This window comes from Corynebacterium sp. HMSC06C06, assembly GCF_001807295.1.
Lineage (GTDB): Bacteria > Actinomycetota > Actinomycetes > Mycobacteriales > Mycobacteriaceae > Corynebacterium > Corynebacterium striatum.
On sequence record NZ_KV788507.1, the window covers coordinates 1 to 55,257 of the forward strand.

Here is a 55,257-nt window from a genome sequence, read left to right on the forward strand (position 1 = left end):
CTCCGAGTCCAAGAAGTCACTAGACATCACAGCACATCTCTAGAGGGCGTTCACGATCAGGCAAACCCCGGACTCATTCATGAATCCGGGGTTTGCTAGTGCGCTAGAAACCGCTCGCTACGAAAGAAAACTACTTCTCCTCGGTAGCATCTTCAGGGCCCTCTTCTTCGATCTCACCGAAGTACTGCTCAACGTCAACCTTGTTGCCGTCCTCGTCCTTCACGTCAACGCGGCAGATAGCGGCTGCAAGAGCCTTGCCACGGCGGACGTCGGAGAAGAGGTTAGCAATCTGGCCGTTGGACTGGAGCTGCTGGATGAACTGGTTCGGGTCCATGCCGTAGGACTGAGCGGTGAACAGGATGTGGTCGGTCAGCTCCTGCTGGGAGACCACAGGCTGCTCCTCGTCTGCGACAGCATCCAGGAAGAGCTGGGTGCGGACGGACTCTTCAGCGGACTCGCGAGCTTCCTTATCGAAGTCCTCGCGGGTGGTGCCCTGTGCCTCGAGCAGCTGGGCGAGAGCCTTCTCGTCGTGTGCCAGCTGGCCCAGGATCTGGTGGAGCTGTGCGTGAACCTGCTCGTCAACCACAGCGGTCGGAAGCTCAAACTCGGTGCCCTCGAGGGCAGCCTTCAAAACCTCGTCGCGGATGTTGGCAGCCTGCTCAGCCTTCTTGGACTCCTCAACGCGGGTCTTGGTGGACTCGCGCAGCTCGTCCATGGTGTCGAACTCGGAAGCCATCTGTGCGAACTCGTCATCCAGATCCGGAAGCTTGCGCTCCTTGGTCTGCTGAACGTGAACCTTGATGGTTGCTTCCTCGCCAGCGTGCTCGCCGGACTGGATGGTGGAGGTGAACTCGGTGTCCTCGTCGGTCTTCATGCCGCGCAGTGCGGTGTCGAGGCCCTTGATGAGGTCGTCGTCACCAATCTGGTAGGACATGCCCTCGTAGGAAGCCTCGTCCAGCTTGGTGCCGTCGATTTCAGCGACAATGTCGATAATGGCGAAGTCACCGGTCTTCATCTTGCGCTTGGTGTCCTTGAGCTCACCGAAGCGGGAAGCTAGTTCCTCAAGAGCCTTGTCGACGTCCTCGTCCTTAGCCTCGATGGCTGGAACGGTAACGGAGAGCTTGGAGAAGTCCGGAACAGTGATCTCTGGGCGAACATCAACCTCAGCGGTGAACTCGACGAAGTCGTTGTCCTCGATCTTGGAGATGTCAACATCTGGCTGACCAATAACGTTGAGCTCGTTCTCCTGAACTGCCTGCTCATAGCGGGTTGGCAGCATGTCGTTGACAACCTGCTCGAGAATCGGGCCGCGGCCGAAGCGGGCGTCGATAAGCTGGCGCGGAGCCTTGCCCTTGCGGAAACCCGGGATAGATACCTGCTGCGCGATCGCCGCGTAGGCCTGGTCGATTTCCTTGTCCAGCTCAGCGAACGGAACGTTGACGGTGAGCTTGACGCGGGTATCGCTCAGCTTGTCTACGGTGGTCTTCACGAGAAACTCTCCTGGCATTAATTGGTTCAGAATGTAAATAAGGGGTCTGAAAATACTTTTAAGGGTATTTTCAGACCCCCATACGTCGGGGCGACAGGATTTGAACCTGCGACCCCCTGCTCCCAAAGCAGGTGCGCTACCAAACTGCGCCACGCCCCGTATGTAGGCCTCCACGGTCTCCAAACATTTCATGCTTTTCGCCGTGGCTGCGTTGCTTACTCGGGTTAGTGTACCGGCATATCGCTAATTGACCTAACACCGACCCCCACTTAAGCGAGTTTTCCCAGTTTATTGGGCCTTAATTTGTGCCGCGAATACGTCCGCAACTTGCTTGCCTTAAGCCGTTTCTTGCGAGCCTGGAGAGGCGTAAATGAGGTGTGCAATTCCCTGCGATTGATCGCAGACAATGTCTGCCGTAGCGGCAGTACTCGACGCGGGACAAAGTGGTCCCTTTGGTTTGGCCCCATTCGTTTGGTCCCTTTTTGGGGTAAAGGGACCATAAAGCCCTGCCATGCAACGGCAGGTACTCGTAAAAGTACCTTTAGAGAAGGACCTTTAGGGTCTGGGCATCCAGCCGCCCCAGCAGCCAGGCGCCAGCCCCTCCCCCAGAACGCAGAAACCGCCCGAGCCTTGAGAAGGCCGAGCGGTGAAACTTGGAGGGAATGACGGGAATCGAACCCGCGTCTTCAGCTTGGAAGGCTGAGGTATTAGCCACTATACGACATTCCCACAGTCCTACATCCTGCGATGTTTGACGTGCGGACTACTTTAGCGCACCGCGGCCGAGAATAGGAAACTGGGGCCACTAATCGGCGCCCCGCGGCTGGCTTCGGTGCACCCAACTCCACAGATTAAGCGCGGATTTTGGCAGATCTGGCGGGGAACTAATTGCGAGGCGGTAGCGTTGTGTCGGTAAGTGCGAAATTGAATCTTTAGAAATCGGAAGTGAGTTTAAGTGTCACTACTCCTCGTAATCCTCGTAATCCTCGTCCTCGGCGGCGGCGCTGCATACTTGGCCTCCCGCGGCAATAAGAAGAAGCAGGCTGAGCTCGAAGCACAGAAGTTTGATGATGCTCTCGCCGATGCCCGCCGCTGGACCGAGCGCCTTGGCGGCCAGGTGATGCAGATTTCCGGAACCGACACTGCATCGATGCAGGCCATGGCCGACGCATCCGAGCGTTTTACCGCTGCGAACTCAGCAATTTCGCAAGCCACCACTGTTAAACAGGCAAACCTGGCCCGCGAGTCTGCGCTCGAGGGCATGCACTACGTCAACGCTGCACGCGAAATCATGGGCATGAACCCCGGCCCCGAGCTGCCGCCACTAGAGGGTCAGCGCCAGGCCGGTAAGGTCACCGAGCGCCGCACCGTTGAAGCAAATGGTGAGCCCCTTACTGCCTCGCCTTATGCATCCAACGAGACCCCTAACTACTACCCAGGTGGCATGGTCGCGGGTCGCCCGGTTCCGGCCGGTTGGTACTCCCGCCCTTGGTGGGCCGATGCTCTTAGCACCGGTGTTTGGATGGTGGGTTACTCCATGATGTTCAACGCTATGTTCGCTGGAATGTCGGGCATCGGTTACTCCGCTGCTGCAGCTGAAAGCGGCGACTTCGGCGGTGACATGGGCGGCGACATGGGAGATGCCGGCGGCGACATGGGCGGCGACATGGGCGGCGACGGTGACGGCGGCAGACTCTTCGACGGCCTCTTCGGTGGCGACGATGGTGGCGACGGCGGCGGACTCTTCGACTTCGATTTCGACTTCTAGATGCCGCTTTAACGCCCTGCTAATAGATTCATAAGGAGCCTCTGACCACATGGTCAGGGGCTTTTCCCGTGGATAAACCGTGTTTATTCGGTGGCGCCTGCCAAGCCGTGGCAAATGCACGTAGTCTGGGCCGCATGACTGTACCAATGATTGAACTGCACGACGGCAAGAAGATCCCGCAGCTGGGCTACGGCGTATTCAAAGTCGACCCAGACAAGACCGAGGATCTCGTCGCTGAGGCACTGCGCGTGGGCTACCGCCACATCGACACCGCTGCCGTCTACGGCAACGAGGAAGGCGTAGGCCGCGCAATCGCCAACTCCGGCATCCCGCGCGAGGAGCTTTTCATCACCACCAAGTTGTGGAATGACAGCCAGACCAATGCCGCTGCTGCACTCGACGAGTCTTTGAAGAAGCTAGGCCTCGACTACGTGGACCTCTACCTCATCCACTGGCCATGCCCGGAAGACGGCAACTACGTCGAGGCATGGAAGCAGATGATTGAGCTGCAGAAGACCGGCAAGGCCAAGTCCATTGGTGTCTCCAACTTCGAGCTGGAGCACCTCGAGCAGCTAGAAACCCACACCTCCGTCACCCCTGTGGTAAACCAAGTAGAATTGCACCCTTACCTGCAGCGTTGGCGCGAGCTGGACGCCTTCCGCGCCCACGGCGTAAAGATCGAGGCTTGGGGCCCATTGGGCCAGGGCCAGACGGACCTCTTCGAGGTCGACGCAGTTACCGAGCCTGCTGAGAAATACGGCGTCTCCCCTGCCCAGGTCATCATCCGTTGGCACCTGCAAAACGGCGTCATTGTGTTCCCCAAGTCCGCCAACCCGGAGCGCATTGCGCAGAACTTCGATGTCTTCGGCTTCGAACTGACCGAGGACGAGATGGCGGCAATCACCGACCTCGACTTGGGCGAGGAAGGCCGCGGCGGTCCGCACCCGAACGAGTTCCACGTCAAGTAGGACGTGCTAAACGCAAAAAGCGTTCCCCAACCACAATGGTTTAGGGAACGCTTTTCTCTTAAGTGCGGCGAAGTTAAAGGGCTCTTAAACCTCCGGAATCTCCGGTGGAATCTCAGTGCGCTCGTACTCTGCAAGGATATCGATGCGGCGCTGGTGGCGCTCAGCAGCGGACCACTCTTGGTCAAGGAAGGCGTCGACAATAGCGAGCGCCTCTTCCTCAGAGTGCATACGGCCGCCAATGCCGATGATCTGTGCATTGTTGTGCTCGCGAGCCAGGCGGGCGGTCTCTGGGGACCACGCCAAAGCGCAACGAGCGCCCTTTACCTTGTTCGCTGCAATCTGCTCACCGTTGCCAGAGCCACCAAGGACAATGCCGAGGGAGCCTGGGTCGTTGACAGTACGCAGTGCTGCCTCGATGCAAAATGCTGGGTAGTCATCCTCAGCGTCATAAACGTGTGCGCCACAATCGATAACGTCGTGGCCCTGCTTCTTCAGGTGTTCGGCGATGACATTCTTCGTCTCGAAACCTGCATGGTCTGCTCCTAGATAAACGCGCATGCCCCAGATACTACAGTCCCGCGAGCAACCCTGTTGCTATGATCGACGTTCTAGCAATAATCAACCCCCCGTTAAGAGATGCCTCCGGGGATACCTCAGATGAAAGGTGGCAGCGCCCCCCATGAATGAACGCTTCGCCACCCAACTAGTAATTAGCATCTTCATCGCCAGCGTGTTCTTGCTAGCGATTTTTCCGATCATTCTTCCGCCCTTTGTGGGGCCGTTCGTGGGCACTATCCTGATTACCCTCACCCACATCGTGCTCGGAGCGTTCTACTGCTTCCCCGCACACCGTGACCTCCGGGTGGGAATTACCGCACTGATTGGCGCGGCGTCGTGGGCTACCTGGGCGCACTCAGCGTGGGAGGAATACTCCGCGCAGATGACGCTGCCCATTATCAACATCGCAGGCATGGTGGCGCCCATAGCCACGTTGCTGGTTCTGTTGTTCCTCTCCATCACGTATCTGCACCTCAACGAGCCTTCCCGCACCGGCAAGCGTTACTTCGCCATCGGCTTGGCCTTTATCGTCTTGGTCTTGGTCGAGGTCCTGTGGACCTTCTTGTTCCAGGAGCGCCTCGATTCGCTCAGCGTCTCGCCGGAGACTGCGCGCGCTGCCATGATCGTCGTCTCACGCATCGCCCCCTTTGTCATGGCCGCTCTGGCACTGGTCACGGCAATGAGCACAGACAGCACGAAGCCCCGGAACCTCATGGTGGGTGCCGGGGGCTTTGCCCTGCTGAGCTTTTTCATACCATTCGTCACGGTCTTCTCAGCAGTGTTGTCCTTCACTGCGTGGGCCAGCCTCAAGCCGGCCCAAGAGTCCAAGGCCAGGAATTAATCTTCAATTACCTGCGGGGACTCGGTGCGGGTGCGCTTAATCTCGAAGAAGTAAGGGTACTGCGCCAGGCGGACAGCGGCGTCGAAGATCTCGCCGGCTTCCTCGCCCTCTGGGATGCGGGTGATAACTGGGCCGAAGAAAGCGGTATCGCCAAGCTTGACCACTGGGGTTCCCACTTCGTCGCCGACCTCAGAAATACCGGCGTTGTGGAAAGCACGCAGCTGCTCGTCCACTTCCTCGGTGTTCGCAACGGAAGCGAACTCGGTGGGCAAGCCAGCGTCGGAAAGCGCCTGCGCAATGATCTCGTCGTAGGCGCCGTAACCCTTCTTGCCACCCTGGCCCTTGCCGTGGATGAGGGTGCCCATCGCGGTGTAATAAGCATCGCCCTTCTCTGGGGCCTCAATCGCCACCTTTGCGGCAACGCGGGCAGGGCCCCAGTTAGCCTTCATCATTTCCATGTAGCCGGGATCAAGATCGCGGCCGTCGTTCAGCACGGACAGCGACATGGGTTCGAAGGTGACCTCGATGTCGCGGACCTTTTCTACTTCCTTAATCCAGCGGGAGGTCGCCCACGCAAACGGGCACGTGCAATCGAACCAAAACTTCACGGTTTCAGCCATGCTGACTCCTTCAATCAAAAATTCATTGGTAGTTGACGATTTCCCACCCTAGGCGCACGACTAAGGTTGATGCAGAAGCTTATTCACCAAGCAGAGGAGCACACCCAATGACCTCGATCAACCTCACCCGCGAGGAGGCAAACGCCCGCTCGCAGATGATTGACGTGAAGCACTACGACGTTCACCTAGACCTCACGGATTCGGAGACGCACTTTATCTCCACCACCGTGGTGTCTTTCCACGTCAAGCAAGCGGGATCCACCTTCATCGACTTGCGCGGTGAGGAACTCCTCGAGCTCCGCCTCAACGGTGCTCCCCTGCCCACCAACGCCTATGAGGCCAAGTTCGGCGTTCCCCTTTCGGGCCTACAGGTGGCTGACTACGAGCTCAAGGTCGTAGCCAAGATTCCTTACTCCCACACCGGCGAGGGTCTGCACCGCTTCGTAGACCCAGCAGATGAGAAGGTTTACCTCTACACCCAGTTCGAGACCGCCGACGCCAAGCGCGTGTTCGCCTGCTTCGACCAGCCCAACATGAAGGCCACCTACTCGCTGGCTTTCGATGCCCCAGCTGACTGGACCGTCATCACGAACGGCCCCACCCAGACCACGGCGGGCGCAAACGGCGCCCAGACTTGGTCCACTGAGATCGATTACCCGCTGTCCACCTACCTGGTCGCCCTGTGCGCTGGCCCCTACTACGAGGTCACCGACACCTGGACCGGCGAACTGAGCGAACACCCAGAGGGCAACCCAGCGCAGAAGCTCGAAGTGCCGCTGGGCGTCTACTGCCGCGCTTCCCTGGCGGAGCATCTCGATGCCGAGCGCATCCTCACCGAGACCAAGCAGGGCTTCGACTTCTACCACCGCAACTTCGGCTTTGCGTACCCGTTTGGCAAGTACGACCAAATCTTCGTGCCAGAGTTCAACGCCGGCGCCATGGAGAACGCAGGCTGCGTGACCATCCGCGACGAATATGTCTTCAGCTCCAAGGCCACCCACTACAAGTACGAGCGCCGCGCGGACACCATCCTCCACGAGCTGGCTCACATGTGGTTCGGCGACTTGGTCACCATGGAGTGGTGGGATGATCTGTGGCTCAACGAATCTTTCGCCACCTGGTCCGCCGCCATCTCCCAGGCTGAGGAAACCCAGTACGACACCGCGTGGGTCACCTTCGCCAACGTGGAGAAGTCGTGGGCCTACCAGCAGGATCAGCTGCCCACCACGCACCCGATTTCCACCGATGCTTCTGACATTGAGACCGTGGAGCAGAACTTCGACGGCATCACCTACGCCAAGGGCGCGTCCGTGCTCAAGCAGCTGCAGGCATACGTGGGCCGCGAGAACTTCTTCGCCGGCGTGCGCCGCCATTTCAAAGCGCATGCGTACTCCAACGCTACTTTCGACGACCTCCTCTCCTCACTCGAAACCTCCAGCGGCCGCGACCTGTCCTTCTGGGCGCAGCAGTGGCTCAAGACCACGGGCATCAACAGCTTAAGCGTGCACACCGAGACCGACTCTGCAGGCATTATCACCGCCGCTGAGCTGGTACAGAGCGGCGATACCCTGCGCACCCACCGCGTGTGCGTGGGCCTGTACTCCCTGCAGGGCGACAAGGTCGTGCGCACCGATCGCATCGAGATGGACATCGACGGCGCAAGCACCGAGATTGCCGAACTCGTGGGCAAGAAGCGCGCGGACATCGACTTCATCCTGCCGAACGACGATGATCTCACATATGCGCTGCTGGACCTGGATGAGGGTTCTCTGGAGTTCCTCATCGGCAACATCGACAAGTTCGAGGACCCATTAGCGCGCACTCTGTGCTGGTCCGCTGCTTGGGAGATGACCCGCGGCGGTGCGATGAAGGCGCGCGATTTCGTGGCGCTGGTGGCACGTGGCGCGGCTGCGGAGACCGAGCTGGCTGTGCTCGAGCGCATCCTGCAGCAGGCCTCTTCCGCACAGTCCAACTACGCGGATCCAGCGTGGGCCAAGGAGAGCACCGTGCTTGCTGACGCCCTCCTCGAAGGCACCAAGGATTCCGATCCGGAGCGCTCCATTATCTTCGCCCAGGCGCTGGCAAAGATTCGCCTGACCGATGGCACCCGCGCTTTTCTGCAGGACGTTCTGGAGTCTTCGGACGACGAGGGCCTGCGTTGGTACGCCATCGCGGCGCTGGCTGCCGACGGCGCGCTTGGCGACGTCTCCTCTGCTGTAGACGCTCAGCTGGCTCGCGATAACTCCGCCACCGGCTACCAGGCTGCGGTGCGTGCGCGCGCGGCTGTCAACACTGCTGAGAACAAGCGTGCGGTGTGGGATGAGATCGTGGCCGGTGAGCTCACCAACCGCGAGCTGACCTCGAAGCTTGAGGGACTCACCTACCCCGGCTCCGATGAGCTGCTGCCGACGTCAGAGTTCTTCGACGTGGCGGAGAAGGTCTGGTCTTCCCAGTCCTCCGAGATTGGCCTGACCTCCGTGACCGGCCTGTTCCCGTCGTGGGCAATCTCGCAGGAGACCCTGGATGAGGCCGACGAGTTCCTCAAGCGCGATCTGGCGGGCGGCCTGCGCCGCTCCGTGACCGAGCAGCGCGACCGCATGGCGCGTGCGCTGCGTAACCGCGCAGTAGACGCTGACTAGCGCCAGCTGGCGCTAGTCAGGACAAGCTGGCGCTAGTCGAGGTGCGGGGATTCTTTTGGTGGGAAGGATCCTCGCCCAAGACAACCTCGACGTTGGCGACGTCGGAGCGCAGCGTTTCTTCTTGGAAGGCGATGACGGTGTCATCAGCTGCCTTGATGATGCGGCTAAAGCGCAGCATCGGGTGAGAGCGGCCCACGCCCAAAAGTTTTTGCTCCTCCGCGCGGGCAGTGGCGGCAATGATGTTTTCGCGCTTGTACACAGACTTGAGTCCATAGGTCTCGAGCAGTGGCAGCAGTGGCTGGTTGAGTTCATGCTCATCCAGATCCGGTACGAGCTCGACTGGGATAGTGACCTTGGTGACGCTGATTGGGGTCTCGTCGACGTAGTGGACACCCTTGAGCTCCCACACTAACGCGGTATCTTCCACACCTAGGGTTCCAGCCACGTGAGAAAGAACCTCGAGCTTATCGAGGGAGATAACTTCCACGCGCGTCTTAAATCCGCGCTCAGTGAGCTGCTGTAGGATTCCGTGCTCGCTGGTGAGGCTCAGAGTCGGTGGAATAGCGCGTACGAAGGTACCACCGGTGCGACCGCGCTTGCGATCAATCAATCCCTCAATCTGCAAGATGTCGAGCGCATGACGGACGGTCATGCGGGCGACGCCGAACTCTTGAACAAGTTCGCGTTCGGTGGGGAATCGCTCGCCGGGTTTGAGAACTTTGGATTCGATCCTGCTGCGCAGGGAATCCGCGATGGTCAAATAAGCCGGCCTGCGGCGGGTGGTTTCAGTCACAGCTCCCAGATCTTACCGACCTCTCGGAAAATCGCATGTCGAGGAGCTGTGACTTCCACAACTAGTATGGTTACTTCATTTATTTTCTTAACGCCAGCTCAATACGTGGGCGAACCCGAATCTCAGTAAGCTGCGTTGAAGGTCCCGCATCCACTGCAGCGCGAATTGCCTTTGCTACTTCAATAGGTGCAATGGCATGGGCAGGGTCGTAATCCTGTAGTCCCTTTAGCATTGGGGTGTCAGTCGGTCCCGGCGAGACAGTGCTGACGCGGATGGCAGACTCGGCAATACGTAGGCCGTCGGCAAGCGCGTACAAAGCGTGCTTGGTGGCCGAGTAAATCACGTTGTCACCGTAGCTATGAATTCCAGCTCCGGAGTTGATAAACACCACGATGCCCTCCGCCTGGCGCAGCTGCGGCAGCAAGCGGCGGGTGACCTCAGAAGGCGCGTGGACGTTGAGATCCATCTGCTCGCGCCAGTTTTTCGGCCGCACCGATTCCACGGAGTACTTGTCCGCCCGTGCCGCCGCATGCACTAGGACGTCCACGCGGTCGAGCTCCGGCAGGCCGATGTTTTCCTCTTCGTCCTTGTCCAAAGCTTCCACAAGGTCGATGGCAACTGGGGTCACGTTGTCCATGCCTGCGAGCTCGTCTGCGCGGCGACCCAACGCATACACGTGGTGGTCGCGCGCGAGGTCAAGGATGATTTCGCGGCCCATGCCGCCGGTGGCACCTGTTACAACCGCAATCTTCGAGGTGGTCATGGTTTACTCCTTCTCGTCGTATGTGCTGTTAACGGTAGCGCTTTGGCACGTCAGGTGCGCCGATGGTGAGCATCAGGCGGTTGGCCCAGTTGAAGAAAGAGGCGGAGTTGATGAGGTCGATGATGGCCAAATCATCGAATCCGACGCCACGCAGCTTGGCCACGCAACCGGAGTTGAAAGCGAACGGAGTACGCGTCAGCTCGCGGGAGGCGTCGCGAATAACGCCCCACTGCTCAGAACCCAGATCTGCGTCGAGTCCCTCGAAGAGCAGACGATCCACGGCATCGGCATCGCCGTCCTCGTCTTTCGAGCGCTGCTGGTGCACCGAAGCGCAGAACTCGCAGCCATTAAAGCGGGAGACCACAGTTGCGGCCAGCTCACGCTCGGCGCGGCCCATACCTCCGTCAGTGTTGTAGAAGATATCCAGGTCCGTGAGTGTGCGTGCCTTCAGCGCCGCAGGGTCGCGGGCCAGCAGGCGGAAATACTCGGAGTCGATGCGCTCTGGGCGGATCAGCGCGTCGGTGTGCTCTGGGGTGAATTCATCCTTGGGCAGCGGTGCCAGCCATGGCTTCCAGCCCAGGGAGTGGTTCACAAAACCTTCTGGAGCATGGACGTCCGGGGTCAGGGTACGTTCGTGGTTCTGCCAGCCTAGCTTGGCGACGCCCTCCTTGCTCTCCGTTTCCGGAGCACAAGCCGTAGAGCCGCCCAAGACCACGAGGCCGTGGATAACGCGCAGTTGGAAGGACAGGAAGGAAATGAGCTGCGCGAGGGTGACGATGTCATCGTCCGACCAGCCCGCCGCCTGCAGCTGGCCGATGGCCTCGGGCGCTGCGTCCTTGGGATGGAACACCAGCAGATGCGCGAAGTCGAAGGCTGCAACGAGGCGTTCTCCTAGCCCGGCAACGGACTCGAAGGTGATGAATCCGGCGGCATCGCCAGAAATGCCCTCGGCATCTGCGTATGGGCCGACGGAAATACCGTGCGCAATGGCCTCTTGTACCGCGGCATTGAGCTCTGCCGGGGCGTCGTCAGCCAGCAAGTCGGCGTAGAAGTCTCGGGCGTTCGTGGACTGGTAGATGCCAGCCACGAAGGCGGCCACGGCATAGCGCTCAGTAAACGGGAAGGTTCCTTCCTCAGCCGGCTCGAGAAGTGCCTCGAAGGAGAGCTGCGCGTTAGCCAAAGCGTCAGGCCGGCGGGAGCGCAGCTCGGCAATCTCCGGGCTGACCTCGGCTAGTTGGTTGATGATGTCTGCCATGAAAACTCCTTAACTTTCGGGCCCTTACAGGCCCAGATTGAGGTCACCGGCGCGGTAACGCTGTCCTGGGATGGCGTCGATGAGGGTGCGGGTGAACTCGGATTGTGGGTTCGCAAAGACGTCCGCGGTGCGGCCCAACTCTACCTGCTGGCCGTGGGAGAGGACGGAGACCGTGTCCGAGATCTGGTTGACCACGGCGAGGTCGTGGGAGATGAAGACGTAGGTCAGCTGCAGCTCGTCTTGGAGGTCTGTCAGCAGGCGCAGGATCTGTGCCTGCACGGTCACGTCGAGCGCGGAGACTGCCTCGTCGAGAACCACCAACTCCGGCTCCACGATCATCGCGCGGGCAATGGCCACGCGCTGGCGCTGTCCACCGGAAAGCTCCCGCGGACGGCGGTCGTAGTGCTGCGGGTCCAAGGCAACCAGCTCCAGGAATTCCTGGGCGCGGATCTTCGCTTTGGCTTTGGACGCGCCCGCGAGGTTGCGCAGTGGCTCAGCGATGGCGTCGCCGATGGACTGGCGCGGGTCGAGGGAGGAATACGGGTTCTGGTACACCAGCTGCACGTTCTTACGGGCCTCGCGCAGAGCCTTGCCCTTCAGCTTCGTCAGCTCGGTGGAGCCGCCATTCGCACCGGCCAGCTCGATGGAGCCAAAGGTCGGCGCGTTGAACAAGGCGATGGAACGGCCAGTGGTGGTCTTGCCGGAACCGGACTCGCCCACCAGCGCATGGGTGGTTCCCCTGGCGACGTCGAAGCTCACGCCATCGAGCGCGAGGAAGTCGCCGTAGCGTTGGGTGAGGTCACGCACCCGCAGCACGGTCTCGGTGCTGCGCGCGGAACGACGCTTAGCGTTGGCGACGTCGGCTACGGACAGGGACGGGGCGTCGGCAAGCAGGCGGCGTGAATAAGCGTGCTGCGGATCAGTGAGAACCCTGGCCGCCTGGCCCGACTCGCGGACCTGACCCTTTTCCATCACCACGATGCGGTCGGCGCGATCGCCTGCCACCGCCAGGTCGTGGGTGATGAACAGGATGCCCACGCCGGTTTCCCGACGCATCTCATCGAGCAGGTCCAGGATGACCTTCTGCACCGTGACGTCAAGCGCGGAGGTTGGCTCGTCGGCGATGATGAGCTCGGGCTCGAGCGCCACTGCAGCCGCGATGAGCACGCGCTGCTTCATGCCACCGGAAAGCTCGTGCGGGTACTGGCCGTAGCGGCGCTCAGGGTCGTCGATGCCCACGCGGTCGAGCAGCTCGATGGCACGCTGCTTGCGCTCAGCCGCAGTGCCAACGCCATGGATAGCCAGGCCCTCCTCCACCGAAGCACCGATTGTCTTCAACGGGTTGAGCGAGTTGTTCGGGTCCTGCGGGATGAGGCCAATGGAACGGCCCCGCAGCTCGCGCCAGCGCTTGTTGTCGAGGTCTGTTATGTCGCGGCCCTGGAACTCGATAGTTCCGGCGTCGACCTGCGCGTTGGAGGCAAGCAGGCCGATTGCGGCCATCGCCGAGGTGGACTTGCCGGAACCGGACTCGCCCACGATGGCGGTGATTTCGCCCGGGTAGACCTCGAGGCTGACGCCCTGGACGGCCGGCACCTCGCCAGCCACGGTGGTGTAGGAAACATTGAGGTCGCGAACCTTGAGCAAAGGAGTGTGGTTATCAGTCATGAGTTTTTATGCCTCCGCTCGGAAGTTCTGGGAAAGACGGTTGGCAGAGACCACCACGGCCACGATTGCCAAGCCCGGCAAGATGATGAGCCACCATGCGGTAGCCATGAAGTCGCGGCCCTCCGCGATGATGAGGCCCCACTCCGGAGTCGGCGCTGGGGCGCCGTAGCCCAGGAAGCCCAAGATGGACAGCTGCAAGATGGCGGAACCGAACTGCAGGGTGGCCAGGGCGATGACCGGGGTCAGGGAGTTGAGCAGGATGTGACGGGCCATGACCTGCGCCGGGGTGGCGCCAGCACCGTAGGCGGCCTCGATGTAGTCGGAGCCAGCCACGGTGATGACCTGGGAGCGGGCCAGGCGGGCGAAGGTGGCAATCGACGTCGCACCGACAGCCACGGCGGCCTGCAGGGAGCCAAAGCCCAGCACGATGATGATGGACAGGGACAGCAAGATGCCGGGGATAGACAGCAGCACGTCAACCACGCGCATAATGACCGAATCGACCCCGCCGCGCAGCGAGCCGGCCAGCAGGCCGAGCAAGGTGCCGACCACGAGGCCCACGGCCACAGCAATCAGCGCGCCCAGCAGGGATTGGCGGGCGCCGTAGACCACGCGAGCGTAGAGGTCGCGGCCCACAGCGTCCGTGCCGAACCAGTGCTCGGAGCTCGGGTGCAGCAGCGCGACGTCGGTGCCGGCGTACGGGTCAGAGTTAGTAAACAGGCCCGGGAAAAGGGCGGCGAGGAAAGCCACCACCAGGATGACGGAAGCCACGATGGAGGCCGGGCTGGTCCACGGGTTGCGCTGGGCGCGGCCGACGGGGCGGCGGTTACGGCGCAGTGTGGTGCTGCCGTCGACCGGATGTGCGGTGTTCACGGCGTTAGATGTTGGCGCGCTCATGCACGGGCTCCTTTCGCAGAATCCTGGGCAGGACGGCGCAGACGCACGTCCAGGACTGGGTACAGCAGATCCACCACGAGGTTGACGATGACGTAGGCAGTCGCGGCGATGAGGACGATGGCCAGCAGAACCGGCGTATCGCGGTTGGAGACCGCCTGCGCCGTCATGTAGCCCAGGCCGTTGCGGCCAAAGACGGTCTCCGTGACCACGGCACCGCCGACGAGCTCACCGAAGAGCAGGCCCGCCATAGTCAGTGCCGGAAGGAGGGAGTTGCGCAAGATGTTGCGCCAGAAGATCCACGACTCCGAGGCGCCGCGAGCGCGCACCGCCTGCACGAAAGGCATCGCTTGCGTCTCGTCGATGGAGCGAATGAGGACCTGAATGAGCGGTGCCGCCATCGGTACCGACAGGGTCAGCGTGGGCAGAATCAGGCCCTCAATGCTGGAAGGCTCAATGATGCGCACCCAGCCCAGCTGGAAGGAGAAGAGCTGGATGAGCAGGATACCGATCCAGAAGCCCGGCAGGGAAACCATGAAGGAAGGCAGCCCACGGAAGAAGGTGGCAATCGCGCCGAGTCCCGGCAGAGTTGCCAGGAAGGCCACGAGGAGCGCCACTATGATGGCCAGGCCAATCGAGCAGACGGCCAGAATCAACGTGTGTGGGAGGGCGTCGGCAATGAGCGTCGACACCGCCGCACCCGTCTGCGTGGAGTTTCCGAAGTGGCCGGTGAAGAATCCGATGAGGCCGGTAAAGAACTGCACGAGCAGCGGCTTATCGACGCCCATCTCCTCACGGATGGCGGCAATCTCCGCCTCGGACAGGCCCAGGGCGGGGTCGCCGTAGCGGGACATGACCGCGTCGGAAGGCAATGCGGACAGCAGGAAGAAGGCCACGGTGAAGGTCACCAGCAGCACCAGGATGGCCTGCCCAATGCGGGCGGCAAATTGCTTGGTAGTCATTTATTTATCCTCCTGCTCAAGGCTGACCTCGTAGAACCACGGGCGGGCCACGGACTCGGGGCTAAAGCCGTGCACTTCCGGTGCCACTGCGTAGACCTGCGGCTCCTCGAAGAACGGGATGACGTAAGCCTGTTCGGTCAGGTAATCCTGCACCTCTTCGACGGCCTTCTTACGGTCTTCAGACTTGGGGCTGGAGGTCACCTTGCCCAGCAGCTCTTCCAGCTTCGCGTCGAGAGGATTGCCCTCTTCGTCCTGGTTGAGCAGGGCGTCGCGGTTGTTCACCGAGTACATGGAGGCAATAACGTCATAATCCGCGCGGCCCACCATGATGTGATAGAGCTGCACCTTGTCGATGGACTTCGCATCTGCGTTCTGAGTTGCCTGGTCGCCCGGGTTGATCTCGATGGCGATGCCCAGCTTGCCCAGCTGATCTTGGACCATGGTCATGACTTCCTTGGAACGCGGCTGTGGCAGCGCGGTATTCGAACGCAGGACTAGGCGCTTGCCGTCCTTGACGCGGATTCCATCCGGGCCTGGTTTCCAGCCGGCCTCATCCAGCAGGCGCTTCGATTCCTCAGGGTCGAAGGTGTACGCCGCCGACTGGTCCTTAAAGCCCAGCCCGGTTTGGGCCACGGAGGACTTAGCCAGCGGGTAGGACTCAGAGAAGAGCACGCGGAGGATTTCCTCGCGGTCGATGCCGTGAATGATGGCTTCACGTACTCGCTTGTCCTGCAGGAACGGGTGGTTGAAGCGGAAGCCCAACTGGTTGTTAATGGAGTTGGTGCCGTGAGAGATGATCTGCACGCCTTTGTCCTCGAGGAGGCCTTCCTGCGGCGCGGAGATCTGGCGAGCAATATCGGCCTGGCCAGAGACGATCGCGCCGGTGCGCACGGACTCCTCTGCAGCCAAGATGTAGTGCACGCCATCGATGTCGGCGCGGCCCTGGTGCTCCACTGCCGGTGGAGCCCAGTCGTAATCCTCGCGGGTCTTGAGAACGAGGTCGGTACCGATCTTCTCGGAATCGACCACGAACGGGCCGGAGCCAATAACCTTCTTCGCGTTGCCCGGTCCGAAGCCCTCGTCGTCGAGCTCTAGAGAGCTATCCGCCAAAAGGCCCGCGTTATAAGAGGAGGTGGCCTGCAGGAATCCCGGGGAAGGCTCCGAGAAGTAGAACTTCACGGTGTCCTCGTCCACGACCTCACCGTGGTCATAGTTGGCAATCTGCTCCGAGGAGGTCAGTGTGCGCGACTTATCGCCGAGGCCATAAAGATCGAAGTTGCGCACCACATTCTCCGCGGTCAGCGGGGTGCCGTCGGAGTAAGTCACGTCCGTGCGGATGTTGAACGTGTACTCGGTGGCGTCCTTGTTCACCTCGGGCATCTCGGTGGCGATCCACGGGGAGAGCTCCAAAGTCTCAGGGTCTTGGTAAAGCAGGCGGTCGGTCAGCTGGTTAACCACGCCGCCATTAGGGTAAAAGCCGGCCGCGGGTGGATACAGTGTGCGGAAGAATTGCGGCTCAAGGTAGGTCAGGACGTTGCTGTCCTCCCCTGCCTGTTCGCCGCTGGGCGCTGCGCATCCTGCGAGCAGGGCCGCTGCACCCAATACGCTGGCGATAGTGCGGAATTTTTTCACGAGGTAGCTTTCGTTTATGAGAGTGTAAATAGGCTTGTAAACTAACACAACGTAGACTTGTTGGTATAAATTCCATAGACAAAACGGTCTAATAATTTTTCTCAAACGGCGAGCCTGCAGACCCGCCATTAAGGATGAATAGAATTGGCTTCGCATGAATCCACGCCATCCATCGCCATCGTGGGCATGGGCCCACGCGGCATATCAGTCGTAGAGCGCCTCGCCGCTCACCTGCACACGCTTGCGGAGATCCCACGCCTCACGCTGCACCTCATCGACGACGCGCAGCTCGGCGCCGGCCGCATCTGGGATACCGAACAAACCCAGACGTTGTGCATGAACACCCTCGCAGGCGCGGTCACCCTCTTCACCGAGCCCGAGTCCACCATGACGGCCCCCGTGTTGGAAGGCCCCATACAGTACGAGTGGATCCAGCTCCTGCGTGGTGAACGAGATGGCATCTCCCCTACTAAGCAGGCACTTTTCGACGCCCACCCCGTCACCATCGACGAGTCCTTCCGCGCCGAAATCGAGGCCACCCGCCCCGAGTCCAACCCATCGCGTGCGCTTTACGGCGCCTACCTGCGCTGGGCTTTCGAGGTGGCTTTGGCACAGCTGCCTAAGACCGTGACCGTGGTCAACCACTCCTCGCGCGCAGTAGCTGTAAACGAGGCTGAGGGCCACGACGTCATCGATCTTGCCGACGGCTCCCACGTTGCAAGCGACGCCACCGCCTTGGCCTACGGCTGGCAGGTTCCCGGTCTAACTGACTCTGAGCAGCACCTGGCCGAGGTCTCCTCCCAGCTGCATTGGGTACGCCCCAACAACCCAGTTGAACAGCCCATTTCCGAGGTGCCGGCGGGCCAGGATGTGCTGGTGCGCGGCCTAGGCATGGGCTTCTTCGACATCATGGCGCTCCTGACCATCGACCGCGGCGGCGTCTTCCACACCGATAACTCCACACGCTCGGGCCTGCGCTACGAGCCATCCGGCAACGAACCCCACTTCGTGGTCTCCTCCGGCCGCGGCTACCCCTACATCCCAAAATCCGAGTACCACGCACTGCCGCCGCGCGCGGAGCTGGTGCGCTTCCGCAAGCAGCTGGCACTGGTCCAAGGCCGCGAGGTGGACTTCGGCCGCGACTTGTTGCCACACATCGTGCGCGATGCCTACGCCGAGTACTACGAGACCCAGGCACGCGTTAGCCCAGATGCGCTGCAGGTTCCACTCACGGAGATTGTCTCCCGTATCGACGCAGCGAAGCTTTCCGCACAGGACGTCGTGGGACTTTCCCGCGAGCTCAACGCAGCACTCGAGGGCGTTTCTTCCGAGCCACTCGACTTGGCACACTGGGTCGATCCCCTCGCTGACTTCGCCGACACCACCGTCGAAGAGCTCACCGATTACATCGCTGAGGGACTTGCCCGCGACATCGTGGAAGCAGTCGCTGCTGCCGACTCCCCTTTGAAGGCCGCGCTGTGGGCCATTTCCGCGGCCCGCAAGCCTTCCTCGATTGCCGGCTCTGAGGGCCGCATGACCTGGGAATCGCGCACCACTAACTACAAGGAATTCATGGCCTTTGGCCAGATGGTCGGCTCCGGCCCGCCGCTGTTCCGCACCCGCCAGCTGCTCGCCCTCGTCGACGCCGGCTTGGCCACCTTCCTCGGCGGCCGCCCCGCCTTGAGCTGGACCGATGCTGAGTTCACGCTGACTTCCGGCGAGCGCACGGCCACCAGCCCTTGGCTCATCGATGCGTGGATGCACTCCCCCGACGTGCGCCGCCCGTCAGACTTCCTCGCGGTTTCCCTGCAGAAGCGCGTGCGTCCATTCGTGGACCACGGCAACGCCACGGGCTCCCCGGAGACCACCTGGGAGCGCAAGGTTGTTCGCCCCGACGGCAGCACCGATCCGCGCCTGCATGTCATCGGCATCCCCACCTACTCACAGTGGCCTGACACCACGATTTCCCCGATGCCGGGAACCGACCCGCTCATGTTGCAGGAGACCGACCGCACCGCTGGCTCGCTCCTCGCCGCCGCGCTCCGCGCCGAGCACTAGGCCCAGCCCCCCACCGCGTCCGACGCTCAGCCACCCCTCCCTCCACAATCACCCAGCCCTGGAAATGCAGCTCCCTGGTGAAAAGCGCGGCGTCGGAAAGCGTGGGCGAAAGCGAACAGGAGGTCTTGGTTTCCAGGGCTGGATATCTGCCGGGAAAGGCGCGCGTGGAAGGCGCAACTCTGTGTCTTAAAGCAACCGCAAACAGCCAAGAGCCCATAGCCTAGAATGGTTCGTGTGAGTAACCTACGCATTTTTGACACCGCCACCCGCACCCAGCGCGATTTCGTGCCCGTAAAAGAAGGGCATGCCTCGATTTACTTGTGTGGTGCCACCCCGCAGGCCCAGCCGCACATCGGCCACCTGCGCTCCGGCGTAGCTTTCGACATCCTGCGCCGCTGGCTCATGGCGCAGGGCCTAGACGTGGCTTTCGTCCGCAACGTCACCGACATCGATGACAAGATTCTCAACAAGGCCGCAGACAACGGTCGCCCCTGGTGGGAGTGGGTTTCCACCTACGAGCGCGAGTTCACCAAGGCCTACAACACCCTGGGCGTCCTGCCGCCATCGGTAGAGCCACGCGCCACGGGATTCGTTACCCAGATGGTGGACTACATGCAGCGGCTTATCGACGCCGGCTTCGCCTACGCGGTACCTGACGATACCGCGGGGGTAGACGGCGCTGGTTCGGTCTATTTTGATGTGACCGCCTGGAACGCTGCAGAGGGCTCTGACTACGGCTCCCTATCCGGCAACCGCGTCGAGGATATGGACCAAGGCGAGGGACAAGAGGCGCTTGCGCGCGGAAAGCGCGGTCCGCAGGACTTCGCCCTGTGGAAGGGCGCCAAGCCCGGCGAGCCTTCTTGGCCCACCCCGTGGGGCAAAGGCCGCCCAGGCTGGCACTTGGAGTGCTCGGCTATGTCCACCTACTACTTGGGCAGCGAATTCGACATCCACTGCGGTGGCCTTGACCTGCAGTTCCCGCACCACGAGAACGAGGTAGCACAGTCGCACGCGGCGGGCGATAAGTTCGCCAACTACTGGATGCACAACCACTGGGTGACCATGGCCGGCGAAAAGATGTCGAAGTCCCTAGGCAACGTGCTGGCCATCGACAACATGCTGGAGATCGTCCGCCCGGTCGAGCTGCGCTACTACCTCGGCTCCGCGCACTACCGCTCCGTGCTGGAATACTCCGAGGCGGCATTGACCGAGGCCGCTGCCGGGTACCGCCGCATCGAGGACTTCGTGAACAAGTTCGACGACCTCGTTGTAGGAGACTGGACCCAGGGCTTCGAGGACGCGATGAACGACGACATCGCCGTGCCGAAGGCACTGGCCGAAATCCACACCACGGTCCGTGCCGGAAACAAGGCGCTGGCAGAAGGGTCTGCAGACGAGGCCCGCAAGGCGGCTGAGTCCGTGCGCGCCATGGCCGCGGTGCTGGGCTTTGATCCGTTGGATGAACAGTGGAAAGATGGGACGTCGACAAGCAATGCGGATGCAGCGCTGGACGTCCTCGTCCAAGCGGAACTGGAACGCCGCACCCAAGCCCGCGCGGAGAAGGATTGGGCAACTGCGGACGCCGTCCGCGACCGCCTCGCCGCCGCTGGCATCACCATCACTGACACTGCTGACGGCCCCACCTGGTCGCTAGCCTAAGGAGAATTCATGGCACGTACACACGGCCGCGGCGGCGCGGGCATCCGCAAGACCAACAAGAAAGGCGCTACTAAAGGCAGTGGCGGCCAGGTAAAGAAGGGCCTTGAGGGCAAGGGACCAACGCCTAAGGCAGAGGACCGCGTCTACCACGCGAAGCACAAGGCCAAGCTGGAGCGCGAGCGCCGCAACTCGGGCCGCCACCAGAAGGAGACGGCGGAGATGGTCGTCGGCCGTAACCCGGTCGTGGAGTGTCTGCACGCAAAGGTGCCTGCTACCTCGCTGTACATCGTGCAGGGCACCCGCAACGACGCGCGCCTGTCGGAGGCCGTGGCCATTGCGAATTCCCGCAACATTCCTATCCTTGAGATTCAGCGTCACGAGATGGATCGCATGACCGGCAATGGTATGCACCAGGGCATCGGCCTGCAGATTCCGCCGTACAAGTACGCGGACTTCCACGAGCTCATGGACCGCGCGAAGGACGCTGGCGAGCCGGGCATGTTCGTCATCCTCGACAACATCACCGACCCGCGCAACTTGGGCGCCGTCATCCGTTCGGTGGCTGCGTTCGGCGGCCACGGCGTCATCATTCCGGAGCGTCGTTCGGCTTCGGTGACTGCGGTGGCATGGCGTACCTCCGCGGGTACCGCGGCTCGCCTGCCAGTGGCGCGCGTGACCAACGTGACCCGTACGGTGCAGGAGTTCCAGCAGGCGGGTTACCAGGTCGTGGGTCTTGATGCTGGCGGCGAGCACACCCTCGATACCTACACCGGTGGCAAGGACCCTGTGGTCATCGTCATCGGTTCTGAGAGAAAGGGCATCTCCCGCTTGGTGCGCGAGAATTGCGACGTCATCGTGTCCATTCCGATGACCGCCTGGGTTGAGTCCTTGAATGCCTCCGTTGCTGCGGGTGCCGTGCTCTCTGAGTTCGCTCGTCAGCGTCGCGCGGCGAAGTAATCACGGCCCCTTAGCAAACACCCAGCCACGCAAAAGCAGACCTTGAGGTCGCGTTCGCACGCGCTTGACGAGGGACTGCGGACTTTTTATGAGACCTCGTGTAGCGCGAGTCGTGTGCTGGTTTGTAGGCCAGTGCACGGAGAAAACCTTGAGTTATGTCTATGACTAGAAAGCAGCTTTCTCCGGCTCGACTAAGAGCTCTTCGCCCTACGGTGAAGAAACTTTATGACGAGGGTATGACTTGGGCAGGGATCCTTCGGGTTCTCGGTGATAATTCTCCGTCGCTAGAAACACTCAGTTCCATGATCCATGGTGTCGATGCAGCCGATACGCCGCCTATTACGCCTCGCTTAAAAGCTGAGGTAGGCCCTACGCAGTTCTTGGTTTTCTTTCGCGACGTTGGGCGGCCTTTGATATTGGGTTTTCTCCTTCGGTCTTACCGTAAAATGCCCTCGGTTTGTTCCGTTTGAGTAAATGGGAAAATTCTCGAACATGCCGAAGAAGTTTGATCAGGAGGCAAAAGACCGTGTGGTCCGCCTCGTGGAAGACCGCATTCTGGCGGAGAGTATTTCGACGCAGGCAGCCTGCAAGATCATGGCACACAGCGGGGCAATGGACGCAAGCCCGCTCGACGTGAGGGACGCGTTACCGAACGGTTGCCTGAGGACCTTGTGGCAGAGGCCGCCAAGCTGCGTCGAGATCATCTGCCAGACGTTAAACACGCATCGCGAAGGCATCTTTCTTAGCTCGCGTGGATACCGCCAATCCAAGGCCCGGGGCTTAAGCGCCCGCAGTCTTCGCGACGCTGCCCTCGTGGAGCATAGTCACGACGTTCATTTCCAAAAATTACGACGTCTACGGCGTACAGAAGATGCGGCACGTGCTGCGCCGCCGGGGCATTAACATTGGACGCGAGCACACAGCCCGGCTGATGCGCAGCGCTGGACTGTCCCGCAAGGACAAAGGCGGGCCCAATTTATCACTCGGACCACGGCTCACAAGGTGTACACATCAGCAGCGTTTAGCACACGATGCCAGGAACTTGGCGTAATCGAGTCCATGGGTGCTATCGGTACCAGTGCAGATAATGCGTTAGCAGAGTCATTTAATTCCACGATGAAAAGAGAAGTCCTGCGCAATAGGAAAGTCTTCGACAATCCGCTGCAATGCCGGCGGGAGGTATTTCGGTGGTGCATCAGATACAACACACAGCGCCGACACTCATGATGCGGACAGGTATCGCCCGATGTCTTTGAAGCCCAATCTATTACACTGACCAAGGCAGCATTACTGCCACTCACCTTGTCTACTTTTCAGGGGTCACGCCCGGCGTCCTTTTCGAGGATAGGTAGAAGTTGATTCGAAAGGTACCCATGATGGTCGCCCTATTTGTCCTCGGGGCCCATCACAAGAACTAACTCGTACACCACGCTAACGGATGCAACCGCCGGCTGACGACTTTACTCACTGGTTATTCCTGATGATTGTTTTTGACGCGATTGACCAGTACCGCTGCAACTATAGTGAGCAGTATGAGGATGAAAAATCCGAGGATCGACTTGTTTGTGATGGCGACATAACCTGAAATTGCCAGCCCAAATAGTGCAACGACAATCGCATTGGGAGATATTTTATGTCTGTTCATTAGTCCTCTTTACACTTGATCGTTAAGTACACTCGATGCCTCGGACTATTCCGGCCCACGTGTAATGGGCTTTTAAGCGATTATTGCAGCGTTTGTGGTGACTGAGGACTACTGTTGCCCCAGTGATGATGGCTCCAACGACGGTGCAGGCAGCCCACCCGACACCGGGAATGGCGCAGATGGCGGCCCCTAGGGCAAACCCCGATCCGCTGATGATCATATCCTGCTCAAGAGGGGTGAACTCTACCCAGAATCCCCCGTTTTCTTTCCCTCCGCTCACATAGGGGGTGATGGCATGTGGATCCCTTAACGTTAGATCCATGTGCTCGAGGTCGAAGGTTACGGTGGAGTCATCATTTACAGTTCGGGGAACATCCGAGTTGATCAGTTCTTCAAAAGCTTGATCCAGAACCTCCGGGGTGACTGTTCCTTCCGCAACGGTCTGTTCTTGGAACTCTTGAGGGGTTGTAGGATCGACCTTTTCTGCAGCGGAGGCTAGTCCCTGACTAGCAAAAAGGATAGCTATGGAAGCTAGTGAAGTCAGTGCTTTTGACTGAGTTTTCATAGTGTTCCCGATCTCTAGAGGGCCGAATTACTTCCGAGGTTACATACTGTCCAAATTGTGGGCAATAGTTTGACGAATTGTGTGAGGTGATCTATCGCACCTCACGTGAGAAAACACTTGGCTGGGTCAAGTCCGCGTATTGGTAAATATGCGCAGAACACCACCCCAATCAAGAAACAATGGAAATCAAGGCGAAAGCCTAGGAACAAAACCCAGGGCACTTCACAACACACAACCACCAAGCTGCGTGAAGAATTCAAAACATCCGCAGTCCCCGACGCGATAAAACGCAACCTCAGGGTCTGGTAATCCAGGGCCGGGTGCTTAGGGCGGGGCTTTTGGCAATGAGGCACCAAGCACTCGCCTTTAGCGGCTTTGGCGCCCCAACACAATCTAGTGCAACGCGTCCAACGCCTGCTCGAAGTCCGCGATGAGGTCCGCAACGTCCTCGATGCCAATGGAGATGCGCACCAGATCCTCCGGCGGAACCAGTTCGGAGCCCTCCGCCGAAATGTGGGTCATGTTCTGCGGATGCTCGATGAGGGATTCCACGCCGCCCAAGGACTCTGCCAAGGTCACCAGCTGGGTGTTCAGGCACACCTGTTTTGCATGCTCCGCATCGTGGAAGCGCACGGACATCATGCCTCCGAAGCCGCGCATCTGCTTCTTCGCCAGCTCGTGGCCTGGGTGCGAAGGAAGACCCGGATACAGGACCTGCTTGACCTCAGGGCGGGATTCCAGGAACTCGGCCACGGCCTGCGCATTCGAGCAGTGGCGGTCCATGCGCACGGACAAGGTCTTGATGCCACGGACGGTGAGGTAGGCGTCGAATGGCGAGGACACTGCGCCGACATTGCCCTGGAAGTAGAGCAGGCGCTCGTCCATCTCCGCCGAATTGGTCACCACGGCACCGCCCAGCACGTCAGAGTGTCCGCCCAAGTACTTCGTGGTGGAGTGCAGGATGTGGTCCGCGCCGAGATCCAGCGGGTTCTGCAGGTAAGGAGTAGCGAAGGTGTTGTCCACAACGATCTGAGCGTTGCCCTTGTGCTTGACCACCTCAGCGATGTCCGTGATGTTGGTAGCCGGGTTGGTTGGGGTCTCCAGCCAGATGAGCTTGGTGTTCTCACGCACCGCCGCAGCCACGGCAGAGGCATCGGTGGTATCCACGATGGATAGCTCGATACCCCACTGGCCATAGTCGTGGTGCAGCAAGCGGTACATTCCACCGTATGCGTCATTGCCCAAGATGACATGGTCGCCCGGGCGCACGATGATGCGGATCAGCGTGTCCACCGCCGCCATGCCGGAGGAAAAACATCGCGCGTACTCAGCGTTTTCCAGGGACGCGAGCGTTAACTCAAGCGAACGCACGGTGGGGTTGGCCACGCGTCCATACTCAAAACCACCGCGCAACTGCGCCAAACCGTCCTGCTGGAACGTAGTCGACGCGTAAATCGGCACGTTAATACTGCCCATGTAGGGGTCTGGGTGGTAGCCAGCATGAATCGATCGGGAGGAAAAGCCTGGGGCGCGGTTCTCAGTCATGTCTAGAAACTCTAGACCAAGCTGTCCATTCCAAACAGTGATTGCAATGTTTTTATTCATCTCATCAATGAGCGTTCCCTTAAGCTTTGAGAATTTCCGTACCATGGTGTGGTCGTGCGTCACACGGAATCATGACTGGTTCCGGCGTACACTTTGAACTTTTCCCCGAGTAGAAAGCACCATGAGTTTTCCTACCACCACCGCAAGCACCGCGCTCCTTGCAGCTAGCCCTAATGCCGAGCAAGCAGTCGAAACCGTCACTGGGTTCTGGAAGAACGAAACCACACAATCGTGGCTCGTCGACAAACCAATTCGCATCGCGATCATCCTGCTCATCGCTTTGGTCGCCCACTGGCTTCTGCGCCGGCTCATCACCAAGCTCGCCGATAACAGCATCAAGAACGGGCGCCTGAAATCACAGGTTCGTCCACGCCGCAAGGTCGCTAAGCAGGACACCGCACTGGCGAAAACACACGAGGCACGCCGCGTTTCGCGCCTGCAGACCCTCGCGAGCGTGGGCCGTTCCGCCGCAGGCATCTTCGTCTGGGTATGGGCAGTCCTCGCCATCTTGTCCGAGGTCGGCGTCAACGTCGCACCTCTCGTGGCCTCCGCCGGTGTGGTTGGTGTCGCTCTTGGCTTCGGTGCACAGTCGCTGGTCAAGGACTTCCTCTCCGGCATTTTCATGCTGCTGGAGGACCAGTACGGCATCGGCGACACCATCGACTTAGGCAATGGCGTCTTCGGCGACGTGGAGTCCATCTCCCTGCGCATCACCACGGTTCGCGACATAGACGGCGCCCTGTGGTACGTCCGCAATGGCGAGATCCTGCAGGTAGCCAACCACTCAGATCACTACTCGGTGGCCCGCGTGCAGGTTCCAGTCGCGCTTTCTAACGATCCCGACAAGGCATTTGAGGTCATCTCCAAGGCTGTCCAGGACGCTGCGCTTGACGACGCCGTCCGCGACGACCTCCTTGATCAGCCCGACGTCAACGGCATTTCCAGCCTCGAGGTCGATCACATGTCCTTCCGCGTGACCGTGAAGACGCTGCCGGGCAAGCAATGGGGCGTTCAGCGCAAGCTGCAGGCGAAGATTCTCAACGCAATGCACGCGCACAACATCGACACCCCATATCCTCAGGGAGTGAGCTTCTATGACATGGATGAGGCCGAATACCCATTCATCGAGAGCTCTCTTAATCCCGCAGATCCCGGAAACGAGTCTTAAACACTATGCAGCCCACGAGCGTGTATGAAGCAGTTGGCGGTATGGAGACCTTCGACAAATTGGTCGGCGGTTTCTATGCCCAGGTCCGCACCGACGACGTCATCGGCCCAATGTATCCCGACCAAGATTGGGAGGGCGCCGAGGAACGCCTGAAGTGGTTCCTCGTGCAATATTGGGGAGGCCCGCAGCTGTTTAGCGATAACCGCGGGCACCCGCGCTTGCGCATGCGCCATGCGGAATACCCCATCAATCTTGAGGCGCATGACCGTTGGCTCGAACTCATGTCCAACTCGCTGGCCCAGATCGATGAGGAGACCATTCCGCCAGCCTACCGACACATGATCTGGGACCACATGGAGCGCGTAGCGCAGATGCTAATCAACCGCCAGGGCTAATCAGCAGCGCTAGTTTCGACTAACACCTCGTGGCCATCCTTGACCAAGGTCTGCACCTCAAGCGGAGTCAGAGCCACGCGATTCTCGTTATTCATAATCTCTTTAGGGACGGCGATACGCATTGCTTTCTCCTTAGAAAAGAAAAAGTTGATTGATGGGAATGTGATTTACATCCTCAGCTAGCGAAGGCGCCCCCACGCCATTAGCATCCTTAGAATGACGACTTCACAAGGCGGCTTTTCAGAGGTCAACCGATCCTTTGGTCCGCTTGGCTGGACAGCTTTTGGTGGACCGGCCGCGCACTTGGGGTACTTCCGTACCGAGTTTGTCGAGCGCCGCCGTTGGCTCACCGACGCCACCTACGCAGATCTCGTCGCCATGTCCCAGTTTCTGCCCGGCCCGGCCAGCTCCAAGGTGGGCATGGCGGTGGGCTATCACCGCGCCGGCCTGCCGGGCATGGCCTTGTCATGGTTCCTCTTCACCATCCCCTCCGCACTCATATTGGCAGTGTTTGGCCTAGTGGTCGGCGGCGAAACCACTGCCTCGCCTGTAGGCGCAGGCTGGTTGGCTGGCCTGTTGGCAGCGGCAGCCGGCGTGGTCCTGCACGCCATCATCGGCATGTGTAAGAAGCTGCTCAAAACACCTGTGGCCTGGGCGCTGGCGGTGGTGAGCTCCCTCGTGCTGATCTTCGCGGGCTCCTCGTGGCAGCTCGCGGTCATCCTCATTGCGGGTTTCCTCGGGGCTACCATCTTGCGCGGGCAGTTGGGCGTCGGTGAGCAAGCGGGCGCTGAGCACGGGCTCCGTGCGGTGTCGGTCCGGCTGGCGTGGGGCTGCTTGGGCGCGTTCTTCCTCCTGCTCGGCGGGCTGGCCATAGCTGCACGTTTAAGCGATGCTTGGCTCATCACCCGTCTCAACGCGTTCTACCAATCAGGCGCTCTGGTCTTTGGCGGCGGACACGTAGTGCTGCCGCTGCTCGAGGATAAATTCGTGGGCGCAGGCTGGCTCACTCAACAGGAGTTCCTGGCCGGGTACTCAGTGGCGCAAGGCGTGCCGGGTCCGTTGTTCACGTTCGCGTCTTATCTTGGCGCGGTCGACGGCGGCGTAGGCGGCGCCGTGTTGGGCACGGTCATGATTTTCTTGCCTGGCGCTTTGCTAACACTTGCCGCACTGCACTTTTGGTCGCGGTGGCAACACTTAAGGTGGCTGCGCACCGCCTTCGCGGCGGTAAATGCCGCGGTCATCGGCCTGCTGATCGCAGCGCTGTGGGACCCGATTATCACCCACGGCGTCACTGGCTGGGCTAGCGCCGGAATTGCGGTTGCGACCTACGTTGCTTTGCAATTCTTCAAGGCGCCGCCGTGGTCTGTAGCCGTGGGTGCGGCGCTGCTGGGGTGGGCGCTACTCTAGCGCCGTGGCCGACGAGGTATCGGTTAGAACAGGGAGAGCCGCGTCGAGCGATACACACTGCCAAAGGGGGCGTCGACGCGGACCCACCGGCCAAGGCCGGATACGCGTAGATGACGTGGAATATCCATCGGCGCAGCGAAGCCGGGAATAAGCCCCAGGTTGGTGCAGGCGAAAATCATGCGCATGGGGATTCCCACCTCTTGGTTCTCCGGACCAGTGACGGTAACCACGGTCTGATTCAGCAGGCTCGCCGGTGGGCCGAGGGGTCCAGAGAACTGGCGGGCGAGCTGCTGGCCCTTATCGGAAAGCTCCCGCACTACCTCAACGGGCAGGGTATCGAGCAAGACGAATCCGGTTGCTGGCGGCAGGGCGCCCGGCCACGAAGGGTCCCGAGCGGGGCCGAGCTCAAGGGTGCCGGGTTCGGCGTCGCCAAGCAGCAAAGCCTCATGCAGAGCATTCGCAGAGACCACTGCCCCGTCGCGGGAGACCGTGCCCTCCACGCGGCGGGAGGCCACCACCTCAAATGGCGTAGTGACAAACACGTCGACGGTGTTCTCGTCGAGCTGGCGCAAGCGCACTAACGCCGCCACGTCCAGCCCCACTGCACGCGCGATGAGGGCCCGCAATCCAGGTCCACCACCTCTTAATTCGAGTGATTCGTTGACCATGGCTTGCAGGCCCTCCTTCGACGTACTGATGCGCGGCGAGCTCGAATTCAGCTCACGCTATGCGTCCAGCTTAACCAAAGCATTCTCAAGAATGATCTTCTTCTCCTCCTCAGAGATAGCACGCGGCATCTGCGTTGCCTTGTCGATGACAACCTGGGTGCAAGTGATAACGCATGCGACGTTGCCGGTGCTGTCCTTGATCTCCTGGCGGGTGGTGAACGAGGTGTTACCCAGGCGCACCACGGTGGTCTCAACCGTGACCGTGCTGTTCTTGCCATCCCACTTGAGCGGACGAACGTAGTCGGCGTCGAGGTGACGCACGAACGCAATCATGTCCAGGCCGTTTTTGTAGAAGTGGTCCATGGCAAAAGCCAAACGGGCCTCCTGCGCCAGCTCGATGTAGTTGGCGTTCATCATGTGGCCGTACATGTCGAAGTCAGACCAACGGACACCAACGGTGTGCGCGTGCACGTTCTCAGAAGACATTCTTTAAAAATCTCTTTCCAATTGGGGTTGGGGTTTAGGGAAAAGCTAAAAGGGCGTCCGTTTTCCGGACGTCCTTTGCGTTAAACGCTAGCGGGTCAGCTTGCGGTGGGTCACGCGGCTCGGGCGAGCGGCGTCCTCGCCGAGGCGCTCGATCTTGTTCTTCTCGTAGTCGCCGAAGTTGCCTTCGAACCAGAACCACTTGCCCTCTTCCACGTTGCCTTCCCAGGCAAGGATGTGGGTACAGGTGCGGTCCAGGAACCAGCGGTCGTGGGAAATGACCACGGCGCAGCCCGGGAACTTCTCAAGGGCGTTCTCAAGGGAGCCCAGGGTCTCGACGTCCAGGTCGTTGGTAGGCTCGTCGAGGAGAATCAGGTTTCCGCCCTCTTTCAGGGTCAGAGCCAGGTTCAGGCGGTTACGCTCACCACCGGAGAGAACCTTGGAAGGCTTCTGCTGGTCCGGGCCCTTGAAGCCGAACGCGGACAGGTAAGCACGCGATGGCATTTCGTTCTGGCCGACGTGGATGTAATCCAGTCCGTCAGAAACAACCTCCCAGACGGTTGCCTCAGGGTCGATGTTCTCACGGCCCTGGTCAACGTAGGAAAGCTTGACAGTCTCGCCAACCTCAACGGAGCCGGAGTCCGGCTGCTCCAGACCAACGATGGTCTTGAACAGGGTGGACTTACCCACACCGTTCGGGCCGATAACGCCGACGATGCCGTTGCGCGGCAGGGTGAAGGACAGGTCCTTGATAAGAGTTCGGCCGTCGAAGCCCTTGACCAGGTTCTTGACCTCCACGACCTTGTTGCCCAAGCGCGGCGGGGTTGGAATCTGGATCTCTTCGAAGTCGAGCTTCTTGTACTGCTCAGCCTCCGCAGCCATCTCCTCGTAGCGCTGGAGACGAGCCTTGTTCTTGGCCTGACGAGCCTTGGCGCCGGAGCGAACCCAAGCGAGCTCTTCCTTCAGGCGCTTCTGCAGCTTCTTATCCTTGGCGCCAGCAACTTCCAGACGCTCGGCCTTCTTCTCCAGGTAGGTGGAGTAGTTGCCCTCGTATGGGTAGAGCTTGCCGCGGTCAACCTCACAGATCCAGCCCGCAACATGGTCGAGGAAGTAGCGGTCGTGGGTAACCGCCAGAACGGCGCCCTTGTAGTCAGCGAGGTGCTTCTCTAGCCATTCCACGGACTCGGCGTCCAGGTGGTTGGTCGGCTCGTCGAGCAGCAGCAGGTCCGGCTCGGAGAGAAGGAGCTTGGCCAAGGCGACGCGACGGCGCTCACCACCGGAGAGGTTGTTCACCGGGGCGTCGGAAGGCGGGCAGCGCAGCGCTTCCATGGCCTGCTCGATCTTGGAATCGACCTCCCAAGCATCGGCAGCGTCGAGCTCCTCCTGGAGCTTGCCCATTTCTTCCATGAGCTCATCGGTGTAGTTGGTGGCCATCTCTTCTGCGATGGCCTCGAAGCGCTGCTTCTTCTCAAAGATCTCGCCCAAGCCCTCTTCGACGTTGCCGCGAACGGTCTTCTCGTCATTGAGTGGTGGCTCCTGTAGAAGGATGCCCACGGTTTTGCCCGGATCGATGAATGCTTCACCGTTGGATGGCTGGTCGATGCCGGCCATGATCTTCAGAATGGAGGACTTACCTGCACCATTCGGGCCAACGACACCAATCTTGGCACCTGGGTAGAAGGCCATCGTTACATTGTCGAGAATGAGCTTCTCGCCGACTGCCTTACGCACATTTTTCATCGTGTAGATGAATTCGCCCATGTTTCACCCTTTGCTTAACTTGGGAATGGTTTATAACACAACAAAGAGTACATCACATGGGAGGACAAAGCGCCCCGGGTTAGGGTTATCCTTCGCAGGTATTTTCCTCCCCTCACCCGAGGAGCAATCCACCGCTTTTTATACGGATACCTCTTCTAGCTCTTGGGCTCCGCCTTCCTCGCTTGTTTCATTCTCAGCATCCACATGTAGAGCGTTCTGGCCACCGAGCCCGCGAGCTGCCTGCCGGCGGTCAGCGGCAGTGTCGTGCTCGTCATCGCGTTCGGCTTCGGACTCGGTGGTGGCGTCTGTTGGAGCAGCGTTTGACTGCGCCGTCCTATCCAGATCGATCTCCGGCATCTCATCGCCCGATGCCGGTGGCTCCAGGCCATCCGTGGTGTATACGTGTTCCAGCTTGCGAGAAGAAATGATGTAGCGGTTGAGGTCTAGCCCCACGTAGAAGGCCTTCACGAAGGTGCGGAACTTGTTTTGACCGTTCGGGCTGGTCCACGAGTCCGAACACACCGAACCAACGACAATAACCGGCATCCCACGGTGCAGGGACTTCTTCACGTTGATGGCAAACTGACCCCACATCTCAACATCGATGTAAATCAGATCAGTATCGCGCCACTCCCGCTCGCCGTTTACCGTGTTATCCGCGGGAACACGGCGCGAAGACGCCATACGCAGGCGTGTCTTGTACATGTCGGTATTAACTTTGACGAGCTCCGGCTCGTGGGTGAGATGACCAGTGATGGTGATAGGTAGCTGGGACATGTCCTTAAATTCCTTTTCTTTTAGAGTCTTAGGGTCTCAGATGACGGAAAGGGCCGCGCCCCTTCCTGCCTGCATCATCACTGCGAATGGACAAGGGCTACAAGAGGAAGTTTTGCAAGCTGTGGATAACTAGTTGGCAGCGTCAACAAAACGCAAATAACTCCCACCAGTTGGTGAGAGTTACTCACAGATTGCGCTGTTTCTCAGTGAAATTACTGCTGCCGGAAGCCGGTAGCGTCGCCCTCGCTCATGCGTCGCAGCATCTCGTTGTAGTCCTCCAAGTCCGCATCGCCATCAACCTCCGCCTTGGCATCGTGGCGACGCGCTATAGCGCGGTCGTCGCGCAGCCAGTCTAGGAAGAGTTTGCCAAAGACGATGACCAACGGGAACTGGCCAAAGCCCCATGCGATGCCGCCACCCACGCGCTGATCTTGCAATAGGTCGGGGTTCCACGGCAGGTTCAGCGACAGGTAGAACGCCTCGCCCAGCACGCTTTGCAGCTGCATGAGGTAGACGCCAGCGAAGAGGTGTAGCGGCATGGAGAAGAACAGCACTAGCAGGCGCAGGTTGGTCGGCGCACGGAACGGCAATGGGTCTGGGCCGATGACCTCCCAGTAATAGATGTAACCGGAGATGAGGAATGCCCAGTTCATAATGAGGTGACCGGCGTGCTCGGACACCGCCACCTGATAGAGATCGGGATACAGGTAGAGCACGTAGAGGAATACGAGGAACTGGATGAGGTTGACTGCCGGATGCGTCAGGAACTTCAGCACCTTGGCCTTGGTCACGGCCACAGCCGCATCATGGATGGTCGGCTTGCCGGGAGCACCTGGCTCAAAAGCTTCCATTACCAACGTCAGCGGTGCACCAAGCACCAAGAACAGCGGGATGGCCATAGACAAGAACATGTGCCCCAGCATGTGCATCGAGTACAACGCCGGAATGTAGAGACCAATGCCCGAGCTCATGATGAAGGTCAGACCAAGCGCGCCCAACATGAACCACGCGGTGCGCACTGGAGACCAGCTCAGACCACGGCGACGCAAGCGCAGCAGCGCGTAACCGTAAAGCGCCGCGAGTCCGAGACCGAGGGTGCCGAACATGAGGTCATAGCGGTACATGGTCCAAATGTTGGTGACGGTCGGGGCGTCGAGAAGCTCATAGCCCAACAGCACCTGCATGTTGTTCAGATTCGGATCCCGGGGCGGTGGCGGCGGGGTGCGCCCCATAGAAATCGCTACGCCTACCGTGGCAGCCATGACGAGGACCTCCACGAAGGCCACTCGCCTAAACAGCTCAGGGCGACGTTCCAGCTGCGGAATGGTGATTTGACGATGCGCCAGTCCAAAGACAGCAAGCAGGATGGTCAGTACCGTCTTGGTGACAATGAGCAGGCCGTAACGGGTGCTAAAGAGATCGCTGAACTCCACGCGGATAAGCGCATTGATGATGCCGGATGCCGCCATGGCCACGATAGATACAAACGCGACCACCGAATAGCGACGAACCGCCGTAGCCATTCCCGGGCCCAAACGCCGGCTATGGGCGATGAGCCCCAGCAGGCCACCCACCCACAGCACCAAGAAGAACAGGTGGAAGAGCAAGGAGTTCGTTCCATAGTCATGGTCGCCGCCAGCAGCCGAGTGTCCCTCCATGCCGAGTGGCACCATTTGCAGGAGCGAAACCATGAAAGCGATGGGCTGCATTGACCATTTTCTGGAGGCTAGGCCTAAGACACCAACGACTACTGAAATAGCTGCGGTGACGAGCCAAGCCTGGGAGGTAGCAATGCTTTCCAGCGCCATGCTCATCAATTGCGGGTTGAGCACCTGGGCAAAAGGAGTACCAGTGAGGTCCGACATCACCAAAGGAACTTCAAGAAGAGCCACGATGGCAACGCCGAATGCCGCAAAGGCACCCGTTCGGGCCGCAATATGCCCATCCACGGTGAGGCGAGATTCAATGAGACGCTCATTGTCTTTGTCGGGGATCTGCGGCGAGATAAGGAAGGCAGAGACCATGAACGATCCCACAGATAACGCCATAAGCAGCCAGGCGACGGCGCGGAAGAACGGCAGTCCGAAGGTGGTCAGGCGGCCTGGGTCAGGGATACCGAGCGCAGCAAGCGAATCCGCGAGGAAGAACAAGGAGATGAAGCCACCCACGAATCCCGCAAAGAATATTGCACTGGCGTACAACCATTTTGCATTTTTCGCACCGCCGCTGGCGGCAGCAGCGCTAGCGGGCTTAACGGCGGCGCCTTGCGGGCTTTCTTTCCCAGCCCCTGCTGCATGCAGCTGTGAACTGGCAGTACCGTCCTGTTTTTTCATAGGCGCAGTGTACCGCCGAAACCATTGCCTTACCTAAAACGAATAATTCTCTAAATTTTGGCATAATCACGAGCTATGGATTCGCGCCAGCTTCTCTATTTCCGAGCCGTTGTTGATCACGGTTCGTTTACTCATGCGGCTGAAGCATTAAACATGACTCAGCCATCTCTTAGCCTCTCCATCCGAAAGCTCGAAAAAGAACTCAACGTCCAACTTCTCACCCGCGGTCGCGCTGGCGTGAAGACTACGGAAGCAGGAGTTTATCTCTACAGCATCGCCTCCAAAGTTGAAACGCTGCTTAGCGACGCTACCCAGCGCATATCCGAAATCGCCGAAGGCGCTGCAGGCAGTGTTTCTATTTCCTCGGCGCCTGAGTTCAACTGGTTGTTCATGCCGGAGGTCCTGCACCGAATGTTTGAGAGCGCCCCTGACGTCAATATTTTCCTCGATGACCCAGAGCCCACCATCACCCTAAACCGCGTGTTGGAAGGCTCCATCGACCTAGGCCTCATGCCCTCAACTGATCCGCAGGCTTTTGCGCAGCGTTATCGCGACGAGCTCATTGTCCACGAAGCCACCGAGATGGAATTCCGCGTGGCAGTTCCAGAACGCCTCAGCCACCTGCCGGATCCGGTTTCTTTGGCAGACCTTTCCAAAGAAACGTGGATCTTGCCGCCCCGCCACCCTGAGTTCATTGGCATGCCTGAACTGCTCGACCAGGTTTTCCTAAAGACCCCTGGCGCAGTTCCTAGCCGAATCCAGGAAATTTCCACGCTGCAAACCGGCCTCCCGCTGGTATCTGGCGGAATCGGCATATGCCTGTTGCCGAGTTCAGCGCAAGCGCTAAACCATCGCGGTATTCACTATCGCCGCATTGCGGAGGGTATCCCTCCGATGCAAGCCTTGCTGATTTTCCGCCGCGACCGCGATCTCTCCCCTGCGGCAAAGCAACTGGTGGACCTGATCCTCGACGTCGGCGGCGAAAGCGAAGAATCCCTCCTCGACAATGCCAACCTGCTCTAAACATTAGGCCTAATAGCCCTCGCCGCTTTCGCCGGTGAAAGGCGGCTGACGAGAGGCGCCGCCCCCACTTCCAGCCTGCCCAGCACTCTGGTCTAATATGTGGGATATGCCTCCATAGCTCAGCGGATTAGAGCAGTGGGTTTCTACCCCATGTGTCGCGGGTTCGAGTCCTGCTGGGGGCACGCAGGTCAAGGCTACCTTTTGCCGGAATTCACGGCAGAAGGTGGCCTTTTCTTTGTATCTTTCCTCTCCACACGGCTCGGGGCGCAAGCTTAGGATGGAATCCATGGATATCACCCTGGCTACCTTCGTCACGGCCCCTGCAGCCGCCCTCATCGGCATGCGCTTCGACAACGCGTGGGCTCCTTCCCCCAGCTATGCGCAGTCCCGCAACAGCGTCTTGACGGGCCAGTATCCGCAGCGCGAAGCTAAGACCCGGATCACGGATATCTTCCGCGAAGCAGGCTACAGCATAAGCGAGGACATCGACTCCCCACCAGGTACCGAGGACGCCCCGGTATTCCGCCTGCTGGAAGAACCTGCGGACCCGGCGCGGCTGCGCGACGTCGCCAAGCATGGCGTGGTCGCCGTGTGTTCCTTAAGCGGCGGGCCTTCCCCCATGTCCTTGGCTTGGCCGGGCGTGACGGACACCGCCGCCACTTCCTGCAAGGAGCTGGTCTCCCCCATGGATTTGGCGCCCACGCTCGCGGCAATTGCGGGCCTTGATGTACGCCCGAACGCGCAGCTTTCCTTCGACGGCCTCAACCTAGTCCCGGTGGTGCGTTATGGCGCGTCGGGGCATGCGGCGTTGTTCTTCGACAACGGTGTGCGCATGCAGGACGCCGTGCTTATCGACGCCGTGGCAAGCCCCGCACGCCATGCAGCCAGGCTCCGCGATGAGTGGGAGACCTGGCATCGGTTCATGCGCTTTGGGCCGCTGCAATAAGGCCCGCTGCGGCAGATTAGCGAGCGAGTTTGCGCTTATTACGCAACCGGCATGATCACCCATAACAGGATGTAGAGCAAAATCCCGGAGAATCCGAGGAGCGTTGCGATAACGAAGAGCGCGCGAACCAAGGTTGGGTCGAGGTTGTAGGCCTGGGCAATTCCGCCACACACGCCTCCGATGTAGGTGTCAGTGGTCGAACGGGTCAAACGGTTGTTGTTCATTTCTGTCATCTCCTTTCACTTTCAATTCAACCTAATGTCACGCCATGTTGCATCAGGGAGAGCCCTGATAAACACCCTGATTTCTGGCTTTTCGTCTACGCTAGACGGAGTTGTTAACACGGCGAAAGGAATTTTCACCTCATGACTAAGCACGCAGGGCTGCCCGCCCCCACCCGCACTTCTTATGCTTTGCTCACTGGTGCCAGCCAGGGCATCGGCGAGGCGATGGCGCGCGACCTTGCTTCACGCGGCTACAACGTCATCCTGGTGGCGCGCCGCCAGGAAGTCCTCGACCGCATCGCTGCGGAACTTAAGGCCCAGCATGAGGTGGATGCCATTGCTCTGGCCGCCGACTTAGCAAAGGAAGCCGACGTCGACCGCGTCATCGAGTTCATGGCAGACAAGGAGATTTCCATCATCGTGAACTCTGCTGGCATCGCCAGCTTTGGCAAGTTCATGGATCAGGATTGGGACTATGAGACCAAGCAGTTCGATCTCAATGGCAAGGCCGTGCACCGCCTAACGCGTGCAGCGCTCAAGCAGATGCTGCCGCGCCGCTCGGGCGCTATCTGCAATGTGGGTTCTGCTGCGGGCAATGTCTCGATTCCGAACAACGCGACTTACGTGTTCACCAAGGCCGGAGTAAATGCCTTCACTGAGGCGCTGCACTATGAGCTGAAGGGCACGGGCGTGAGCTGCACCCTGCTGGCTCCAGGCCCAGTCCGCGATGCGGTCATTCCGGAAGAAGAGCAGTCCATCGTGGATAAGGTGGTGCCGGACTTCCTGTGGACCACCTACGAGTCCTGCTCCGCGGAAACCCTCGCGGCCATGGCGCGCAACCAGCGCCGCGTGGTGCCGGGCCCGCTGTCCAAGGCGATGAACGCTCTGGGCCAAATCGTCCCTACCCCGATTGCCGCACCGCTCATCGGCAGCTTCTACTCAAAGATGGCCTAAGGCACTCCCACCCTTTCGGCGAGCCTGCTTTTGGTGTGCCTTACTCGGCGACAGAGGAAGAGCGAGCGTTCTTGCGCTCTACCCAGAAGTCGGCGTTCTTGATGCCCAGAGCTTCAGGGTCGAAGTCCGGATCCTTGCCAGCCTTCTTCTGCGCGCTGTAGTCCTTGAGGCACTTGAGTGCCGGGACCTGGAGGAAGAGGATGGCGATGATGTTGAGCCATGCGGTGGCGCCCACTCCGATGTCGCCTAGTGCCCACGCGGAGCCCGGGGTGGTGGTAGCACCAATGATGACGGAGATGATGATGAGGACGCGCAGGACCCACACCAGTGCGCGGCGTGCGCCAGCATTCTTGATCCAGCGGTTGAAGTAGGTGAGGTTGGTCTCTGCCATGTAGTAGTAAGCCAGGACGGTGGTGAAGGCGAAGAACGCGATAGCAATTGCCACGAAAGAAGCGCCGACACCACTGAATACCGAGTCCATACCGGATTGAACGAAGCCTGGGCCGACCGCAATGCCGTCAGGCAGGGAGCCGGCGTAGCGAACGGCGCCATCCTCGGACTCGCCTTCGAAGACCTTGTACATGTCAGTGGAGATGATGATGAAGGCGGTGGCCGAGCAGACGAAGAGGGTATCGACGTAGACGGCGAATGATTGAACGAGGCCCTGCTTTGCTGGGTGGGATACCTCGGCAGCAGCTGCCGACTGCGGGCCGGTGCCCTGGCCTGCCTCGTTGGAGTAGATACCGCGCTTTACGCCCCACATGATTGCAGAGCCCAGCATGCCCGCGAATCCTGCTTCCATGTCAAATGCAGACTTGAAGATGAGGCCAAATACGTGTGGAATGTCGCCGAAGTTCATGAACAGGATGGTCAGCGCGATGATGATATAAGCGGCTGCCATGAATGGAACGATGAGCGAGGTGAAGTTAGCGATACGCTTGACGCCACCGATGATGATGAAGGCCAAGACGCCAGCCAAGATGACTGCGGACCAGGTGACGTTGACGCCCCAGGCGTTCTCCACTGCAGCGGCCACACCGTTGGCCTGGATGCCTGGGAGGAAGTAGCTGGTAGCCAGAATCATGGAGACAGCGAAGATGATGCCGTAGACCAGCATAAACGGGCCCACAGAGGTGTGGCGGTAAGCCTTTTCGATGTAGTACGCCGGGCCACCGCGGTACTCGCCGGTGTCCTGGTCCTTTTCCTTGTAGACCTGGGCGAGAGTACATTCCACGAACGAGGTAGCGGACCCCAACAGCGCCACCGCCCACATCCAGAAGACAGCACCTGGGCCACCGAAGGCGATCGCCGTGGCAACACCGGCAATGTTGCCGACGCCGACGCGACCGGCGAGGGAAATCATCAGGGACTGGAAAGAAGAAACACCGGAGTCTGACTTCTCGCCGTTCTTCAGCTGCGCAATCATGTCGGGAATACAGCGAATCTGCAACCCCTTGGTCACGATCGTGAAATAGACACCGGCGCCCAAACACAGGAACACGAGTGCTGGGGACCAAATGAGGGAATTGAGAGCATCCAAGAACCCGGCCATATGAGGGAACCTACTTTCCAAAATTGTGATCTCTAACATAAAGAGTGACATAAAGAATCATGCACTACTTCAATCGAAATTTGTGAGGGCAATCACGGAAATGTTTTTGAAAGAATCTAATTCTTCGCATTACCTGTTGGTTGACCAAAATTTAATGTACAGCTCAAGAACCGTCAATACCGCTAACAAAAACCTTTTAGAAAACCTGAACTATCTGCGTTAAAACACCCCCTTTGCCTACCCCCGCCACACCTTCCACGCCGATGGATTGAGTCAGACGGTGGGAAGGGAGGCGTCGACAAGCACGGCTCTAGGAGGACTAAGGTTAAACCCATGACTGACATCGCCCCGAAGAATGACCGACTCGTCTGGATTGACTTGGAGATGACCGGGCTCGACCCGAAGCGCCACGTCATCGTGGAGGTGGCCGCCATCATCACTGATGGCAACCTCAACGTCATTGGTGAGGGAATCGACCTAGTGGTCCATGCCACGGAAGCGGAGCTCGCTGAGATGGATGACTTTGTCACCAACATGCACGCCAACTCCGGCCTGGATAAGGAAATCCGCGAATCCACCACCACCCTGCGAGAAGCCGAAGATGCCGTCCTGGCGCTCATCGCTGAGCACTGCAACCCTGAGCATCCCGCTCCCCTGGCAGGCAACTCCATCGCCACCGACCGCACCTTCATTCGCGCCTACATGCCACGCTTGGATGAAGCGCTGCACTACCGCATGATTGACGTTTCCACCATCAAGGAGCTCAGTCGCCGCTGGTTCCCGCGCGCCTACTACAACCAGCCTGACAAGGGCATGGCGCACCGCGCGCTCCAGGACATCATTGAATCCATCCGCGAGTTGGACTACTACCGCCGCAGTGTGTTCCGCACCGACGAAGGTCCCTCTTCCGAGGAAGCAGCGAAACTCAAGGAGTCAACTACCGCCGACTACCAGGCGTTTTTGTAAATCTCGCGGCGTGAGTTAATCTTATCCGTGCTGCTTTTAAGGCAGCGATGGTGGCTGTAGTTCAGCTGGTAGAGCACCAGGTTGTGATCCTGGGTGTCGCGGGTTCGAGCCCCGTCAGCCACCCCGAATGAGACCCTAGACTGCACTTTCGCAGACTAGGGTCTTTCTTGATATGACAGGCTACGATAGCCGTGAGCGACTTGCGTAATGCCCGCGCGGTGGCAGGTCTTTCTCCTTCAAAAGGTGGCGTACATTGTTCAGGCTCTTTACTCACACCCCCAACCCACTGCCCCGTTATGACAACGGCGCTGAGCGGGCTGCTGAGCAAATCATCGCGGCCTACTCCACTAGTTTTTCACTGGCCTCTCAAATGCTGAGCCCACAAACCCGCACAGACATCCGCAATCTTTATGCCGTGGTCCGTATTGCGGATGAGATTGTCGACGGTGCCGCCGCCGCAGCTGGACTAAGCCCGCAGGAGGTCCAAGAGACCCTCGACGCATACGAGCAAGCAGTCTTGCAGGCACCGCATCGCCGCTTTCATACCGACCCGATTCTGCATTCCTATGGATTGAGCGCACGCCGTTGTGGATTCAAAGACGAGCACATCCAGGCCTTTTTTGCGTCGATGCGGCGCGACCTGCACCAGAGCGTTTACTTTACGGCGGCCGAGCTGAATCAGTATGTCTATGGCTCAGCTGAGGTCATCGGCTTGCTGTGCCTGGACGCGTTTCTGGTGGGCCAGCCGGTTTCCAGCGCGCAACGCCGGGAGCTCGAGGCCGGCGCCCGCCGCTTGGGCGCGGCCTTCCAAAAGGTCAACTTCCTGCGGGATTTGGGCGCGGACACCGGCCAGCTTGGTCGCTCCTACTTTCCCCAGGCCGGCTCGGCAGGCTTGTCCGCGGAGTCAAAGGATGAACTCATCACCGACATCCGCGCCGACTTAGCCGCCGCCCGCGCGGTGATGGATCAGCTGCCGCTCACGGCACGGGTGGGAGTCATCGCCGCCACAGATCTCTTCGAAGCTTTGACCAACGATATTGCTGCACTGCCCGCTCTCGCCTTGCCCACTAAGCGCGTCAGCGTCAGCATCCCGCGCAAGCTGGCCCTTCTGCTGCGGGCAACCGTGAAGTCCCTAAGGAGGACGCGTTGATGAAAACCTTTAGGCGTGGCGCTGTGGCTAAACAGCCAGAGTCCGTCATCGTGATTGGTGCTGGCATTGCAGGGCTTGCAACTGCGGCTTTGCTCGCTCGCGACGGCAAGCAGGTTACGGTGGTGGACAAACTCGAAGAGGTCGGTGGGCGCGCAGGCTCGCTGTCTGCAGAGGGCTTCCGCTGGGATACCGGCCCGTCGTGGTACCTGATGCCGGAGGCCTTCGATCACTTCTTTGAGCTGTGCGGTACCTCGACTGCGGAGGAGCTTTCGCTGGTTGACCTCACGCCTGCTTACCGCGTCTATGACGACTCGGGCCAGTTCATCGACGTCGAGACCGGCGTGGATAAGGTGGCCACGCTCTTCGAGTCCATCGAGCCCGGCGCGGGCCAGCGCGTAAGGGACTATCTGGACCAGGCCACGGACGTCTACAACGTGGCCCTTGAGCGCTTCCTGTACACCACATTTAGTGATGCCCGCGAGCTCCTCGCGCCAACTGTTCGCTCCCGTTTAGGAACTTTGGCTCAGCTGCTCACCCGCACCTTGGATAAGCACGTGGCGGCGTCTTTCCGGGATTACCGCCTACGCCAGGTGCTCAGTTACCCGGCGGTCTTTCTTTCTAGCGAGCCTTCCGCAGCACCGGCAATATACTCGCTAATGAGCCACACTGATCTGGTTGAAGGCGTGCGCTATCCGCTCGGCGGCTTCAGTGCGGTGGTCGAGGCTATAGCGCGGCAGGCCCGCAATGCTGGCGTTACCTTCTTGCTGGGAACGGAGGTCACGGGAATCCTCACCGACGATTCGGCCCGCGCAACAGGTGTCCGGATCATGACTTCCGCAGGCTCCCAAGAGCTGCTTGCCGACGCCGTCGTCTCCGCCGCCGATCTACACCACACCGAAACTTCGCTGCTGCCTGCGCATCTGCGTTCCTACTCAGCGAAGTACTTTGCGGGGCGCAATGCTGGTTTGGGCACAGTCTTGGTACTGCTGGGCGTGAAGGGTGAGCTGCCGCAGTTGGCGCACCACACGCTGCTGTTCAGTAAGGACTGGGAGCCTGATTTCCGTGCGGTCTACCACGGCCCAGAGCCCACGCGTGAGCTGGATGCTTCGCATTCCATCTATATTTCTAAGACCTCCGCCACCGATCCGGCGGTGGCGCCGGTCGGCCACGAGAACCTATTCGTGCTGGTTCCGGTCCCCGCGGACACCGCATTGGGCCACGGCGATGCCTACGGTGCTCACCCGTCTGCTCGCGTGGAAGCCATTGCCGATGCCGCCATCGCACAAATCGGCCGCTGGGCCGGCATCGACGACTTCGCCTCTCGCATCGTCGTGCGCCACACCCTCGGGCCGGCCGACTTTGCGGAGCGCTACCACGCCTGGCGCGGCGGCTCGATTGGCCCAGCGCACACTCTGGCGCAGTCGGCCTTTTTCCGCGGCAAAAATGTCTCCTCCAAGGTCAAAGGCCTCTACTATGCCGGCGCCACGACCGTTCCCGGCGTTGGGGTGCCTATGTGTCTTATCTCCGCAGAGAACATTCTCAAGCGAATACACGGCGACACCACGGCTACGCCGATTACGCCTCTGCATTAGGCCTCTTTTTCGGCGGTGTGTGCATTCGAGTGAACAAGTCCAGCCCGGCGAGCAGCTCCTCTGAGTGCGCTCTGCCCTCGCGGTCGGGAATATCGCCGGTGACTAAGAACTCCTCGACGCCGAGTTTCTCTGCGATGTCGGCAAGCTTGGCTTCCACCGCAGCGGGAGTACCGTAGACCGTATTGGCAAGCGTCTGTTCGAGGCGTTCGCGTTGTTGGCCGGTTAATCCTTTCAAGTCGGGATCTGGGTCGAGTGCGCCAAACACGCCGGTGCTTTGGGAAAGCACCTGGGCATAGGCCTCGGGAAGGAGAAGGCGCCGGGCATAGGCTTCGTCTTCGGCCACCGCAATGTTGAGTGAGGAAATGACCACCGGCGAGGTGCCTTGGAAGTTCTCCCGATAAACCCGTGCAGCCTCAACCTGCGTCTCGACTGGGCCGCCAAGGATGACGCCCAAGCCCAGCTTGGCCGCAGAAAGCGCAGAGCGAAAACCGGCCAAGACAAAAAGCGGCGGCCCAGCGTGGGGCCGGAGGGTGATGGGGGCGTCGCCAAGCAAAAAATTGCGTACTTGGGCAAGGTCGGAATCGAAGCGTTGCTTGGCCTCCACGGTCTGCCGCAACGCCTCGCGTACTGGTTTAGTAAAACCCACCGAAGAGCCCAAGCCGATAATGATGCGCCCTGGATACAGCGACTCCAACATCGCGGCCTGCTCCGCGATGATCAATGGCGGGTGATTCGGCACCATAATGCCCGCCGTGCCAACCTGAATCCGCGCGGTCTGAGAAGCAACGTAGGAGGCTAAAATCGCAGGCTGTGACCCCGGAATTCCGGGAACGGCGTGATGTTCGGCAACGAGGAAGCGCGCAAAGCCCAAATCCTCCACATGCTCAGCGTGCTGGGCAACCGCCCGCAGCGTGTGCCCCTTCTCCTCGCCAACGGCCACCGCCGCGCGGTCCAAAACAGAAAAGCGCATGGCCACCACTGTAGCCATGCGCCCCGTTTCGAAGTGAAACTTATTCTAAGCGTTTGCGTTTGTATTGCCCTTGGACCACGTCTCCCAGTCCATGTTCCAGTCGCCGAGGCCATCAAACGCACTGAGTTGCTCGCCGCCGGTGTTGAACACGCGCACGATGTCGCCACGCTTAACCACCGACTGGAACCACTGCGCAGCTTCTGGAGAGACGTTGATGCAACCGTGGGACTGGTTGTAGACGCCCTGGGCACCAATGGACCATGGAGCCGAGTGGACGTAAATTCCGGAGTAAGACATCTGGGTCGCGTAGTTAACGTTCGTGCGGTACCCACCTGCATCCAGTGCTAGACCATATGTAGTGGAATCCATGACGAGGGACTCGTACTCATCACCAATGATGTAGCGGCCGTTCGGCGTATCCCACATACCGTCAGTGCCCAAGGAAACTGGGATAGAACGCAGCAACTGACCGTTCTTGAATACTTGCATGGTCTTAGTGGCGTTATCGACCAAGGAAATTACGCGGTCCCCAATAGTGAAATTCGTGGAAGAGTCCTCGCCACCGTAAATACCGCCACCGAGATTCTTGCCGTAGAGATCAACGTTAACCTCTACCTTGGTACCAGGCTCCCAGTACTCCTTCGGACGCCAGCGAACTTCCTGGTTATTGATCCAGTAGAAAGCGCCCTCAACCTCAGGGGTGGTCTTGACGGTGATAGCTTCCTCGGCGGCCTTGCGGTCAGTGACATAGTTGCCAAAGCGAACACCAATAACCTGTCCAACGCCTACTTCGGCGCCGGGGATCGGCGACAAAGCGACCTCAGAAACACCCGCTGCCTGTGGGGTGGCGAAAGTTACGGTCTTCTTGTTTCCGTCAACGTCTTCTGCCTGGATTGTGTAGGTGTGATTGTATCCAAGGACCTCATCGGTGGACCAGGTCTTAGAGTCGGCGGACAGCTTTTCTGCGACTTCGACGCCAAGCTCGTTCGTCATAGTAACCGTCTTCATTTTGCCTTCGGTCTTTACCGTAATGGTTTCGGAAGGATCGACGTCGGTCGCACCGTCCTTAACGGAGACTTCAAGGCCTTTCTTCTTAGCGGCGGCAGAGCTTTCTGCAGCAGCATCATTTCCAGCGGCGGCAGCTGCGGACTGCTCGGAGCTCTTATCTTGAGCTGTGGAATCAATGGTGCAAGCTGCGGCAACAGTCGCAGTCAAAGCAACGGCGGTGACTGCGATAACACGACGGGCAAGAGGTAGGGGATTAATCACGGGAGCCCTTTTATAAAGCACAGAGGAGTCGGTTAAAAATTTCTCAATCAGCCTATAACGAGCTTCTTTAAAACTCCACACGGCACTTCACGTGTTAACCAATTGTTATCTGCTCGGCACCCCCTCCCATGCGCAAGCAAAGAAAAACGCCAAAATGACCACAAAAACCATGAGTAACCTGCCGATTTTACAGTTTCCCAACAAGGGTGTTAAAGTTACTTCTCGTTGCACGGCAGGCAAACAAGCCAGTCAGACAGCACATGCGCCATTAGCTCAATTGGCAGAGCAACTGACTCTTAATCAGTGGGTTCGGGGTTCAAGTCCCTGATGGCGCACTCACTACCCCCGCCCGGGCCTTCCGGCGCGGGGGTTTCGCTGTTTTCGAGCCACTCAAGCGAGACGCCCGTCGCGAAGGAAATAGCAATCAACTCGCCGCGCCGTGGCGCGCGCACCCCTTGCTCGACGGCGGCGATAACCGTTCGGGACATTCCTAGTTCGGCCGCGAGTTCAGACTGTTTGAGTCCCGCAACCTCGCGCGCCTTCCGAATGCGATCCGTAACGTCCCACATTGGCACGATTCCAGTACTACCTATTGCATTAGTCATATGACCAACAATAGTCATGTGTCTAATTGTCCGTCAAGGTGCAAAGTTCGCTGACCTGCCATTTCGGTAATATTCCCGATTGCGGCTAGACACCGGTCTATCCCTTGTTCTATATTCGGGCATATGACTGATGCGCTACTTACTACCGGGCAAGTTGCCGCCCGTTTAGGAATCGACCGCCGAACTGTGTGGTCGCGGGTGAAGGCTGGAATGCTGTCGCCCGCTATGGAATTGCCGAACCGACGCGGCTACCTTTTCGACCGCGATGCGATTGAGTCACTAGCACACGCCGAGGGAGACAAATAATGGGAATTTCACTGTCAATCGTCGGCATCGGTATCGCCACTATGTACCTCATGTGGAACGGCGACCAGGCACACGCCGCCAACATGGAAGGCGACGCCTGTGAACGTTAGACCACACCTTGGCACCGCCGCTGCGCGAGTCTATGAGGTACTTGTCAACCGCCACCCCGGCGAGGTTCCACCCTTGCTCATTGCTATCGGCAACGACGAGCAAATCGACGCGGTCATGCTCGACCCTAACGCCCCCGATATGCACCATATGACGATGCCCACCCGCGACGAATTACTCGCCGCCGCTGTCAAGCTCTCTGAACTCGCCGCCGCACTGGAGGATTAATGCGCACCCTACTTATCGACATCTACGACGTGACCGCCCAGCCAATTACCGGCGACTCAATCACTCTCGAAGCCCCGGCGACTCGCGCCGCCGAATCCGGCGCGGTGATTCGCCCCTACTCTCGACTAGTCGAGCTTGTCGACGGCAAGGCAACCGTCGAGGTCGACCCCGGCCCGCTCGACATCAAATTCCACAACAATTTCGGGCGTCAAGTAGTCATTAACGCGACGGTACCCGACGGCGGTGACCCTATCACCCTGCGCGAGCTCATTCTCATGGACATCGGCACGCTCGACGATGTGCCCGGTATCCGCGACGCGCTCGACGCGAAGGCCGACGCCGATAACGCTGTCACCCTTGATGCCTTCGCCGACGCCCTCGCCGATAAGGCCGACTTACTGCACGGCCACGCCCTCGACGGAATTATCGGCCTGCAGGACGCACTCGACGACAAAGCCGCCCAGGGCCACGGCCACGCCCTCGACGATGTGCGCGGACTGCGCGACGTACTCGACGCGAAGCTCGAAGCCGCCGACTTCGATGACCGCACTAACCAACTAATCCGCATCGCGACCGATGCCCTAGTCGACGGCGCGACCGAAGCACTCGACACACTCAAAGAAATCGCAATCGAGCTCGCGAAAGATGATGATCCGGTCGCCGCCCTTGTCCGCACCGTCGCAGGCAAGGCCGAGAAGTCACACACTCACGCTATCGGCGACGTGACCGGCCTGCAGACTGCCCTCGACGGCAAGGCTTCGCAGGCCACTGTCGACACTGCGCTCGCAGGCAAGGCCGAGAAGTCACACACTCACCGCATGAATGACATCACGAACTTGCCTAACTTGACAAGCGTCGTACAGCCTAACGCCTTAATCTTGCGCGACTCTAACGGAAGTGCATCAATCGCCGACCCTACCGGCGACAGACACATTGCAAATAAAAAGTACGTCGACGCCCAGGTCGATGGAGTAATGCGCTGCGAAACCATTGTTACCGCCTCAACGTTAGGAGTCACTGCAGGTCGACTCAATCTAAATTCGAATACTAGATTTATCAAGCACTCTTTTAATTCCAGTTCGCAACACCAGTACAACATTCCAGCAAATGCGCTCACGACCATTACTAGCGCTGGCACCGGCAGCGTCGCCGTCGCAGCATATCGCGCGAACGGCTCAAGCGGGCGAATCGAGTTCGGCGAGCTCACCGCCGCCGGTCAAGCGTGCACGTTCCATACGCTCAACACCGCAAACATTTATTTCGAAACGACAGATTTTTCCGGCAGTTTGGTGATCACTGTCTTAATTCCGAAGGCATAGCGCTATGGGCTACTTCGACGAATCGGGAAATTTTCGCCCTTCGCGCCGCAACTCGCAGGGGTTGCACTGCGCGCGATGCGGGCGAATCTTCGCGGGCGAGTTTGTGCCCGTTGACCGTATCTGCCGCGACTGTCGAGCGCCCGGGCCGCCACCGCCCGCGCTCATTCCTGAAAGTGACCTAGCCCCCTAGGCACTCGCCCCACACCGGGGCGTTAAGTGCCCCGCCCGGCGATTCCGCGTTCATCTTGCCGGGCGCGGCCCTTATCACTCCGGTGATAACGAACTAAGCAGACTTTTACCGCTGGCTTTATCTGCAGGAGTTACCAGCAACACCAAAACAAACCTTGTCCGGTTATCGAGCTTTAATGCCTGCGATTGCAGGTGCCCCAGGTGCAACCGGCCCCGGGGCCGACCCCGATTAATTGATCACTTTTCGACGGTCGCATTCCGAAGCCGCTCGCGACCGTGATGCCGAGCGGCTAATCGGCGTGGGATGACGACGAAAAGCGGCACAAAGTGGGAGGTCGACCGTGGGAGGTCATCAAGACCCCGCCCCCTTGGGGGCTTTATGGCTACCCACCCTTAGCCACTACTCAACCGCATGATTGGAAGGTTAACCCTATGAGTCCCACCACTGCCCTACCCGGCAGCCGCTTCGATGACTGGCACCGCCCCGCATGGCATGAGGATTCCAAGTGTGCGAATAGTGGCCTGCCGGTAACTCTGTGGGATGCGGCTTGGCCGCCCGGTCATCGTCGCCGCGATGTGAGTACGAATATCGCCGCTGCGCTCACTTTGTGCAAGGGCTGCCCGGTAGCGCAGGCGTGCGCAGCAGAAGCTCTCGCGACGAATTGCACGGGTACTATTCGCGCGGGTATCCCGCTAACTACGTTCCGGCAAACTAAGTTTCAGACTGCGGCGCTGCAGGCTATCGCAGCGGGTGGGGATATGGCGCAGGCGGTCGAGCGCTATCGGGGGGCGCTGTGAGTACGTGGGGTGGCAGGCGCGCCCAAGGGCTCACCCGGGCCACCCTCGCCACGTGGGGCACCCGGTGCCACCTGTGCGGGCGTGAGGGCGCGACAACAGCTGACCACATCATTCCGCGTGCGTTAGGTGGAACAGATGAACTGTCTAACCTTCGACCAGCTCACGCGAGCTGTAACTCCAAGCGTCAAGACATGCCATTGCATCGATGGCGTTTGCTTTATCCAGTAAATACAAACGAAATAAAAAATCGTTCATCAAGATGGGAAAAAAGAAAATGAATCGTCGAATCATCGCCCCGGGTGGCGCGGTCGCGTCGCGTTTTTTAAAAGTCGAGGTCGCAGGAAGTCCCGCGCCAGCCACTTTTTTCCCTCCCACATTTAACCCCGTGGGGCCGTCCCCTACCCCTACCCCCCTTAAAAATCGAGGTGTAACCACATGACCAATGCCCTGTTCAACATCACAAGCGCACCCCGCGAGCCGGGCCGACACGAGCAAGCCCTCGACGATACTCTCGCCGCTGCGCGCGACGCTCAACTTGTCGATGACATTGACGACGCGCTCATTTCCATCGCGCGGGCGAATGCGTGGGCGCTCGACGCCGCCGAAGCCGAAGGTAAGCCGTATGCCGTCGCCCAGGTGTCCGGCCCGTATCGCGAAGTACTCGAATCACTCCGACTCACCCCTGCCGATAGGAAGGCCGACGCGAATGACGAGCTTAACCGCGCACTCGCCGAACTCCGCGAGTCGAATCTCTGACTTTTGGGCCGACCTCTCGCCCCGCCCGCGCTTTATCACCGAATGGCCGGATCCAGTCGAGGGCGTGGGCTCGAAGATTGAACAAGTATCGAAGTATTTAGGCCGCACGCCGATGCCGTGGCAGCGCCTTGCCGCGCACATCATCGGGGCGCGCCTGCCGAATGGGCGTCCGAAATGGCCGTTTATCGTTATCACCGTGCCCCGGCAATCTGGCAAGACCACCATCTGCAGTGCGGTGCAGTTCCACAAGGCGCTCGCGCTGCCAGGGGCTAAGGTGTGGTACACGTGCGACACCGGGCAAAAAGCGCGACAGAAATGGCTCGAATTGGTCGACGATGTGCAGGCGTCGCCGTTTCACTCGCCATTCGTGAAAGTACTCAAGACTAACGGCAGCGAAGCGTTAAAAATTCCGTCGCTTCGCTCGCAGGTGCGACCGCACCCGCCGAACGAGGATTCTCTGCATGGCGAACAGTCTGATCTCAACATCATTGACGAGGGATGGAGTTTTGACGAGGTCGAAGCGGCTAACCTCATGCAAGCCATTACGCCTTCGCAGGCCACCCGCGCGCACCGGCAGACGATTGTCATCTCGACAATGGGCTCGGCGACCTCGACGTGGTTCCACAACCTTGTAGACCAAGGCTACTCACGCGACCCGGGGATTTTCTTGCTCGACTACGGTATCCCCTTCGATGCGGATCCGACTGACCTCGACATCGTCGCCGAGTGCCACCCCGCGTTCGGGCAAACGATAGACCGCGATGCACTTGAGTCGGCGCTCGCGCAGCTCGGCCCGTCCGGCTTCGCGCGAGGTTACGGGAATCTTCGCACCGGCGCGCGCGAAACTCTGTTTCCTGCGCGGGTACTCGCGCAGGCCGCGACCGACGCCGAGATGCCCGCCGATGTTGACGCCGTACTCGGCGCGGCTATCGACATCGACCGAACAGAAACGGCAATCGCCGCCGCCGCTATGGTCGACGGCGTGCCATTCGTCGAGATTCTCGACGTGCGACCCGGCACGTCGTGGGGCGTGAAACGGCTTAAGCACTATCAAGAATTATCGGATTCGCTCATCGTCATCGACGAAATCGGGCCTTCGTCGACGCTACTCGCCGACGCGAAGCGCGAGAAGCTCAAAGCTACATCACCCACGGCTCGCGAGCTCACGACGGCGAGCGCCGAAGTGTTCGACCGTCTTATGCACGTCGACGGCGAGGGCATGGCCGACCCGCGCATCAAGTTTCGCAGCGACCCGGCGCTCGACCTCGCGTTCCAGATTGTCGACCGCCGAAAGCTCGGCGATTCGTGGACATGGTCACGACAAAAATCGTCCGGTTCGATAGCCGCCCTCGAAGCGGCGACGCTGGCACTGCATGGCCTGTTAACCCAGAAAAAGTCCGTTAAACCGTTTATCCGTTAAGGGGGCGCGATGCCGCGCATCGACTCAAGTTTCTACAGTCACGTTATCGGGTGCGACTATTGCGAGTGGCGCACCGTCGCGCCGACACCGGCGACGGCGTGGAAGTTGCTAGCTGTGCACTTGAAGGGTGTTCACAACGACGCCCCCGCTGCAAGTCATGCACTAGAGATGATGCGACGCCGCTCGCGCTAGCTCGACGAATCGGCGCGAGTCGGCACTCGGCGGTGGGATGGTCTCATGGGATTGATTGACCGCCTTCGCCGCCTAACGTCGCTGCCGCAGCAATTCGCCGCCGCGCAGTATGGCTCGCCGTGGGCTAACTCGGCGCACCTTGCTATCGCCGATTTTCCCGACCTTGAAGATTCGGCGATTAATCGCGACTACGCAATGCAAATTCCCGCGCTACTTCGCGCGCGTAATCTTGTCGTGACTACGATTGCCCGCGTGCCGCTGACTGCAGTCGAGGGCACCGCCCCGGCGTGGATTGCTGGCACCGTGCCCTCGACCGGCAAGCCACAAACCGAGTTCTATCGAATGCTCTGGACTGCCGACGATTTGTTTTTCTACGGTCGCAGCGCGTGGGCTATCGAACGCGACGCCCAGGGCGTGCCCACGGTCGCGATCCACATTCCGCTTGCTCTGTGGAACTACAGCGCCGAGGGTGATGTCATCGTCGACGGCGAGGTCGCCGACCCCGCCGAGGTATGCACGTTTTCCGGCATTCACGCGGGAATTTTGGAACACGGGGCCGACGCACTGCGCGACGCTCACCGGCTCAACCGCGCGAGCGCTCGCGTCGCCGACGCCCCTGCAGCGTTGACCGAACTGCGACAAACGAACGACGCGATTCTCAACGATGACGAAATCGACGCGCTTATCGCCCGGTACGTGCAGGCCCGCCAAGGCCGCCGCCACGGCGTGTCCTATTCGTCGCCCGGCGTCGAGGTAGTCGAGCATTCACTCGCACCTGAAAACCTACTTATCGCTGGCCGCAATGCGGCGACCGTCGACATTGCTCGACTAGCAAACTTGCCCGCCCCGTTCATCGACGCGACCGTGGGCGGTACGTCGTTGTCCTATGAAAATTCGGCATCGCGAATGACCGAGCTTATCGCGTTTGGTCTATCGCCGACCCTCGCGGCAATCACTGCGCGACTCAACCTTGCCGACATGAATCCAGCCGGGGCAAAAATTCGCTTCGACACTGAGCGAATCCTCGACGATATTCCCACGGCAGCCACCCCCAACCTAGCCCCGAATCAAAATGCCGGCCCCGGGGCCGGCAGCCCGAATAAGGGGGGCGCGAAACTTACCCCCGTAACCGAAGGAGCGCGACATGCCTAACGCATACAAAACGACTCACACCTTGCTCACCGCTAACGATGACGGCATCGCAGGCACACGCCGCTTACTCGCGGTGCACACATTCGAGGGGCAAGACCTCGACGCCGTCGCAATGGCACGGCGCCAGCAATCGCCCGCCGCCGCTGGCTCATATCATCTTGTCATAGACCGCGACGGCGCGAGCGCTCGCGAAAATGATGACGAATATATCCCGTGGGCGGCTATGTACACCGGCAACCGGGCCGCGTTCCATTTCTCGCTCGCTGGCCGCGCCGCGATGACTCGCGACGAATGGCTCGCCCGCCCCGCGCAGCTCGAAACCCTCGCCCAGGTGCTCGCCGCCTACTCGAAGGCATACGGCATTCCCCTTATTCGCCGCGATGCCGCCGACGTCGCTCGCGGCGCGTGGGGCGTGTGTGGACACGCCGACATATCCGGCGCGTGGCACGAATCCGACCATACCGACCCCGGGCCGGGGTTCCCCTTCGACGTAGTCATCGACCGCGCGAAGGCGATCCTTGCCGAAGCGCTCGACCCGAATAGATGCACGCCGAATTAGGAGGGACTCACGATGTTTGTCGCTGGATTAATTGCCGTAATTCTCTACTGCTGGGCCGCCCAGACTCTCAACAGATTGGTTCCGAATAAATGACGATTGTTATTGCTTCGATTATCGGATTCTCTTCAGGTCTTGCCGGGGGCGGGCTCGCGTTGCTCGCGTTCGGCGTATGGCTCGCCGCGGGGTTGCCTGACTATGACCACCACAACTAAAGGAATGCCCCGTGCGAAATCATTGGCGCGCGACCCTACGCACGTTTATCGCCGCGACTATAAGTTTCTTGCCCCTACTGCCCCACATCGCCGCCGAGTTCGGGTGGGCCTCAATCCCGTGGGTGGCGACGGTGCTCACCGTTTCTGCCGCGATAACTCGAATTCTCAACACCCGCGAAGCGACGAAGTGGCTGGAAACTTATGCAAGTTGGATACTGCCCGATAAACCACTACCCCGCTTCGACACAACCCCGAAGGACAAAGAAAGTGAATCTTAAGGCTGCCGCCCCGGTGACACGCTTCATTAATCCCGATTTTTTGACCGCCGCCGCCGACACCATGACCGCCCCCGGAACGGATTCGCGCACGCTCACCGGCCTAGTGCTGCCGTTCGGCAAGCCGGGCCGCACTAGCGCGGGCCGCCTGACCGTCGACGCGAATGCAGTCACCCTGCCCGATGACATCGGCCGGGTGAAGCTGTATCGCGACCACTCCGACCAGGGCGGCACCCCGGTCGGTCGCGCCGTCGCCGCCGAAGTCCGAGACGATGGACTTTTTATGTCGTTCCGCATCGGTGCGACCCCTGACGGTGATGCCGCTATTACCGACATCGTCGAGGGCATTCGCGATGCACTGTCTGTCGAGCTTGTCGACGCGCAGCACGCGGGCGGCAAGCTCACCGCCGCCCAGTTGACCGCCGTCGCCATTGTTCCGGTTCCGGCATTCGACGATGCGCGAGTGACCGGCGCGAGCTTCGCAAAGCGCGACGAGGACGAGCAGGAACCCCCCCCCGAGCGACCCCGAAGCCCCCGTCGAGGATGACGACCAGGACAAGGAGGACGAGGACGAGAAGAAGAAAAAGACCACTGCCGCCGCCCGCCGAAACACACTCACCACCCGCCTAGCTGCGACCAGTCTCACGGCAGCCACCCCCCCGAAAGGAAACCATGAAGCTGACCACTGTCTCCGAAATCATCGCGAGCAAGATTAACGGCACTGACACCGTAAACGGCGTGACCGTTACGGCCGCCCTCGCCGAGGTCACTCAGGCCGCGCAGCCTGCAGTACAGAACGAGGAATGGCTCGGCGAGCTCTTCGCCGCCGCCCCGTTCGAGCGACTGATCGTTCCTACTATGAAGCAGCGTTCACTGACCCGCATGAAGCTGCGCGGCTGGCGCTGGAAGGAAACGCCGAAGGTTGACGACTACGCCGGTAACCTGCAAGAAATTCCGACCAACGAAATCACGACCGAGCCCGTCGAGGTCGACGCGCAGCGCATCGCAGGCGGCCACAAGATTGACCGAAAGTTCATCGACTTCGCCGACTCCGAGTTCATCGAGTCTTACCTGCGCGAAATGGCTAATTCCTACAAGGAAAAGACCGACGTGCACGCAGTGGAATTTATCGTGACCGAAGGTGACAAGGTCGCCGAAGCCGGGTCGCAGCCCACCCTCTTGCACGCTGCCGCGAAGGCTAACCAGATTATTAAGAAGAAGCTGCGCAAGGATGCTACGACGTTCCTTGTCAATACTGACGACATGTTCAAACTGTTCGACATCACCCTCATGGACCAGCCGCAGTACCTTGCACTGTTCAACATCGACCCGGCGAAGTTCATCGCCGACGATGCAGTGCCAGCCGGTCACGTCGTGGCCTATCACCGCGACTCGCTCGCATTCGGCGAGCTGCCCGGCAGCCCGATTCGCGTCGACGCTCTCGACATCGCCCACGGCGGCAGCGACAACGCGCTGTTTGGCTATTGGGCCGCGTTGCTTGAGGATCCTCGCGGCCTGACTACCGTGCCGTTCGGCGCGAAGGCCGACGCCGGGGCGTAATCATGGCGGCGGAAATTACCCTGCAGGATATGGCCGCGCACCTTGGAACATCGCGCCCTGATGAAACACTGCGCGAAGTCATCGATGCGACGGTCGAGCTTGTCGAGGGCTGGAAGGGCGCGCCGATAGCCGAATGGCCTGAACGGTGGCGGCTCGGAACGATGATGCTTATCGCTCGCATCGACCGGCGTCGGCAGTCGCCGAGCGGTGTCGACACCGTAACCGAAATGGGGCCGGTCTACATTGCCCGAAAAGACCCCGAGGTCGCGCAGCTGCTCGAAATTGGAACGTGGCGAAAGCCGGTAGTCGCATGATTCGCGCAGCACTCGACCACGTGACGGGGCTACTCGCCGACGCAGGAATCGCCGCCACGACTGACGCTCGCAACATCACCGCCCCGGGCTGTTTCGTCACGGTGACGAATATTGACGATTTAACCCTCGACGGTTCGGGGCGCGTGACCGGCGAAATCCTCGCCATTGTCCGCGACCTCGGCGGCGACGCCGACATCGATAACTTATCGATGTTGCTCGACGATGTACTCGACGCCGTCGCTAACTCTGTCGTCGCGATTCGCGACATCGACACTGCCCAGCAAGCGACG

The 55,257-nt window shown here is 59.9% G+C and carries 54 protein-coding genes, 5 tRNA genes and 2 pseudogenes (1 of these 61 only partly in view); 34 read left to right on the forward strand and 27 right to left on the reverse strand.

Going from position 1 to position 55,257, the window contains the following annotated elements; translation table 11 throughout:
- Positions 1-130: 130 nt before the first annotated feature.
- From tig to HMPREF3153_RS09455, 3 genes are all read right to left on the reverse strand, one after another.
- Positions 131-1,489 carry a trigger factor gene (tig, locus tag HMPREF3153_RS09445; RefSeq protein WP_070420667.1) on the reverse strand — a complete coding sequence of 453 codons (1,359 nt, stop codon included), beginning with the start codon at positions 1,487-1,489 and terminating at the stop codon, positions 131-133.
- Between the two features lie 85 nt (positions 1,490-1,574).
- A tRNA-Pro gene (locus HMPREF3153_RS09450) sits at positions 1,575-1,648 on the reverse strand.
- Between the two features lie 495 nt (positions 1,649-2,143).
- Positions 2,144-2,218, reverse strand: a tRNA-Gly gene (locus HMPREF3153_RS09455).
- A 226-nt stretch (positions 2,219-2,444) separates the two neighbouring features.
- On the opposite strand from HMPREF3153_RS09455, the gene HMPREF3153_RS09460 reads away from it, so the two are divergent.
- Together HMPREF3153_RS09460 and HMPREF3153_RS09465 are read left to right on the forward strand one after the other, a co-directional pair.
- Positions 2,445-3,257 carry a DUF4349 domain-containing protein gene (locus HMPREF3153_RS09460; RefSeq protein WP_070420668.1) on the forward strand — a complete coding sequence of 271 codons (813 nt, stop codon included), beginning with the start codon at positions 2,445-2,447 and terminating at the stop codon, positions 3,255-3,257.
- A 134-nt stretch (positions 3,258-3,391) separates the two neighbouring features.
- The gene (locus HMPREF3153_RS09465; protein WP_070420669.1) at positions 3,392-4,225 is read left to right on the forward strand and encodes an aldo/keto reductase; all 834 of its coding nucleotides are present in this window, start codon (positions 3,392-3,394) and stop codon (positions 4,223-4,225) included.
- An 84-nt stretch (positions 4,226-4,309) separates the two neighbouring features.
- On the opposite strand, the gene HMPREF3153_RS09470 is transcribed toward HMPREF3153_RS09465, so the two are convergent.
- Entirely contained in the window at positions 4,310-4,783 is a 474-nt protein-coding gene (locus HMPREF3153_RS09470) for a ribose-5-phosphate isomerase (protein ID WP_070420670.1), read from the reverse strand.
- Positions 4,784-4,904: 121 nt separating this feature from the next.
- On the opposite strand from HMPREF3153_RS09470, the gene HMPREF3153_RS09475 reads away from it, so the two are divergent.
- Positions 4,905-5,624, forward strand: a complete 720-nt coding sequence (locus tag HMPREF3153_RS09475) for a hypothetical protein (RefSeq protein WP_052953144.1) — start codon at positions 4,905-4,907, stop codon at positions 5,622-5,624.
- Here the strand turns inward: HMPREF3153_RS09475 and HMPREF3153_RS09480 are convergent.
- Positions 5,621-6,244 (reverse strand): mycothiol-dependent nitroreductase Rv2466c family protein, encoded by a 624-nt coding sequence (locus tag HMPREF3153_RS09480; protein WP_070420671.1) that lies wholly within the window; start codon positions 6,242-6,244, stop codon positions 5,621-5,623. The two genes, HMPREF3153_RS09475 and HMPREF3153_RS09480, sit on opposite strands and share 4 nt — an antisense overlap.
- 107 nt (positions 6,245-6,351) lie before the next feature.
- Here HMPREF3153_RS09480 and pepN point away from each other — a divergent pair, with 107 nt between their 5' ends.
- The gene (gene pepN, locus HMPREF3153_RS09485; RefSeq protein ID WP_070420672.1) at positions 6,352-8,883 is read left to right on the forward strand and encodes an aminopeptidase N; all 2,532 of its coding nucleotides are present in this window, start codon (positions 6,352-6,354) and stop codon (positions 8,881-8,883) included.
- 16 nt (positions 8,884-8,899) lie between these two features.
- On the opposite strand, the gene HMPREF3153_RS09490 is transcribed toward pepN, so the two are convergent.
- From HMPREF3153_RS09490 to HMPREF3153_RS09520, 7 genes are all read right to left on the reverse strand, one after another.
- Positions 8,900-9,676, reverse strand: coding sequence for a GntR family transcriptional regulator (locus HMPREF3153_RS09490; protein ID WP_005530963.1), 777 nt, complete (start codon positions 9,674-9,676; stop codon positions 8,900-8,902).
- Between the two features lie 79 nt (positions 9,677-9,755).
- Positions 9,756-10,439: an SDR family oxidoreductase gene (locus tag HMPREF3153_RS09495; RefSeq protein WP_070420673.1), complete on the reverse strand. Its 684-nt coding sequence runs from the start codon at positions 10,437-10,439 to the stop codon at positions 9,756-9,758.
- 28 nt (positions 10,440-10,467) lie between these two features.
- The gene (locus tag HMPREF3153_RS09500; protein WP_070420674.1) at positions 10,468-11,694 is read right to left on the reverse strand and encodes an alkylhydroperoxidase domain protein; all 1,227 of its coding nucleotides are present in this window, start codon (positions 11,692-11,694) and stop codon (positions 10,468-10,470) included.
- 24 nt (positions 11,695-11,718) lie between these two features.
- A complete protein-coding gene (locus HMPREF3153_RS09505; RefSeq protein ID WP_070420675.1) occupies positions 11,719-13,359 on the reverse strand; it encodes a dipeptide ABC transporter ATP-binding protein in 1,641 nt (546 codons plus the stop codon).
- Positions 13,360-13,365: 6 nt separating this feature from the next.
- Positions 13,366-14,256, reverse strand: a complete 891-nt coding sequence (locus HMPREF3153_RS09510) for an ABC transporter permease (protein ID WP_070420676.1) — start codon at positions 14,254-14,256, stop codon at positions 13,366-13,368.
- Complete coding sequence (locus HMPREF3153_RS09515; RefSeq protein ID WP_070420677.1) at positions 14,253-15,215, reverse strand: ABC transporter permease; 963 nt, start codon at positions 15,213-15,215, stop codon at positions 14,253-14,255. The genes HMPREF3153_RS09510 and HMPREF3153_RS09515 overlap by 4 nt, the downstream gene beginning before the upstream one ends.
- The gene (locus HMPREF3153_RS09520; RefSeq protein WP_083281002.1) at positions 15,216-16,976 is read right to left on the reverse strand and encodes a TIGR04028 family ABC transporter substrate-binding protein; all 1,761 of its coding nucleotides are present in this window, start codon (positions 16,974-16,976) and stop codon (positions 15,216-15,218) included.
- A gap of 57 nt (positions 16,977-17,033) precedes the next feature.
- Here HMPREF3153_RS09520 and HMPREF3153_RS09525 point away from each other — a divergent pair, with 57 nt between their 5' ends.
- The 4 genes and pseudogenes from HMPREF3153_RS09525 to HMPREF3153_RS13050 all read left to right on the forward strand — a co-directional run.
- Entirely contained in the window at positions 17,034-18,905 is a 1,872-nt protein-coding gene (locus HMPREF3153_RS09525; RefSeq protein ID WP_070420712.1) for an FAD/NAD(P)-binding protein, read from the forward strand.
- Positions 18,906-19,130: 225 nt separating this feature from the next.
- Entirely contained in the window at positions 19,131-20,564 is a 1,434-nt protein-coding gene (gene cysS, locus HMPREF3153_RS09530) for a cysteine--tRNA ligase (protein ID WP_070420678.1), read from the forward strand.
- Positions 20,565-20,573: 9 nt separating this feature from the next.
- Positions 20,574-21,521, forward strand: a complete 948-nt coding sequence (gene rlmB, locus HMPREF3153_RS09535) for a 23S rRNA (guanosine(2251)-2'-O)-methyltransferase RlmB (RefSeq protein ID WP_070420679.1) — start codon at positions 20,574-20,576, stop codon at positions 21,519-21,521.
- Between the two features lie 938 nt (positions 21,522-22,459).
- Positions 22,460-22,745 (forward strand): annotated as a pseudogene (locus HMPREF3153_RS13050) (integrase core domain-containing protein); the annotation flags it as partial.
- Positions 22,746-22,992: 247 nt separating this feature from the next.
- Here HMPREF3153_RS13050 and HMPREF3153_RS12765 read toward each other — a convergent pair.
- From HMPREF3153_RS12765 to HMPREF3153_RS09550, 3 genes are all read right to left on the reverse strand, one after another.
- Positions 22,993-23,166, reverse strand: coding sequence for a hypothetical protein (locus tag HMPREF3153_RS12765; protein ID WP_005530995.1), 174 nt, complete (start codon positions 23,164-23,166; stop codon positions 22,993-22,995).
- A gap of 22 nt (positions 23,167-23,188) precedes the next feature.
- A complete protein-coding gene (locus HMPREF3153_RS09545; protein WP_070420680.1) occupies positions 23,189-23,731 on the reverse strand; it encodes a hypothetical protein in 543 nt (180 codons plus the stop codon).
- A gap of 393 nt (positions 23,732-24,124) precedes the next feature.
- Complete coding sequence (locus tag HMPREF3153_RS09550) at positions 24,125-25,276, reverse strand: cystathionine gamma-synthase (RefSeq protein WP_070420713.1); 1,152 nt, start codon at positions 25,274-25,276, stop codon at positions 24,125-24,127.
- A gap of 181 nt (positions 25,277-25,457) precedes the next feature.
- Here HMPREF3153_RS09550 and HMPREF3153_RS09555 point away from each other — a divergent pair, with 181 nt between their 5' ends.
- Together HMPREF3153_RS09555 and HMPREF3153_RS09560 are read left to right on the forward strand one after the other, a co-directional pair.
- A complete protein-coding gene (locus tag HMPREF3153_RS09555; protein ID WP_046645581.1) occupies positions 25,458-26,504 on the forward strand; it encodes a mechanosensitive ion channel family protein in 1,047 nt (348 codons plus the stop codon).
- A gap of 5 nt (positions 26,505-26,509) precedes the next feature.
- Positions 26,510-26,899 carry a globin gene (locus tag HMPREF3153_RS09560; RefSeq protein ID WP_049152141.1) on the forward strand — a complete coding sequence of 130 codons (390 nt, stop codon included), beginning with the start codon at positions 26,510-26,512 and terminating at the stop codon, positions 26,897-26,899.
- On the opposite strand, the gene HMPREF3153_RS12535 is transcribed toward HMPREF3153_RS09560, so the two are convergent.
- Positions 26,896-27,021 carry a hypothetical protein gene (locus HMPREF3153_RS12535; RefSeq protein WP_256364740.1) on the reverse strand — a complete coding sequence of 42 codons (126 nt, stop codon included), beginning with the start codon at positions 27,019-27,021 and terminating at the stop codon, positions 26,896-26,898. The genes HMPREF3153_RS09560 and HMPREF3153_RS12535 overlap by 4 nt on opposite strands.
- A 94-nt stretch (positions 27,022-27,115) precedes the next feature.
- On the opposite strand from HMPREF3153_RS12535, the gene chrA reads away from it, so the two are divergent.
- Positions 27,116-28,306, forward strand: coding sequence for a chromate efflux transporter (chrA, locus tag HMPREF3153_RS09565; RefSeq protein ID WP_005531004.1), 1,191 nt, complete (start codon positions 27,116-27,118; stop codon positions 28,304-28,306).
- Positions 28,307-28,329: 23 nt separating this feature from the next.
- On the opposite strand, the gene HMPREF3153_RS09570 is transcribed toward chrA, so the two are convergent.
- The 5 genes from HMPREF3153_RS09570 to HMPREF3153_RS09590 all read right to left on the reverse strand — a co-directional run bounded on the left by HMPREF3153_RS09570 (position 28,330) and on the right by HMPREF3153_RS09590 (position 34,328).
- On the reverse strand, positions 28,330-28,974 hold the full coding sequence (locus tag HMPREF3153_RS09570; protein ID WP_005531009.1) for a DUF8185 domain-containing protein: 645 nt from the start codon (positions 28,972-28,974) through the stop codon (positions 28,330-28,332).
- Positions 28,975-29,031: 57 nt separating this feature from the next.
- Complete coding sequence (locus HMPREF3153_RS09575) at positions 29,032-29,460, reverse strand: acyl-CoA thioesterase (protein ID WP_005531026.1); 429 nt, start codon at positions 29,458-29,460, stop codon at positions 29,032-29,034.
- A gap of 87 nt (positions 29,461-29,547) precedes the next feature.
- Positions 29,548-31,218 carry an energy-dependent translational throttle protein EttA gene (gene ettA, locus HMPREF3153_RS09580; protein ID WP_005531027.1) on the reverse strand — a complete coding sequence of 557 codons (1,671 nt, stop codon included), beginning with the start codon at positions 31,216-31,218 and terminating at the stop codon, positions 29,548-29,550.
- Positions 31,219-31,356: 138 nt separating this feature from the next.
- Positions 31,357-31,995, reverse strand: coding sequence for a single-stranded DNA-binding protein (locus tag HMPREF3153_RS09585; RefSeq protein WP_070420681.1), 639 nt, complete (start codon positions 31,993-31,995; stop codon positions 31,357-31,359).
- Positions 31,996-32,207: 212 nt separating this feature from the next.
- Positions 32,208-34,328: a bifunctional copper resistance protein CopD/cytochrome c oxidase assembly protein gene (locus HMPREF3153_RS09590; RefSeq protein ID WP_005531032.1), complete on the reverse strand. Its 2,121-nt coding sequence runs from the start codon at positions 34,326-34,328 to the stop codon at positions 32,208-32,210.
- Positions 34,329-34,403: 75 nt separating this feature from the next.
- Here HMPREF3153_RS09590 and HMPREF3153_RS09595 point away from each other — a divergent pair, with 75 nt between their 5' ends.
- The 3 genes from HMPREF3153_RS09595 (at position 34,404) to HMPREF3153_RS09605 (ending at position 36,297) form a co-directional block, all read left to right on the forward strand.
- Complete coding sequence (locus HMPREF3153_RS09595; RefSeq protein ID WP_070420682.1) at positions 34,404-35,351, forward strand: LysR family transcriptional regulator; 948 nt, start codon at positions 34,404-34,406, stop codon at positions 35,349-35,351.
- A gap of 108 nt (positions 35,352-35,459) precedes the next feature.
- A tRNA-Arg gene (locus HMPREF3153_RS09600) sits at positions 35,460-35,533 on the forward strand.
- 104 nt (positions 35,534-35,637) lie between these two features.
- Positions 35,638-36,297 (forward strand): alkaline phosphatase family protein, encoded by a 660-nt coding sequence (locus HMPREF3153_RS09605; RefSeq protein ID WP_049192600.1) that lies wholly within the window; start codon positions 35,638-35,640, stop codon positions 36,295-36,297.
- Between the two features lie 38 nt (positions 36,298-36,335).
- On the opposite strand, the gene HMPREF3153_RS09610 is transcribed toward HMPREF3153_RS09605, so the two are convergent.
- Positions 36,336-36,521 carry a PspC domain-containing protein gene (locus tag HMPREF3153_RS09610; protein WP_034657383.1) on the reverse strand — a complete coding sequence of 62 codons (186 nt, stop codon included), beginning with the start codon at positions 36,519-36,521 and terminating at the stop codon, positions 36,336-36,338.
- 141 nt (positions 36,522-36,662) lie between these two features.
- Between HMPREF3153_RS09610 and cmrA the strand changes: the two genes are divergently transcribed.
- Positions 36,663-37,475 (forward strand): mycolate reductase, encoded by an 813-nt coding sequence (cmrA, locus tag HMPREF3153_RS09615; protein WP_005531037.1) that lies wholly within the window; start codon positions 36,663-36,665, stop codon positions 37,473-37,475.
- Positions 37,476-37,515: 40 nt separating this feature from the next.
- On the opposite strand, the gene HMPREF3153_RS09620 is transcribed toward cmrA, so the two are convergent.
- The gene (locus HMPREF3153_RS09620) at positions 37,516-39,027 is read right to left on the reverse strand and encodes an alanine/glycine:cation symporter family protein (RefSeq protein ID WP_070420683.1); all 1,512 of its coding nucleotides are present in this window, start codon (positions 39,025-39,027) and stop codon (positions 37,516-37,518) included.
- A 333-nt stretch (positions 39,028-39,360) separates the two neighbouring features.
- On the opposite strand from HMPREF3153_RS09620, the gene orn reads away from it, so the two are divergent.
- The 4 genes from orn (at position 39,361) to crtI (ending at position 42,735) form a co-directional block, all read left to right on the forward strand.
- Entirely contained in the window at positions 39,361-39,993 is a 633-nt protein-coding gene (gene orn, locus HMPREF3153_RS09625; protein WP_005531039.1) for an oligoribonuclease, read from the forward strand.
- Positions 39,994-40,043: 50 nt separating this feature from the next.
- Positions 40,044-40,116 (forward strand) — tRNA-His (locus tag HMPREF3153_RS09630).
- A gap of 130 nt (positions 40,117-40,246) precedes the next feature.
- Positions 40,247-41,143: a phytoene/squalene synthase family protein gene (locus HMPREF3153_RS09635; RefSeq protein ID WP_070420684.1), complete on the forward strand. Its 897-nt coding sequence runs from the start codon at positions 40,247-40,249 to the stop codon at positions 41,141-41,143.
- Positions 41,143-42,735, forward strand: coding sequence for a phytoene desaturase family protein (gene crtI, locus HMPREF3153_RS09640; protein ID WP_070420685.1), 1,593 nt, complete (start codon positions 41,143-41,145; stop codon positions 42,733-42,735). The genes HMPREF3153_RS09635 and crtI overlap by 1 nt, the downstream gene beginning before the upstream one ends.
- On the opposite strand, the gene HMPREF3153_RS09645 is transcribed toward crtI, so the two are convergent.
- Together HMPREF3153_RS09645 and HMPREF3153_RS09650 are read right to left on the reverse strand one after the other, a co-directional pair.
- Complete coding sequence (locus HMPREF3153_RS09645) at positions 42,719-43,723, reverse strand: MsnO8 family LLM class oxidoreductase (protein WP_070420686.1); 1,005 nt, start codon at positions 43,721-43,723, stop codon at positions 42,719-42,721. The genes crtI and HMPREF3153_RS09645 overlap by 17 nt on opposite strands.
- 27 nt (positions 43,724-43,750) lie before the next feature.
- The gene (locus tag HMPREF3153_RS09650) at positions 43,751-44,974 is read right to left on the reverse strand and encodes a L,D-transpeptidase (RefSeq protein ID WP_034657386.1); all 1,224 of its coding nucleotides are present in this window, start codon (positions 44,972-44,974) and stop codon (positions 43,751-43,753) included.
- A 262-nt stretch (positions 44,975-45,236) separates the two neighbouring features.
- On the opposite strand from HMPREF3153_RS09650, the gene HMPREF3153_RS09655 reads away from it, so the two are divergent.
- A tRNA-Lys gene (locus HMPREF3153_RS09655) sits at positions 45,237-45,309 on the forward strand.
- On the opposite strand, the gene HMPREF3153_RS09660 is transcribed toward HMPREF3153_RS09655, so the two are convergent.
- Positions 45,271-45,597 (reverse strand): helix-turn-helix domain-containing protein, encoded by a 327-nt coding sequence (locus HMPREF3153_RS09660; protein ID WP_371440908.1) that lies wholly within the window; start codon positions 45,595-45,597, stop codon positions 45,271-45,273. The two genes, HMPREF3153_RS09655 and HMPREF3153_RS09660, sit on opposite strands and share 39 nt — an antisense overlap.
- A gap of 105 nt (positions 45,598-45,702) precedes the next feature.
- Here HMPREF3153_RS09660 and HMPREF3153_RS12540 point away from each other — a divergent pair, with 105 nt between their 5' ends.
- The 5 genes and pseudogenes from HMPREF3153_RS12540 to HMPREF3153_RS13230 all read left to right on the forward strand — a co-directional run.
- Positions 45,703-45,885, forward strand: a complete 183-nt coding sequence (locus tag HMPREF3153_RS12540; RefSeq protein ID WP_083281004.1) for a helix-turn-helix transcriptional regulator — start codon at positions 45,703-45,705, stop codon at positions 45,883-45,885.
- 99 nt (positions 45,886-45,984) lie between these two features.
- Positions 45,985-46,221 carry a hypothetical protein gene (locus HMPREF3153_RS09665; protein ID WP_070420687.1) on the forward strand — a complete coding sequence of 79 codons (237 nt, stop codon included), beginning with the start codon at positions 45,985-45,987 and terminating at the stop codon, positions 46,219-46,221.
- Complete coding sequence (locus HMPREF3153_RS09670; RefSeq protein WP_070420688.1) at positions 46,221-47,540, forward strand: phage tail fiber repeat family protein; 1,320 nt, start codon at positions 46,221-46,223, stop codon at positions 47,538-47,540. Before HMPREF3153_RS09665 ends, HMPREF3153_RS09670 begins: the two co-directional genes overlap by 1 nt.
- Positions 47,541-48,161: 621 nt before the next feature.
- Complete coding sequence (locus HMPREF3153_RS09675) at positions 48,162-48,527, forward strand: WhiB family transcriptional regulator (RefSeq protein WP_070420689.1); 366 nt, start codon at positions 48,162-48,164, stop codon at positions 48,525-48,527.
- Positions 48,524-48,658: pseudogene (locus HMPREF3153_RS13230) on the forward strand (HNH endonuclease); the annotation flags it as partial. The gene HMPREF3153_RS09675 and the pseudogene HMPREF3153_RS13230, both read left to right, overlap by 4 nt.
- A gap of 13 nt (positions 48,659-48,671) precedes the next feature.
- On the opposite strand, the gene HMPREF3153_RS13235 reads toward HMPREF3153_RS13230, so the two are convergent.
- The gene (locus HMPREF3153_RS13235; protein ID WP_371440909.1) at positions 48,672-48,887 is read right to left on the reverse strand and encodes a hypothetical protein; all 216 of its coding nucleotides are present in this window, start codon (positions 48,885-48,887) and stop codon (positions 48,672-48,674) included.
- A 75-nt stretch (positions 48,888-48,962) separates the two neighbouring features.
- Between HMPREF3153_RS13235 and HMPREF3153_RS09685 the strand changes: the two genes are divergently transcribed.
- From HMPREF3153_RS09685 to HMPREF3153_RS09725, 9 genes are all read left to right on the forward strand, one after another.
- Positions 48,963-49,283, forward strand: coding sequence for a hypothetical protein (locus HMPREF3153_RS09685; RefSeq protein WP_070420691.1), 321 nt, complete (start codon positions 48,963-48,965; stop codon positions 49,281-49,283).
- Positions 49,284-49,347: 64 nt separating this feature from the next.
- Entirely contained in the window at positions 49,348-50,703 is a 1,356-nt protein-coding gene (locus HMPREF3153_RS09690) for a terminase large subunit domain-containing protein (RefSeq protein WP_168161724.1), read from the forward strand.
- 237 nt (positions 50,704-50,940) lie between these two features.
- Entirely contained in the window at positions 50,941-52,047 is a 1,107-nt protein-coding gene (locus tag HMPREF3153_RS09695) for a phage portal protein (RefSeq protein ID WP_070420693.1), read from the forward strand.
- Complete coding sequence (locus HMPREF3153_RS09700) at positions 52,040-52,606, forward strand: peptidoglycan recognition protein family protein (protein ID WP_070420694.1); 567 nt, start codon at positions 52,040-52,042, stop codon at positions 52,604-52,606. The genes HMPREF3153_RS09695 and HMPREF3153_RS09700 overlap by 8 nt, the downstream gene beginning before the upstream one ends.
- A gap of 89 nt (positions 52,607-52,695) precedes the next feature.
- Positions 52,696-52,818: a hypothetical protein gene (locus tag HMPREF3153_RS13155; RefSeq protein WP_256364741.1), complete on the forward strand. Its 123-nt coding sequence runs from the start codon at positions 52,696-52,698 to the stop codon at positions 52,816-52,818.
- A 267-nt stretch (positions 52,819-53,085) separates the two neighbouring features.
- Entirely contained in the window at positions 53,086-53,640 is a 555-nt protein-coding gene (locus tag HMPREF3153_RS09710; protein WP_070420696.1) for an HK97 family phage prohead protease, read from the forward strand.
- A gap of 125 nt (positions 53,641-53,765) precedes the next feature.
- The gene (locus tag HMPREF3153_RS09715; protein WP_070420697.1) at positions 53,766-54,653 is read left to right on the forward strand and encodes a phage major capsid protein; all 888 of its coding nucleotides are present in this window, start codon (positions 53,766-53,768) and stop codon (positions 54,651-54,653) included.
- Positions 54,654-54,655: 2 nt separating this feature from the next.
- A complete protein-coding gene (locus tag HMPREF3153_RS09720) occupies positions 54,656-54,967 on the forward strand; it encodes a hypothetical protein (RefSeq protein ID WP_070420698.1) in 312 nt (103 codons plus the stop codon).
- Positions 54,964-55,257, forward strand: the 5' portion of a protein-coding gene (locus tag HMPREF3153_RS09725) for a hypothetical protein (RefSeq protein WP_070420699.1). The gene runs 57 nt beyond the window's last position; the window shows 294 of its 351 coding nt (coding positions 1-294); the start codon lies at positions 54,964-54,966; its stop codon lies beyond the right edge, outside the window. The genes HMPREF3153_RS09720 and HMPREF3153_RS09725 overlap by 4 nt, the downstream gene beginning before the upstream one ends.

Excerpts from the sequence above, each read along its gene's own strand:
- cysS (WP_070420678.1), top strand. The coding sequence starts at position 19,131 with ATGGTTCGTGTGAGTAACCTACGCATTTTTGACACCGCCACCCGCACC.
- HMPREF3153_RS09480 (WP_070420671.1), bottom strand. The coding sequence starts at position 6,244 with ATGGCTGAAACCGTGAAGTTTTGGTTCGATTGCACGTGCCCGTTTGCG.
- HMPREF3153_RS09560 (WP_049152141.1), top strand. The coding sequence starts at position 26,510 with ATGCAGCCCACGAGCGTGTATGAAGCAGTTGGCGGTATGGAGACCTTC.
- crtI (WP_070420685.1), top strand. The coding sequence starts at position 41,143 with ATGAAAACCTTTAGGCGTGGCGCTGTGGCTAAACAGCCAGAGTCCGTC.
- HMPREF3153_RS13155 (WP_256364741.1), top strand. The coding sequence starts at position 52,696 with ATGACGATTGTTATTGCTTCGATTATCGGATTCTCTTCAGGTCTTGCC.
- HMPREF3153_RS09515 (WP_070420677.1), bottom strand. The coding sequence starts at position 15,215 with ATGACTACCAAGCAATTTGCCGCCCGCATTGGGCAGGCCATCCTGGTG.
- HMPREF3153_RS09470 (WP_070420670.1), bottom strand. The coding sequence starts at position 4,783 with ATGCGCGTTTATCTAGGAGCAGACCATGCAGGTTTCGAGACGAAGAAT.
- HMPREF3153_RS09685 (WP_070420691.1), top strand. The coding sequence starts at position 48,963 with ATGACCAATGCCCTGTTCAACATCACAAGCGCACCCCGCGAGCCGGGC.
- HMPREF3153_RS09620 (WP_070420683.1), bottom strand. The coding sequence starts at position 39,027 with ATGGCCGGGTTCTTGGATGCTCTCAATTCCCTCATTTGGTCCCCAGCA.
- HMPREF3153_RS09660 (WP_371440908.1), bottom strand. The coding sequence starts at position 45,597 with ATGACTATTGTTGGTCATATGACTAATGCAATAGGTAGTACTGGAATC.
- HMPREF3153_RS09610 (WP_034657383.1), bottom strand. The coding sequence starts at position 36,521 with ATGAACAACAACCGTTTGACCCGTTCGACCACTGACACCTACATCGGA.
- HMPREF3153_RS12540 (WP_083281004.1), top strand. The coding sequence starts at position 45,703 with ATGACTGATGCGCTACTTACTACCGGGCAAGTTGCCGCCCGTTTAGGA.
- HMPREF3153_RS09575 (WP_005531026.1), bottom strand. The coding sequence starts at position 29,460 with ATGTCTTCTGAGAACGTGCACGCGCACACCGTTGGTGTCCGTTGGTCT.
- HMPREF3153_RS12765 (WP_005530995.1), bottom strand. The coding sequence starts at position 23,166 with ATGAACAGACATAAAATATCTCCCAATGCGATTGTCGTTGCACTATTT.
- HMPREF3153_RS09590 (WP_005531032.1), bottom strand. The coding sequence starts at position 34,328 with ATGAAAAAACAGGACGGTACTGCCAGTTCACAGCTGCATGCAGCAGGG.
- HMPREF3153_RS09715 (WP_070420697.1), top strand. The coding sequence starts at position 53,766 with ATGAAGCTGACCACTGTCTCCGAAATCATCGCGAGCAAGATTAACGGC.
- HMPREF3153_RS09585 (WP_070420681.1), bottom strand. The coding sequence starts at position 31,995 with ATGTCCCAGCTACCTATCACCATCACTGGTCATCTCACCCACGAGCCG.
- HMPREF3153_RS09720 (WP_070420698.1), top strand. The coding sequence starts at position 54,656 with ATGGCGGCGGAAATTACCCTGCAGGATATGGCCGCGCACCTTGGAACA.
- HMPREF3153_RS09550 (WP_070420713.1), bottom strand. The coding sequence starts at position 25,276 with ATGACTGAGAACCGCGCCCCAGGCTTTTCCTCCCGATCGATTCATGCT.
- chrA (WP_005531004.1), top strand. The coding sequence starts at position 27,116 with ATGACGACTTCACAAGGCGGCTTTTCAGAGGTCAACCGATCCTTTGGT.
- HMPREF3153_RS09475 (WP_052953144.1), top strand. The coding sequence starts at position 4,905 with ATGAATGAACGCTTCGCCACCCAACTAGTAATTAGCATCTTCATCGCC.
- HMPREF3153_RS09700 (WP_070420694.1), top strand. The coding sequence starts at position 52,040 with ATGCCTAACGCATACAAAACGACTCACACCTTGCTCACCGCTAACGAT.
- HMPREF3153_RS09525 (WP_070420712.1), top strand. The coding sequence starts at position 17,034 with ATGGGCCCACGCGGCATATCAGTCGTAGAGCGCCTCGCCGCTCACCTG.
- HMPREF3153_RS09595 (WP_070420682.1), top strand. The coding sequence starts at position 34,404 with ATGGATTCGCGCCAGCTTCTCTATTTCCGAGCCGTTGTTGATCACGGT.
- HMPREF3153_RS09500 (WP_070420674.1), bottom strand. The coding sequence starts at position 11,694 with ATGGCAGACATCATCAACCAACTAGCCGAGGTCAGCCCGGAGATTGCC.
- cmrA (WP_005531037.1), top strand. The coding sequence starts at position 36,663 with ATGACTAAGCACGCAGGGCTGCCCGCCCCCACCCGCACTTCTTATGCT.
- HMPREF3153_RS09505 (WP_070420675.1), bottom strand. The coding sequence starts at position 13,359 with ATGACTGATAACCACACTCCTTTGCTCAAGGTTCGCGACCTCAATGTT.
- HMPREF3153_RS09675 (WP_070420689.1), top strand. The coding sequence starts at position 48,162 with ATGAGTCCCACCACTGCCCTACCCGGCAGCCGCTTCGATGACTGGCAC.
- HMPREF3153_RS09670 (WP_070420688.1), top strand. The coding sequence starts at position 46,221 with ATGCGCACCCTACTTATCGACATCTACGACGTGACCGCCCAGCCAATT.
- HMPREF3153_RS09555 (WP_046645581.1), top strand. The coding sequence starts at position 25,458 with ATGAGTTTTCCTACCACCACCGCAAGCACCGCGCTCCTTGCAGCTAGC.
- HMPREF3153_RS09465 (WP_070420669.1), top strand. The coding sequence starts at position 3,392 with ATGACTGTACCAATGATTGAACTGCACGACGGCAAGAAGATCCCGCAG.
- orn (WP_005531039.1), top strand. The coding sequence starts at position 39,361 with ATGACTGACATCGCCCCGAAGAATGACCGACTCGTCTGGATTGACTTG.
- rlmB (WP_070420679.1), top strand. The coding sequence starts at position 20,574 with ATGGCACGTACACACGGCCGCGGCGGCGCGGGCATCCGCAAGACCAAC.
- HMPREF3153_RS09570 (WP_005531009.1), bottom strand. The coding sequence starts at position 28,974 with ATGGTCAACGAATCACTCGAATTAAGAGGTGGTGGACCTGGATTGCGG.
- pepN (WP_070420672.1), top strand. The coding sequence starts at position 6,352 with ATGACCTCGATCAACCTCACCCGCGAGGAGGCAAACGCCCGCTCGCAG.
- HMPREF3153_RS09495 (WP_070420673.1), bottom strand. The coding sequence starts at position 10,439 with ATGACCACCTCGAAGATTGCGGTTGTAACAGGTGCCACCGGCGGCATG.
- HMPREF3153_RS09695 (WP_070420693.1), top strand. The coding sequence starts at position 50,941 with ATGGGATTGATTGACCGCCTTCGCCGCCTAACGTCGCTGCCGCAGCAA.
- HMPREF3153_RS09605 (WP_049192600.1), top strand. The coding sequence starts at position 35,638 with ATGGATATCACCCTGGCTACCTTCGTCACGGCCCCTGCAGCCGCCCTC.
- HMPREF3153_RS09520 (WP_083281002.1), bottom strand. The coding sequence starts at position 16,976 with ATGGCGGGTCTGCAGGCTCGCCGTTTGAGAAAAATTATTAGACCGTTT.
- HMPREF3153_RS09510 (WP_070420676.1), bottom strand. The coding sequence starts at position 14,256 with ATGAGCGCGCCAACATCTAACGCCGTGAACACCGCACATCCGGTCGAC.
- HMPREF3153_RS09645 (WP_070420686.1), bottom strand. The coding sequence starts at position 43,723 with ATGGCTACAGTGGTGGCCATGCGCTTTTCTGTTTTGGACCGCGCGGCG.
- HMPREF3153_RS12535 (WP_256364740.1), bottom strand. The coding sequence starts at position 27,021 with ATGCGTATCGCCGTCCCTAAAGAGATTATGAATAACGAGAATCGCGTG.
- ettA (WP_005531027.1), bottom strand. The coding sequence starts at position 31,218 with ATGGGCGAATTCATCTACACGATGAAAAATGTGCGTAAGGCAGTCGGC.
- HMPREF3153_RS09545 (WP_070420680.1), bottom strand. The coding sequence starts at position 23,731 with ATGAAAACTCAGTCAAAAGCACTGACTTCACTAGCTTCCATAGCTATC.